Origin of the sequence: Thermomonas sp. (assembly GCF_041905325.1) — a bacterium.
In the GTDB taxonomy this organism is placed as follows: domain Bacteria; phylum Pseudomonadota; class Gammaproteobacteria; order Xanthomonadales; family Xanthomonadaceae; genus Thermomonas.
In genome coordinates this window covers 55,456-113,126 of sequence record NZ_JAYRLK010000006.1, presented here as the reverse complement: position 1 = coordinate 113,126, position 57,671 = coordinate 55,456, and the positions used below count along the sequence as shown (strand labels likewise).

The 57,671-nt window shown below is 67.3% G+C and carries 43 protein-coding genes and 4 pseudogenes (2 of these 47 only partly in view); 26 read left to right on the top strand and 21 right to left on the bottom strand.

Annotated features, from left to right (window positions below; genetic code table 11):
- The 5 genes and pseudogenes from ACE3OK_RS08520 to lpxC form a co-directional block, all read left to right on the top strand.
- Positions 1-890, top strand: partial view of a D-alanine--D-alanine ligase gene (locus ACE3OK_RS08520; protein ID WP_374249110.1) — the 3' portion only. Its footprint begins 61 nt before the window's first position; the window shows 890 of its 951 coding nt (coding positions 62-951); its start codon lies off the left edge, out of view; the stop codon is at positions 888-890.
- Complete coding sequence (locus ACE3OK_RS08515) at positions 887-1,621, top strand: cell division protein FtsQ/DivIB (RefSeq protein WP_374249109.1); 735 nt, start codon at positions 887-889, stop codon at positions 1,619-1,621. The genes ACE3OK_RS08520 and ACE3OK_RS08515 overlap by 4 nt, the downstream gene beginning before the upstream one ends.
- Entirely contained in the window at positions 1,618-2,853 is a 1,236-nt protein-coding gene (gene ftsA / locus ACE3OK_RS08510) for a cell division protein FtsA (protein ID WP_374249108.1), read from the top strand. Before ACE3OK_RS08515 ends, ftsA begins: the two co-directional genes overlap by 4 nt.
- 82 nt (positions 2,854-2,935) lie before the next feature.
- Positions 2,936-3,941: pseudogene (ftsZ, locus tag ACE3OK_RS08505) on the top strand (cell division protein FtsZ); the annotation flags it as partial.
- A 428-nt stretch (positions 3,942-4,369) separates the two neighbouring features.
- Positions 4,370-5,284 (top strand): UDP-3-O-acyl-N-acetylglucosamine deacetylase, encoded by a 915-nt coding sequence (gene lpxC, locus ACE3OK_RS08500; protein WP_374249107.1) that lies wholly within the window; start codon positions 4,370-4,372, stop codon positions 5,282-5,284.
- 141 nt (positions 5,285-5,425) lie between these two features.
- On the opposite strand, the gene ACE3OK_RS08495 is transcribed toward lpxC, so the two are convergent.
- Positions 5,426-5,890 carry a DciA family protein gene (locus ACE3OK_RS08495; RefSeq protein WP_374249106.1) on the bottom strand — a complete coding sequence of 155 codons (465 nt, stop codon included), beginning with the start codon at positions 5,888-5,890 and terminating at the stop codon, positions 5,426-5,428.
- 4 nt (positions 5,891-5,894) lie between these two features.
- Between ACE3OK_RS08495 and ACE3OK_RS08490 the strand changes: the two genes are divergently transcribed.
- The 4 genes and pseudogenes from ACE3OK_RS08490 (at position 5,895) to coaE (ending at position 10,813) form a co-directional block, all read left to right on the top strand.
- On the top strand, positions 5,895-6,836 hold the full coding sequence (locus ACE3OK_RS08490; protein WP_374249235.1) for a M23 family metallopeptidase: 942 nt from the start codon (positions 5,895-5,897) through the stop codon (positions 6,834-6,836).
- Positions 6,837-6,985: 149 nt separating this feature from the next.
- Positions 6,986-9,685 (top strand): preprotein translocase subunit SecA, encoded by a 2,700-nt coding sequence (gene secA, locus ACE3OK_RS08485; RefSeq protein WP_374249105.1) that lies wholly within the window; start codon positions 6,986-6,988, stop codon positions 9,683-9,685.
- A pseudogene (gene mutT / locus ACE3OK_RS08480) lies at positions 9,669-10,097 on the top strand (8-oxo-dGTP diphosphatase MutT); the annotation flags it as partial. The gene secA and the pseudogene mutT, both read left to right, overlap by 17 nt.
- Positions 10,098-10,183: 86 nt before the next feature.
- Positions 10,184-10,813, top strand: a complete 630-nt coding sequence (gene coaE, locus ACE3OK_RS08475) for a dephospho-CoA kinase (RefSeq protein ID WP_374249104.1) — start codon at positions 10,184-10,186, stop codon at positions 10,811-10,813.
- On the opposite strand, the gene ACE3OK_RS08470 is transcribed toward coaE, so the two are convergent.
- From ACE3OK_RS08470 to pilB, 3 genes are read right to left on the bottom strand one after another with little or no spacing between them, the layout of a single operon-like run.
- A complete protein-coding gene (locus ACE3OK_RS08470; protein WP_374249103.1) occupies positions 10,805-11,668 on the bottom strand; it encodes an A24 family peptidase in 864 nt (287 codons plus the stop codon). The genes coaE and ACE3OK_RS08470 overlap by 9 nt on opposite strands.
- Positions 11,669-11,686: 18 nt before the next feature.
- Complete coding sequence (locus ACE3OK_RS08465) at positions 11,687-12,955, bottom strand: type II secretion system F family protein (RefSeq protein WP_374249102.1); 1,269 nt, start codon at positions 12,953-12,955, stop codon at positions 11,687-11,689.
- An 11-nt stretch (positions 12,956-12,966) separates the two neighbouring features.
- Entirely contained in the window at positions 12,967-14,691 is a 1,725-nt protein-coding gene (pilB, locus tag ACE3OK_RS08460) for a type IV-A pilus assembly ATPase PilB (RefSeq protein WP_374249101.1), read from the bottom strand.
- 179 nt (positions 14,692-14,870) lie between these two features.
- Here pilB and ACE3OK_RS08455 point away from each other — a divergent pair, with 179 nt between their 5' ends.
- From ACE3OK_RS08455 to ACE3OK_RS08445, 3 genes are all read left to right on the top strand, one after another.
- Positions 14,871-15,734, top strand: coding sequence for a glycosyltransferase family 2 protein (locus ACE3OK_RS08455; RefSeq protein WP_374249100.1), 864 nt, complete (start codon positions 14,871-14,873; stop codon positions 15,732-15,734).
- A 119-nt stretch (positions 15,735-15,853) separates the two neighbouring features.
- Entirely contained in the window at positions 15,854-17,008 is a 1,155-nt protein-coding gene (locus ACE3OK_RS08450; protein WP_374249099.1) for a glycosyltransferase, read from the top strand.
- A gap of 96 nt (positions 17,009-17,104) precedes the next feature.
- Complete coding sequence (locus ACE3OK_RS08445; protein WP_374249098.1) at positions 17,105-17,764, top strand: class I SAM-dependent methyltransferase; 660 nt, start codon at positions 17,105-17,107, stop codon at positions 17,762-17,764.
- Positions 17,765-17,777: 13 nt separating this feature from the next.
- On the opposite strand, the gene ACE3OK_RS08440 is transcribed toward ACE3OK_RS08445, so the two are convergent.
- The 10 genes and pseudogenes from ACE3OK_RS08440 to cutA all read right to left on the bottom strand — a co-directional run bounded on the left by ACE3OK_RS08440 (position 17,778) and on the right by cutA (position 29,281).
- Positions 17,778-18,596 (bottom strand): class I SAM-dependent methyltransferase, encoded by an 819-nt coding sequence (locus ACE3OK_RS08440; protein ID WP_374249097.1) that lies wholly within the window; start codon positions 18,594-18,596, stop codon positions 17,778-17,780.
- Positions 18,593-19,615, bottom strand: coding sequence for a hypothetical protein (locus ACE3OK_RS08435; RefSeq protein ID WP_374249096.1), 1,023 nt, complete (start codon positions 19,613-19,615; stop codon positions 18,593-18,595). Before ACE3OK_RS08435 ends, ACE3OK_RS08440 begins: the two co-directional genes overlap by 4 nt.
- Positions 19,612-20,784: a DegT/DnrJ/EryC1/StrS family aminotransferase gene (locus tag ACE3OK_RS08430; protein WP_374249095.1), complete on the bottom strand. Its 1,173-nt coding sequence runs from the start codon at positions 20,782-20,784 to the stop codon at positions 19,612-19,614. Before ACE3OK_RS08430 ends, ACE3OK_RS08435 begins: the two co-directional genes overlap by 4 nt.
- A gap of 209 nt (positions 20,785-20,993) precedes the next feature.
- A complete protein-coding gene (locus tag ACE3OK_RS08425) occupies positions 20,994-22,997 on the bottom strand; it encodes an acyltransferase family protein (RefSeq protein WP_374249094.1) in 2,004 nt (667 codons plus the stop codon).
- On the bottom strand, positions 22,997-24,886 hold the full coding sequence (locus ACE3OK_RS08420) for a hypothetical protein (RefSeq protein WP_374249093.1): 1,890 nt from the start codon (positions 24,884-24,886) through the stop codon (positions 22,997-22,999). Before ACE3OK_RS08420 ends, ACE3OK_RS08425 begins: the two co-directional genes overlap by 1 nt.
- Positions 24,887-25,182: 296 nt before the next feature.
- A pseudogene (locus ACE3OK_RS08415) lies at positions 25,183-25,285 on the bottom strand (prepilin-type N-terminal cleavage/methylation domain-containing protein); the annotation flags it as partial.
- Between the two features lie 368 nt (positions 25,286-25,653).
- Positions 25,654-25,752, bottom strand: a pseudogene (locus tag ACE3OK_RS08410) (prepilin-type N-terminal cleavage/methylation domain-containing protein); the annotation flags it as partial.
- Between the two features lie 250 nt (positions 25,753-26,002).
- Entirely contained in the window at positions 26,003-26,608 is a 606-nt protein-coding gene (locus ACE3OK_RS08405) for a TlpA family protein disulfide reductase (protein ID WP_374249092.1), read from the bottom strand.
- Positions 26,608-28,953, bottom strand: coding sequence for a protein-disulfide reductase DsbD family protein (locus ACE3OK_RS08400; protein WP_374249091.1), 2,346 nt, complete (start codon positions 28,951-28,953; stop codon positions 26,608-26,610). The genes ACE3OK_RS08405 and ACE3OK_RS08400 overlap by 1 nt, the downstream gene beginning before the upstream one ends.
- 4 nt (positions 28,954-28,957) lie before the next feature.
- Positions 28,958-29,281 carry a divalent-cation tolerance protein CutA gene (gene cutA, locus ACE3OK_RS08395; protein ID WP_374249090.1) on the bottom strand — a complete coding sequence of 108 codons (324 nt, stop codon included), beginning with the start codon at positions 29,279-29,281 and terminating at the stop codon, positions 28,958-28,960.
- 174 nt (positions 29,282-29,455) lie between these two features.
- Between cutA and groES the strand changes: the two genes are divergently transcribed.
- From groES to ACE3OK_RS08380, 3 genes are all read left to right on the top strand, one after another.
- Positions 29,456-29,746: a co-chaperone GroES gene (gene groES, locus ACE3OK_RS08390; protein ID WP_374249089.1), complete on the top strand. Its 291-nt coding sequence runs from the start codon at positions 29,456-29,458 to the stop codon at positions 29,744-29,746.
- A 105-nt stretch (positions 29,747-29,851) separates the two neighbouring features.
- The gene (groL, locus tag ACE3OK_RS08385; protein WP_374249088.1) at positions 29,852-31,492 is read left to right on the top strand and encodes a chaperonin GroEL; all 1,641 of its coding nucleotides are present in this window, start codon (positions 29,852-29,854) and stop codon (positions 31,490-31,492) included.
- 193 nt (positions 31,493-31,685) lie between these two features.
- On the top strand, positions 31,686-33,989 hold the full coding sequence (locus tag ACE3OK_RS08380) for a putative bifunctional diguanylate cyclase/phosphodiesterase (protein ID WP_374249087.1): 2,304 nt from the start codon (positions 31,686-31,688) through the stop codon (positions 33,987-33,989).
- A gap of 23 nt (positions 33,990-34,012) precedes the next feature.
- Here the strand turns inward: ACE3OK_RS08380 and ACE3OK_RS08375 are convergent, their stop codons facing one another.
- On the bottom strand, positions 34,013-35,500 hold the full coding sequence (locus ACE3OK_RS08375) for an AAA family ATPase (protein WP_374249086.1): 1,488 nt from the start codon (positions 35,498-35,500) through the stop codon (positions 34,013-34,015).
- 44 nt (positions 35,501-35,544) lie between these two features.
- Between ACE3OK_RS08375 and glnE the strand changes: the two genes are divergently transcribed.
- The gene (gene glnE / locus ACE3OK_RS08370; protein WP_374249085.1) at positions 35,545-38,355 is read left to right on the top strand and encodes a bifunctional [glutamate--ammonia ligase]-adenylyl-L-tyrosine phosphorylase/[glutamate--ammonia-ligase] adenylyltransferase; all 2,811 of its coding nucleotides are present in this window, start codon (positions 35,545-35,547) and stop codon (positions 38,353-38,355) included.
- 49 nt (positions 38,356-38,404) lie between these two features.
- Here glnE and ACE3OK_RS08365 read toward each other — a convergent pair whose 3' ends face one another.
- A complete protein-coding gene (locus tag ACE3OK_RS08365) occupies positions 38,405-39,382 on the bottom strand; it encodes a mitochondrial fission ELM1 family protein (protein WP_374249084.1) in 978 nt (325 codons plus the stop codon).
- Between the two features lie 92 nt (positions 39,383-39,474).
- Here ACE3OK_RS08365 and ACE3OK_RS08360 point away from each other — a divergent pair, with 92 nt between their 5' ends.
- The 6 genes from ACE3OK_RS08360 to ACE3OK_RS08335 are packed head-to-tail and all read left to right on the top strand — an operon-like array spanning position 39,475 to position 44,174.
- Positions 39,475-40,065, top strand: a complete 591-nt coding sequence (locus ACE3OK_RS08360; protein WP_374249083.1) for a malonic semialdehyde reductase — start codon at positions 39,475-39,477, stop codon at positions 40,063-40,065.
- 57 nt (positions 40,066-40,122) lie between these two features.
- Entirely contained in the window at positions 40,123-40,761 is a 639-nt protein-coding gene (locus tag ACE3OK_RS08355) for a YceI family protein (RefSeq protein WP_374249082.1), read from the top strand.
- Positions 40,762-40,765: 4 nt separating this feature from the next.
- A complete protein-coding gene (locus tag ACE3OK_RS08350; protein WP_374249081.1) occupies positions 40,766-41,470 on the top strand; it encodes a pirin family protein in 705 nt (234 codons plus the stop codon).
- Between the two features lie 58 nt (positions 41,471-41,528).
- Positions 41,529-41,732: a zinc-finger domain-containing protein gene (locus tag ACE3OK_RS08345; RefSeq protein ID WP_374249080.1), complete on the top strand. Its 204-nt coding sequence runs from the start codon at positions 41,529-41,531 to the stop codon at positions 41,730-41,732.
- Between the two features lie 16 nt (positions 41,733-41,748).
- The gene (locus ACE3OK_RS08340) at positions 41,749-42,858 is read left to right on the top strand and encodes a glycosyltransferase (RefSeq protein WP_374249079.1); all 1,110 of its coding nucleotides are present in this window, start codon (positions 41,749-41,751) and stop codon (positions 42,856-42,858) included.
- Positions 42,855-44,174, top strand: coding sequence for an O-antigen ligase family protein (locus ACE3OK_RS08335; protein WP_374249078.1), 1,320 nt, complete (start codon positions 42,855-42,857; stop codon positions 44,172-44,174). The genes ACE3OK_RS08340 and ACE3OK_RS08335 overlap by 4 nt, the downstream gene beginning before the upstream one ends.
- Here ACE3OK_RS08335 and lpxL read toward each other — a convergent pair.
- On the bottom strand, positions 44,165-45,073 hold the full coding sequence (gene lpxL, locus ACE3OK_RS08330; RefSeq protein ID WP_374249077.1) for an LpxL/LpxP family Kdo(2)-lipid IV(A) lauroyl/palmitoleoyl acyltransferase: 909 nt from the start codon (positions 45,071-45,073) through the stop codon (positions 44,165-44,167). The genes ACE3OK_RS08335 and lpxL overlap by 10 nt on opposite strands.
- 43 nt (positions 45,074-45,116) lie before the next feature.
- On the opposite strand from lpxL, the gene waaA reads away from it, so the two are divergent.
- Entirely contained in the window at positions 45,117-46,409 is a 1,293-nt protein-coding gene (waaA, locus tag ACE3OK_RS08325) for a lipid IV(A) 3-deoxy-D-manno-octulosonic acid transferase (RefSeq protein ID WP_374249076.1), read from the top strand.
- A gap of 22 nt (positions 46,410-46,431) precedes the next feature.
- Here waaA and ACE3OK_RS08320 read toward each other — a convergent pair whose 3' ends face one another.
- The 3 genes from ACE3OK_RS08320 to ACE3OK_RS08310 form a co-directional block, all read right to left on the bottom strand.
- Positions 46,432-47,760, bottom strand: coding sequence for a TolC family outer membrane protein (locus ACE3OK_RS08320; protein ID WP_374249075.1), 1,329 nt, complete (start codon positions 47,758-47,760; stop codon positions 46,432-46,434).
- Positions 47,761-47,778: 18 nt separating this feature from the next.
- On the bottom strand, positions 47,779-48,438 hold the full coding sequence (locus tag ACE3OK_RS08315) for a protein-L-isoaspartate O-methyltransferase (protein ID WP_374249074.1): 660 nt from the start codon (positions 48,436-48,438) through the stop codon (positions 47,779-47,781).
- A gap of 135 nt (positions 48,439-48,573) precedes the next feature.
- Positions 48,574-49,233: a TetR/AcrR family transcriptional regulator gene (locus ACE3OK_RS08310; protein ID WP_374249073.1), complete on the bottom strand. Its 660-nt coding sequence runs from the start codon at positions 49,231-49,233 to the stop codon at positions 48,574-48,576.
- A gap of 131 nt (positions 49,234-49,364) precedes the next feature.
- Here ACE3OK_RS08310 and ACE3OK_RS08305 point away from each other — a divergent pair, with 131 nt between their 5' ends.
- Both ACE3OK_RS08305 and ACE3OK_RS08300 read left to right on the top strand, forming a co-directional pair.
- Positions 49,365-52,310 carry a two-component regulator propeller domain-containing protein gene (locus ACE3OK_RS08305; protein ID WP_374249072.1) on the top strand — a complete coding sequence of 982 codons (2,946 nt, stop codon included), beginning with the start codon at positions 49,365-49,367 and terminating at the stop codon, positions 52,308-52,310.
- A gap of 178 nt (positions 52,311-52,488) precedes the next feature.
- Positions 52,489-55,371: a diguanylate cyclase domain-containing protein gene (locus ACE3OK_RS08300; protein ID WP_374249071.1), complete on the top strand. Its 2,883-nt coding sequence runs from the start codon at positions 52,489-52,491 to the stop codon at positions 55,369-55,371.
- On the opposite strand, the gene ACE3OK_RS08295 is transcribed toward ACE3OK_RS08300, so the two are convergent.
- The gene (locus ACE3OK_RS08295) at positions 55,359-56,228 is read right to left on the bottom strand and encodes a LysR family transcriptional regulator (protein WP_374249070.1); all 870 of its coding nucleotides are present in this window, start codon (positions 56,226-56,228) and stop codon (positions 55,359-55,361) included. The genes ACE3OK_RS08300 and ACE3OK_RS08295 overlap by 13 nt on opposite strands.
- A 99-nt stretch (positions 56,229-56,327) precedes the next feature.
- Between ACE3OK_RS08295 and leuC the strand changes: the two genes are divergently transcribed.
- Positions 56,328-57,671: the 5' portion of a 3-isopropylmalate dehydratase large subunit gene (leuC, locus tag ACE3OK_RS08290; RefSeq protein WP_374249069.1), read on the top strand. It continues 78 nt past the right edge of the window; only the first 1,344 of its 1,422 coding nucleotides appear in the window; its start codon is at positions 56,328-56,330; its stop codon lies beyond the right edge, outside the window.

Below are 57,671 nucleotides of genomic sequence, written 5' to 3'. Positions count from 1 at the left end.
CCGTGTTGCTGGGTGGCAGCAGCAGCGAGCGCGAGGTGTCGCTGGAATCGGGCCGCAACGTGCTGGAAGCCCTGCGCGCGCGCGGCGTGGACGCGCATCCGGTGGACGGCATCCCGGCATTGGTGGATGCGTTGGTGCACGGCCGGTTCGATCGCGTGTTCAACATCCTGCACGGCAACAAGGGCGGTGGCGAGGATGGCGTGCTGCAGGGCCTGCTGCGGGCGTTCGAGATTCCGTGCACCGGCTCCGACGTGCTGGGCAGCGCGCTGACCATGGACAAGATCCGCACCAAGCAGGTGTGGATGAGCGCCGGCCTGCCGACGCCGAAGTTCGTCCGCCTGCCGCCCGGTGCCGACCTGCGCGCCGCCGCGCTGGCGCTGGGCCTGCCGGTGTTCGTCAAGCCCTCGTGCGAGGGCTCCAGCGTGGGCGTGGCGCGGGTGCTGGCCGAGGCCGACATCGACGCGGCCATCGAAGTTGCGCGCGGTTACGGTGGCGAGATGCTGATGGAGCAGATGGTGGTCGGCGACGAGCTGACCGTCGGCATCCTGGGCGAGGTCGCGCTGCCGTCGATCCGGATCGTGCCGAAGGGCACGTGGTACGACTACAACGCCAAGTATGTTGCCGAGGACACCCAATACCTGTGCCCGGGGCTGGAGGACGAGGCGGAAGCGGCGATCCGCGCATTGGCGCTGGCGGCGTTCCGCGCCTCCGGTGCCGGTGGCTGGGGGCGGGTGGACGTGATGCGCGACCGCGCCAGCGGGCAGTTGCTGCTGCTGGAGGTCAACACCGCGCCGGGCATGACCAGCCACTCGCTGGTGCCGAAGGCCGCGCGCCAGCTGGGCGTGGGGTTCGAAGAGCTGTGCTGGCGCATCCTGGAGCAGACGCTTTGAGGCCGCTGACGCGACTGCTGCTGTGGCTGCTGGCGCTGGCGCTGGTGGTGGCACTGCCGGTGGCGGCGGTAGCCGAAGGCTGGGTGGGTGGTGCGCGCTGGCCGCTGCGCACCCTGCGCGTGCAGGGTGCGTTGCAGCGGGTGGATCGCGTGCAACTGCAGGGGGCGGTGCTGCCCTATGCGCAGCGTGGTTTCTTCGCGGTGGACCTGGCCGGCGTGCAGCGCGCGGTGGGTGCGTTGCCATGGGTCGAGCGCGCCGAAGTGCGCAAGCAATGGCCGGACGTGCTGGAAGTGCGGATTCGCGAATATCGCCCGTTCGCACGCTGGGGCGGGGATCGCCTGCTGTCCGAGCGCGGCCACCTGTTCCCGGCCGGCAAGGTGCGGATACCGGCCGGGCTGCCGCAACTGGACGGCCCCGAGGGCCGCGTGCCGGAGGTAGTGGCGCTGTACAACCAGGCGCGCGAGCAACTGGCCAATGCCGGCGGCGTGCTGGGCGTGGCGCTGGACCGCCGTGGCAGTTGGTCGATCACCCTGCATGACGGCACCCGCGTGGTGCTGGGCCGTGACGACCCCGGCGCACGGCTGGCGCGCTTCGCGCCGCTGCTGCCGCAGTTGCAGGCGCAGGACGCGCAGCGCCGCCTGTTGCGCGCCGACCTGCGCTACACCAACGGCTTCGCCCTGACCTGGGGCAAGGCCACCGACTCCTCATCGAACAACGGCTCCAATACATGAACCGCAAAGGCGACAAGTCCCTCATCGTCGGGCTCGACATCGGGACCTCCAAGGTCACCGCGCTGGTCGGGGAATACACCCCCGGCGAGCCCATCGAGGTGATCGGCATCGGTTCCCACGAATCGCGCGGGCTGCGGCGCGGCGTGGTGGTGGACATCGACTCCACCGTGCAGTCGATCCAGCGCGCGGTGGAGGAAGCCGAGCTGATGGCCGGTTGCGAAGTCAGCAGCGTGTATGCCTCGATCTCCGGCAACCACGTGCAGTGCAAGAATTCGCTGGGGGTGGTGCCGATCCGCGAGGGCGAAGTCACCCACGCCGACCTCGACCGCGTGCTGGATGCGGCCCGCGCGGTGGCGATCCCGGCCGACCAGCGCATCCTCCACGCGATCCCGCGCGAATACGTGCTGGACGATTCGCAGGAAGGCATCCGCAACCCGGTCGGCATGACCGGCGTGCGCCTGGAGGTGCATGCGCACCTGGTCACCTGCGCCAGCTCGGCGGCGCAGAACATCAGCAAGTGCGTGCAGCGCTGCGGCTTGCAGGTGGACAACCTGGTGCTGTCCTCGCTGGCGTCCAGCACTGCCGTCCTGACCAGCGACGAAAAGGAACTGGGCGTGGTGCTGGTGGACATGGGGGCCGGCACCACCGACATCGCGGTGTTCATGCAGGGCGCGATCTGCCACACGGCCAACCTGCCGGTGGCCGGCGACAAGGTGACCGAGGACATCGCGCACATGCTGCGCACGCCGACGCCGCACGCCGAGGACATCAAGGTGAAGTACGCCTGCGCGCTGGCGCAGCTGGCGCGTGCCGAGGAAAGCATCCAGGTGGAAAGCGTGGGCGACCGCCCGCCGCGGCGGTTGCCGCGGCATGCATTGGCGCAGGCAGTGCAGGCACGCTACGAGGAAATCTTCGAGATGGTGCAGGCGGAACTGCGCCGCTCCGGCTTCGAACAGCGGGTACGCGCCGGGCTGGTGCTCACCGGCGGCGCGGCGAAGATGGAAGGCGTGGTCGAGCTGGCCGAGGAGATGCTGCAGATGCCGGTGCGGATCGGCATCCCGCAGCACGTTGGCGGGCTGGGTGAAGTGGTGGGCAATCCGGTGCATGCCACCGGCGTGGGCCTGCTGCTGATGGGTGCGCAGATAGAAAGCCCGAAGCGCCCGAGCCTGCCGGTAGGCAAGGTGGGTGGCGTGGTGGACAGGTTCTTCAAATGGTTTCGCGGCGAGTTCTGAGCGGCGGCAGGCGGCAGGGCGGGGCAACGGTATTTTTTCGATCGACAACGGCAACACACTCAAAACAACAAGGGACACGGACATGGCACATTTCGAACTGATCCAGCAGGTGGCACCCAATGCCGTCATCAAGGTCATCGGCGTCGGCGGCGGCGGTGGCAACGCGGTGGCGCACATGGTCAACAGCAGCGTGGAGGGCGTCGAGTTCATCACCGCCAACACCGACTCGCAGGCGATCAAGAACTGCGGTGCCAGCCAGTTGCTGACCCTCGGCGGCAACGTCACCAAGGGCCTGGGCGCCGGCGCCAACCCCGAGGTCGGCCGGCAGGCCGCGCTGGAAGATCGCGAGGCGATCATCGAGGCCCTGCAGGGCGCCGACATGGTGTTCATCACCGCCGGCATGGGCGGCGGCACCGGCACCGGCGCGGCGCCGGTGGTGGCGCAACTGGCCAAGGAAATGGGCATCCTCACCGTGGCGGTGGTCACCAAGCCGTTCCCGTTCGAAGGCCGCCGGCGCATGCAGGTGGCGCAGAAGGGCATCGAGGAGCTGAGCCAGCACTGCGACTCGCTGATCACCATTCCCAACGAGAAGCTGATCACCGTGCTGGGCCGCAACGCCACCATGATCCAGGCGTTCCGCGCCGCCAACGACGTGCTGTTGGGGGCCGTGCAGGGCATCGCCGACCTGATCGTGCGTCCCGGCACGATCAACGTGGACTTCGCCGACGTGCGCACGGTCATGTCCGAAATGGGGCTGGCGATGATGGGCACGGGTTGCGCCCGCGGCGATGACCGCGCGCAGGCGGCGGCGGAAGCGGCGATCCGCAACCCGCTGCTGGACGATGTGAACCTGGCCGGCGCCAACGGCGTGCTGGTGAACATCACCTCCGGCTCCGACCTGACCATGGCCGAGTTCGACGAAATCGGCCGCGTGGTCAGCGACTTCGCCTCCGAGGACGCCACCGTGGTGATCGGTTGCGCGCTGGACCCGACGATGCAGGACGAAGTGAAGGTGACGGTGGTGGCCACCGGCCTGAGCCCGGCGACGGTGGGCCTGCGCCAGCCGGTCAACGACGTGCGCAACAACCGCTTCGAAATGCCGACCGAGGCACCGCGGCGTCCGCAGGTGCAGCTGATCAACACCCAGGTCAAGCGCGACGGCACCACCGGGCTGCCGATCGACACGATCACCGATGGCTTCGTGTCCACGCCTTCGTCCAGCTTCGCCGGCACGCTGCGGCGCAATGTCGAAGTGGCACCCGTGGCGGCGGAGCTGCCGAAGGACGACTACCTGGACATCCCCGCGTTCCTGCGCCGGCAGGCGGACTGACGCCGCAAGTGCCGTCCTTTCGCCCCGGGCGCAAGGACGGGCGTGGTGCCCGTGTCGATTTGCGCGCCGGCGTGTCCCGCCGGCGTGCCTTGTGGCCGGCCGGCATGGCGGGTGTGCGGCCTTGCCGAGGGTGTCGCCAGCCTCCGTCCAAGCGCGGTTCAGCGTGCTGCGTGCTAACTTAGAACCATGTTGCGCCAACGCACCCTCAAGAACGTGATCCGCGCCACCGGCGTGGGTTTGCATGGCGGCGTGAAGGTGTTTCTCACCCTGCGCCCGGCGCCGGTGGACACCGGCATCGTGTTTCGCCGCACCGACCTCGATCCGGTCGTCGAACTGCCGGCCCGTGCCGCGCTGGTGGCCGAAACCACGCTGTGCACCGGTCTGGCGCAGGCGGGGGCCAAGGTGCAAACCGTCGAACACCTGATGTCGGCGCTGGCCGGGCTGGGCATCGACAACTGCTACATCGAGCTCAGCGCGCCGGAAGTGCCGATCATGGACGGCTCCGCCGGGCCGTTCGTGTTCCTGCTGGAATCGGCCGGCATCGTCGAACAGGCGGCGGCCAAGCGCTTCATCCGCATCAAGAAGGCGGTGGAGGTGCGCGATGGCGACAAGCTCGCCCGCTTCACCCCGCACGACGGCTTCCGGCTGGATTTCACGGTGAAATTCAACCACCCGGCGATCCCGGAAACCCTCTCGCAGGTGGTGCTGGATTTTTCCACCGCCGCCTATGTCAAGGAAATCAGCCGCGCACGCACGTTCGGTTTCATGCAGGACCTGGAATACATGCGCGAGCGCAACCTCGGGCTGGGCGGTTCGATGGACAACGCCATCGTGCTGGACGAATTCCGGGTGTTGAACGAAGACGGTCTGCGCTATGCCGACGAGTTCGTCCGCCACAAGATCCTCGATGCCATCGGCGACCTGTACCTGGCCGGCCACGCCATCCTGGGGGCCTATACCGGGCACAAGTCCGGGCATGCGTTGAACAACACGCTGGTGCGCGCCCTGCTGGCCGATACCGAGGCCTGGGAAGAGGTGCGTTTCGAAGACCCGGCCACGGTGCCGGCGCTGGGTTACGGGGCGGCCTTGGCGGTCACCTGAGCAGGCGCCAGGCTTAAAAACGTGACGCCGCGCACATTTCCGTGTGGGCAATTTCCATTCGGTTAACACCCATGCCGGCGGCTGCCGCTAGGATGCGCCCTCGGTCGGTGTGACGGGAGGGGCTTGCCCACCCGCAGACGTCTACCGTCCGCGGTCTTCCCCGGTCTCATCCGGGGCCTCCGGCCGCAGCATGGCCAAGGCAGTGTCCAGTCCCTTGCGGGCGGCTGCCGACATCGGAGCAGGGCGCACGGCAGTCGCTGGAAGCGGTTGCAACGGTTGGGTGGTCAGTTTGATGCCCAGCGCGTCCACTTCGAGCCCGATGGAACGGGCGGCGTCGATCAGTACGGGCGTGGCCAGCCGCAGTTTGGCGTGCCATGCCGGTGCATCGACCACGAACACCAGCCTGTTGCCACGGACATTGGCCAGCCGCGCATGCGCGGCCACGCCGGGCGGCAGGTGGGGGCGCAACAACCGGTCCACCGCGTCGAGCCAGCGGGCACGGCGCAGGGCGTTACCGGCGTCGCCCGTCAGCAGCGCATCCAGCGCCGCGCGCGGGCCGGTTGGCGGCGAGCCGCCCTTGGCGGATGTGGAATTTGAACCTGACATGGCGATGACCGAAGCGAACCCTCCCTACGATACCCGGCAACGCGCACTGGCGCAGGCAAGGCGCTTGCGGCTGTTGGCGTTGCGCCGGCCGTTGGCGGCGCTGGCGCTGCTGCTGGGCGCGGGCATGTTGTGCGGTGCCGCCGTGCGCAGTGCCATCGGCATGGCCCAGGTGGAAGCCCTGCAAGCCAGCGATGCCGCCCGGCAGGCCAGTTTCGACCAGGTTCGGCGGGATGCCCGCCACGATGTCAACGCATTGGCGGCGCGGCTGGCCGAATTGCAGGCGCAGGCCAACCGCCTGAATGCATTGGGTGCGCGACTGGTGCAGGCGGGCCAGTTGCAGGATGGCGAATTCGATTTCGGCAAGCCGGTGGGGCAAGGCGGTGGCGGTGCATCCAGCGACATGCCCCCGGCGGAGTTGCGCGCGCGCCTGATGGCGCTGGAAGCCGACTACCAACATGCCGACACCCAGTTGTCGGTGCTGGAAACCCTGCTGTTCAACCGCCAGCTGGACCGCCGCACGGTGCCGGCGCGCGAGCCCATCGCCGGCAGCTACATCACCTCCGGTTTCGGGGGGCGCGCCGATCCGTTCGGCGGCGGCAGCCAGTTCCACAAGGGCATCGATTTCCAGGCCAACGTCGGCGATCCGGTGCTGGCGGTGGCCGATGGCGTGGTCAGCTTCGCCGGCGTGCGCAGCGGCTACGGCAATACGGTGGAAGTGGATCACGGCAATGGCTACGTCACCCGCTACGCCCACAATTCGCGGCTGGAGCGGCAAGTCGGCGACCTGGTGCGGGCCGGGCAGGAGCTGGCCAAGGCCGGTTCCAGCGGGCGTTCCACCGGTGCCCATGTGCATTTCGAAGTCTGGCAGAACGGCGCGGTGGTCAACCCGCGCAAGCTGCTGGGCCACAACGACGCGCTGGCGCGTCACGGGCCGGGCAACGGCTGACAACCGGCGGGGCTTGCAAACGCCGCGGGCCGCCACCAGCTAAACTAGTCGATTCCCGAGCCGGCAGCCGCCGGCTTCGGGGCGCCTTGTTGTCCACACCTTCCGATGCCGCGCCCTCCGCGCGCATCCCGCCAGGGATTGCACCCCTCATGCTCAACAGTTTGCTCACCAGTATCTTCGGCAGCCGCAACGAACGCCTGCTCAAGCAATACGGCGCCATCGTCAAGAAAATCAACGCGCTGGAACCGCAGATGCAGGCGCTCGACGACGCCGCGTTGCAGGCCAGGACCGCCGAGTTCCGCGCCCGCATCGACAAGGGCGAAACGCTGGACAAGCTGCTGCCGGAGGCGTTCGCGGTGTGCCGCGAGGCTTCGGTGCGGGTGTTCGGCATGCGCCACTTCGACGTGCAGATGATCGGCGGCATGGTGCTGCACTCCGGCAAGATCGCGGAAATGCGCACCGGCGAGGGCAAGACCCTCACCGCCACCTGTGCGGTGTACCTCAATGCGCTGGCCGGCAAGGGCGTGCACGTGGTCACCGTGAACGACTACCTGGCCCGCCGCGATTCGGCGCAGATGGGCAAGCTCTACAACTGGCTGGGGCTGAGCGTGGGCGTGGTCTATCCGGGCATGCCGCACACCGACAAGGGCCCGGCCTACGCCTGCGACATCACCTACGGCACCAACAACGAATTCGGCTTCGACTACCTGCGCGACAACATGGCGCTGGCGAAGGAGGATCGCTTCCAGCGCGGCCTCAACTTCGCGATCGTCGACGAAGTGGACTCGATCCTGATCGACGAGGCGCGCACCCCGCTGATCATCTCCGGCCCGGCCGACGAATCGCCGGAGCTGTACATCAAGGTCGATGCGGTGGTGCCTGCGCTGCGCCGGCAGGAGAACGAGGAAGCCGAGGGCGATTACTGGGTGGATGAAAAGCAGAAGCAGGTGCACCTGTCCGAAGCCGGGCAGGAACACGCCGAGCGGCTGCTGCGCCAGGCCGGCGTGCTGGGCGAGGACGAAAGCCTGTACGCCGCGCAGAACATCCACGTGGTGCACCACCTGAACGCGGCGCTGCGCGCGCACGGCATCTACCAGCGTGACGTCGATTACATCGTGCGCGACGGCGAGGTGATCATCGTCGACGAGTTCACCGGCCGCACCCTGCCGGGCCGGCGCTGGTCCGACGGCCTGCACCAGGCGGTGGAAGCCAAGGAGCGGGTGTCGGTGCAGCGCGAGAACCAGACGCTGGCGTCGGTGACGTTCCAGAACCTGTTCCGCATGTACAAGAAGCTGTCCGGCATGACCGGCACCGCCGATACCGAGGCCTACGAATTCCAGAACATCTACGGGCTGGAAGTGGTGGTCATCCCCACCCACCGGCCGATGGTGCGCAAGGACCACTCCGACCTGGTGTTCCTCAATCGCGCCGGCAAGTACCGCGCGGTGGTGAAGGAAATCCTGGAGTGCGCCGCCAAGGGGCAGCCGGCGCTGGTGGGTACCACTTCGATCGAAGTCTCGGAATTGCTCAGCAACGAGCTCAATGCCGCCGGCATCGCGCACGAGGTGCTCAACGCCAAGCAGCACGAGCGCGAGGCGCACATCGTCGCCAATGCCGGTGCGCCGGGTGCGGTCACCATCGCCACCAACATGGCCGGCCGTGGCACCGACATCGTGCTGGGCGGCTCGCTGGATGCCGTGCTGGCGGCGCTCGGCGAAGGGGCCGCCGAAAGCGACATCGCGCGCGCGAAGGACGAATGGCGGCAGCGTCACGAAGCGGTGAAGGCGGCCGGCGGCCTGCACATCATCGGCACCGAGCGCCACGAGTCGCGGCGCATCGATAACCAGCTGCGCGGCCGTTCCGGGCGCCAGGGCGACCCGGGTTCGTCGCGCTTCTACCTGTCGCTGGAAGACAACCTGATGCGCATCTTCGCCGCCGACTGGGTGAAGAAGGTGATGGAGCGGATGGGCCTGAAGGAAGACGACATCATCGAGTCGCCGCTGGTCACCCGCCAGATCGCCAACGCCCAGCGCAAGGTGGAGGCGCACAACTTCGACATCCGCAAGAACCTGCTGGATTTCGACGATGTCAACAACGACCAGCGCAAGGTCATCTACGGCCAGCGCAACGAGTTGCTGGAAGCCGACAGCATCAAGGACAACATCGACGGCATCCGCCACGACGTGGCCGCCGACATGGTGGACCGCTTCGTGCCGCCGGAGTCGATCGACGAGCAGTGGGACCTGCCGGGGCTGGAGGCCGAGCTGGCCGCCGAATTCGGCCTGCAGGTGCCGCTGGTGCAGCTGCACAAGGAACGCACCGAGCTGGATACCGCCGAGATCAAGCAGCAGGTGCTGGCCGCGATGGAGGCGTTGTTCGCGGACAAGGAAGTGCAGGTGGGCACCGAGACCATGCGCATGCTGGAAAAGCACGTGATGCTGAACGTGCTGGACCAGAACTGGAAGGAGCACCTGGCGCGCATGGACTACCTGCGCCAGGGCATCCACCTGCGCGGTTACGCCCAGAAGCAGCCGAAGCAGGAATACAAGAAGGAAGCCTTCGAGCTGTTCTCGGAACTGCTGGAGAAGGTCAAGCGCGAGGTGGTGTCGCTGTTGGCGCGCATCCGCATCCGCACCGAGGATGAGGTGGCGCAGGCCGAAGCGCAGGAACGCGCGCGCGCCGAGGCGGCTGCGCGGCAGATGCAGTTCCAGCATCCCGACATGGGCGGGATGGGGGCCGACGAAGAGGCCGCCGAGGTGCGCGAGGCGATGGCGCATGTCGGCCGCAACGACCCCTGCCCCTGCGGCAGCGGCAAGAAGTTCAAGCACTGCCATGGACAGCTTGCGTGATCCGCCGCCTCCCCTGCGTCCGCAGGGGGAGGCGAAATGCATGCACGTCGTCGCCGCCGTCCTGCGCGATGCGCGCGGGCGCATCCTGCTGGCACGCCGGACCGTGGGGCGCGACCTGGCCGGCCTGTGGGAATTCCCTGGCGGCAAGGTCGAGCCCGGCGAGGCCCCCGACGATGCGCTGGTACGCGAGCTGCGCGAAGAGCTGGGCATCGAGGCCACCGTGGGTGCAGCGGTCGCCTGCGTGGACATGGCCTATCCCGGCAAGCGCATCACCCTGGATGTACGCGAGGCTCGTTTCAGCGGCCAGCCACGTGGGCTGGAAGGACAGGCGCTGGCGTGGGTACCGCTGCGCAAGCTGCGTGACTACCCGATGCCGCCCGCCGACGTGCCGGTGGTGGATGCCCTGCTGCAGGCGCGGACGACACCCTAGCCCGGCGCAGGGCGCGCAGTGTCGTTGGCGGATTCTGCGGCGTCGCGGCGGCACGCCATAATGCCCGCATGAGCGATTACATCATCGGCCTGACCGGCGGCGTGGCTTCGGGCAAGAGCACGGTGGAAAACTGTTTCCAGGCGCTGGGCGTGTGCGTAGCCGATGCCGATGCCGCCGCCCGCGCGGCGGTGGCCGTGGGCAGCGAGGGCCTGGCCGAGGTCGTGGCCGCCTTCGGCACGGGCGTACTGGCTGGCGATGGCGGGCTCGACCGCACGGCGATGCGGCGTCGCGTGTTTGCCGATGCGTCGTCGCGTGCGCGGCTGGAGGCCATTCTGCACCCGCGCGTGCGCAGTGCCCTGGCCGCGACCTGTCGTGCCGCTCCCGGGCCGTATGCAGTGGCGTCGATCCCGCTGCTGGCCGAAGGCGGTGGACGCCAAGCCTATCCGTGGCTGGCGCGCATCCTGGTGGTGGACGCGCCGGAAGCCGTGCAGCTGACGCGGCTGTTGCAGCGCGATGGCATCGACGAGGCCTTGGCGCGCAGCATGCTGGCTGCGCAGGCCACGCGCAGCCAGCGGCTGGCGATCGCCGACGACGTGATCGTCAATGACGGCGCACGGGACGCGCTGCCCGCCCAGGTGGCGCTACTGGATCATGCGTATCGGGCATTGGCCGCGACCGCGGAAGCAGCGTCAGGCTAGCCCCGCAAAGCGCAGGTAAGCCGCCACCAGATCCTTGCCCCACATGAAGCTGATCCAGCCGGCCACGGCCAGGTAGGGGCCGAACGGGATCGGGGTGGCCTTGTCGCGGCCCTTGGCCAGCAGCCATGCGGTGCCGATCACCGCCCCCAGTAACGAGGACAGCAGGATCGTCGGCAGCACGCCGGCCAGGCCCGTCCATGCCCCCAGTGCGGCCAGCAGCTTGAAATCGCCATGGCCCATGCCTTCCTTGCCGGTGAGCTGCTTGAACACCCAGTACACCGACCACAGGCTCATGTAGCCGGCCATCGCACCCAGCAGTGCCGGTTTGGCCGGGATGTACAAGTGGTCGCTGGCGGCCACCAGCCCCAGCCACAGCAGGGGCAGGGTCAGTTGGTCGGGCAGCAGCTTGGTGCGCAGGTCGATTCCCGACAAGGCCACCAGGAAGCCGGTCAGCAACAGGGCGCCAAACCCCTTCCAGCCGAACCCGAAACGCCAGACGCAGGCCAGGAACAGCAGCCCGGTCAGCAGCTCCACCAACGGGTATTGGATGGAGATCGGCGTCCTGCAACTGCGGCACTTGCCGCGCAGGGCCAGCCAGCTGAGCAGCGGGATGTTTTCGAACCATGCCAACTGGCGGTTGCAGTGCGTGCAATGCGAGCGCTCGACCACGATCCCGGGTGGCGGCGGATCGTAGAGGTCGGGCTCTTCCAGGATTTCGCGGGCGTCGCGTCGCCACTGCCATTCCAGCCGTGGCGGCAAGCGCAGGATCACCACATTGAGGAAGCTGCCAACCAGCAGGCCAAGCCCGGCCGCAGCGGGATAGCCGAGGCCGGGGTGCGCGTCGAGGAATGCCATCTGGAAAGGGTGCCCCGCTTACATCACCGTCATCGCGATCTTGAAGATCGGCAGGTACATGGCCACCACGATCGAGCCGACCAGGCCGCCGATGATCACCATCACCATCGGCTCGATCAGGCTGGACAGCGCGTCGACGGTGTTGCTGACCTCTTCCTCGTAGAACTCGGCCACCTTCAGCAGCATGGTGTCCAGCGCGCCGGCCTCTTCGCCGATGGCGGTCATCTGCACCACCATGTGCGGGAACAGGTTGACCTGCTTCATCGCCACGTTGACCGGATAACCCACCGACACGTCGTCCTTCATGCGCAGCACGGCAGTTTCGTAGACCCTGCTGCCGGTGGCGCCGGCCACACTGTCCAGGGCCTCCACCAGCGGGACACCGGCCTTGAAGGTCACTGCCAGCGTGCGCGCGAAGCGGGCAATGGCCGATTCGTTCAGCACCTTGCCGATCACCGGGATCTTCAACAGCATCCGGTCGATGGTGTGCTTGAGCTTGCTGGAACGCTTGTAGGTGTAGATGAACATGCCGGCGGCGACACCGATGACGATGCCGATCAGCCAGAACCACTTCACCATGATGTCGGAAATGCCGAACACCAGCGCGGTGAATGCCGGCAGGTCGGCGCCATAGCTGGAGAAGGTCTCCTTGAAGATCGGCACCACGTAGACCATCAGCACGGCGCATACCGCTATGGCGACCGCGATCACGGTGGCGGGGTAGAACAGCGCCTTCTTGATCTTGCCCTTGATGCTCTCGATGTTTTCCTTGTACGTCGCGATGGTTTCCAGCACCGTTTCCAGCACGCCCGAGGCTTCGCCGGCGCGCACCAGGTTGCGGTACAGCTCGTCGAACTGCACCGGGAACTGGCTCATCGCCTCGTAGATGGACGCGCCGCCCTCGATGTCGTTGCGCAGGCTGTTGACCATCTTCTTCATGTTCGGGTTCTTGTTGCCGCCGCCGATGATCTCCAGCGCCTGCACGACCGGCACGCCGGACTTCATCATGGTGGCGATCTGGCGGCTGAACACCGCGATGTCGCGCGCGGAGATCTTCTTTCCGCTTCCCCCGAACAGCGGCTTGGGCTTCGCCTTGACCACGGTGGGGGTGATGCCTTGCTTGCGCAGTTCGGCGCGCAGCAGGTTGGCGTTGCGCGCCATCTGCTCGCCCTTCATCACCGTGCCGCGCTTGTCGCGGCCCTGCCAGACGAACTCCTCCAGCGGGTTCAGGCGGCGGGTTTCGGCTTTCTCGCGGACCTTGTTGATCGCGGCTCGGCGTGCGGACATGGGGCTCCCCTTCAATCCTTGGTGACGCGGTTGATCTCGATGAGGCTGGTGATCCCCTGTTTCACCTTGTCCAGCGCCGAACGCCGCAAATCGCGGACGCCGCTGCGCAGGGCGGCCTCTGTTATTTGCTGGACATTACCACCAGCGAGGATGATTTGCTGGATTTCGTCGGTCATCGGCATCACCTGGTAGATGCCGGCGCGGCCCTTGTAGCCTGCGGTGCAGTCCGGGCAGCCCACCGCCTCGTAGACGGTGATACCCGCGTGAACCTCGTCGGCGGTGAAGCCCTCGGCCTGCAATGCATGCTCCGGCAGGTGCACCGCGCGCTTGCAGTCATGCAGGCGGCGCACCAGGCGCTGGGCGATGACCAGGTTCACCGAGCTGGTGATGTTGTAGGGCGCGATGCCCATGTTCATCATGCGCGCGATGGTCTGCGGCGCATCGTTGGTGTGCAGGGTGGACAGCACCATGTGGCCGGTCTGGGCCGCCTTCACGGCGATTTCCGCGGTTTCCAGGTCGCGGATTTCGCCGACCATGATCACGTCCGGATCCTGGCGCAGGAAGCTGCGCAGGGCGGCGGCGAAGGTCATGCCGCGCTTGGCGTTCTGCTGCACCTGGTTGACGCCGGGCAGGCGGATTTCCACCGGATCCTCGACCGTGCTGATGTTGCGGGTCTCGTCGTTCAGGATGCCCAGCGCGGTGTACAGGCTCACGGTCTTGCCGGAGCCGGTGGGGCCGGTGACCAGCACCATCCCGTAGGGCTTGTGGATCGCATCCATGAACAACTTCTGCTGGTCCGGCTCGTAGCCCAGCTTCTCGATGCCCATCTTGGCCGCGCTGCCATCCAGGATGCGCAGCACGATCTTTTCACCGAACAGGGTGGGCAAGGTGCTGACGCGGAAGTCCACCTGCTTGCCCTTGCTGATGTTCAGCTTGATGCGACCGTCCTGCGGAATGCGCTTTTCGGCGATGTCGAGTTGCGACATCACCTTCAGGCGAGCGGCGATGCGAGCATGCAACTTCACCGGAATCTTCTTGGCGATGCGCAGGATGCCGTCGATGCGGTAGCGCACCCGGTAATCGGTTTCGTACGGCTCGAAGTGGATGTCGGACGCGCCGCGGCGAATGGCATCCACCAACGACTTGTTGACGAACTTCACCACCGGCTTGTCGTCGCCATTGGCGTCCACGCCGGTATCGCCGCCGAAATCCTCCTCGCCGCCGCCGACCTCCAGCCCCTCCAGCCCCTCGCTGTCATCCAGCTCGCCGGCCAGCGTCTCCGCCGCTTCCAGCCACTGGTCCAGGCAGCGCTTGATGCGCTCGGCATCCACCAGGATGGGTTCCACGGTCAGGTTGGTGTGGAACTTGAGCTCCTCCAGCGCCTGGTTGTTGGTGGGGTCCGAGGTGCCCACGAACAGCCGTCCGCCGCGTTTGAACAATGGCAGCACGTTGTGTTTGCGCAGCAGGTCTTCCTTGACCAGGGCGATGGCGGACTGCGCCGGATCGATGGCCAGCGCATCCACCAGCGGCATGCCGAACTCGGTGGAGTTGGCCGCGGCCAGCGCTTCCGGCGTCACCAGCCGGTGCGCGACCAGGTAGTTGGGCAGCGGCGAACGCTCCGCCGTGGCTGCATCCATGGCCTTGCGCGCCGCAGACTCGTCCAGGGCGCCGTCGAGCACCAAGCGCCGGGCAATGCCGGTGATGCCCATCAGGTTGGGAGTGGTGGCGGTGTTCATGGTGGGGTGTCTCGACGGGAACGACAAGACTTTAGCGTAAACGAGCGGGCGCGCGTTTGGCGTGTCGGATGTTCGCCAGAGGTCTGGCGGTCTGGCCGTGCGGCTCGCGCACCGACGCGTGGCCCATGCGGCAAAACGGCCCGGCGCTTGGCGGCGCGGTTTCACGGTAATCTAAAGGCATGGGGAACCACGCCGCACTCAGCATCATCCTGCCCGCCAAGAACGAGGCCGAGGGCCTGCGTGGCACCTTGCCGGCGTTGCGGCTGGCGTATCCGGACGCCGAAATCATTGTCGTCGATGACGGCTCTACCGACGATACCGCCGCTGTGGCGGAACAGGTCGGAGTCCGCGTGCTGTCTTCGCCCTATTCGATGGGCAACGGGGCGGCCATCAAGCGGGGCGCCCGCGCGGCAGGGGGGAGCATTCTGGTGTTCATGGATGCCGATGGTCAGCATGGCCCGGAGCATGTGGGGGCGCTGCTGGCCAAGTTGGACGAAGGGTATGACATGGCGGTGGGCGCGCGTGACCGCAGCGGTCAGGCCAACCTCCAGCGCGGGTTGGCCAACGCCTTCTACAATCGTCTAGCCAGCTGGATGACCGGCCACCGTATCGCCGACCTCACCTCCGGCTTCCGCGCAGTGCGTGCCGACAAATTCAAGGAATTCCTGCATCTGCTGCCCAATGGCTTCAGCTATCCCACCACCAGCACCATGGCGTTCTTCCGCAGCGCCTACCCGGTTGCGTATGTGCCGATCCCGGTGGCCAAGCGGGTGGGTACCGGCAGCCATATCCATCCATTGAAGGATGGTCTGCGCTTCTTGCTGATCATTTTCAAGATTGCCAGTCTGTACTCGCCTCTGAAGTTGTTTGTGCCTGCGGCGGCTGCGTTTTTCATCGCTGGAATCGGGTGGTACGCATGGACGTTCCACGAGGCAGGTCGATTCACGAACATGAGCATGCTTCTGCTCAGCGCGGCGGTGATCGTTTTCCTGATCGGGCTGGTATCTGAGCAGATCACGAATCTCACCTATTTGAAGCAGTAGCGGGAAACGGCATCGGGCTGGTGATTGCGTGATTCAAGCGTGTTGTATCAGCGTGGTCATCGGGCCGGCTTGTCTGCTGGCGCATTGCGGAAGGCAGTCGACGTGAAGGTATGGGAAATGTGAATATTCCTGCGCTCGTACTCATTACGACATCTTTTCCCATCAAGGGTGATGGAAGTGAGGCGGCTGGTTCGTTCGTGGTCGATCTGGTCGAGGAACTGGCGAGGCATCTTCCCGTTCGAGTCGTGGCGCCTGGCCGCACCAGCGGACAAGAGCGCTGGTCGGTGGGAGTGGAAGTTTTTCGTTATGCGGCGCCAGATCGGCCGCTATCCACGCTGAAGTACTGGCATGCAAGAGATTTATGGTGGGTCGTGCGGGTGCTGCGTGGCGGGCAGGCTGCCGCGCGTGCGGCAGCATCTGGTCCCGTAGCGCATATCCTGGCGCTATGGGGGCTGCCAAGCGGGGAGTGGGCGCGGAGAATTGCGTCAGAGCGTGGCGTCGATTATTCGGTATGGATGCTGGGAAGCGATGTCTGGTCGCTAGGGAAGGTGCCTTTCGTTCGGAGTCTGCTGGTCAGGGCAATCAGGCACGCCAGGCATGCATATGCCGACGGATACCTGCTCGCCGACGATGCGCGTCGCATAGCAGGTGTCCCGGTTGAATTCCTGCCAAGTACGCGACGAATTGGGTTGGTTGAGCGCTCGGCGCCACGCGGAAAACCGCCGTATCGTTTGCTTTTCCTAGGTAGATGGCATCCGAACAAGGGGGTCGATCTGCTGCTCGACGCACTGGAACTGCTTGGCGACGCCGACTGGCAAGCAATTGAACGGGTCGATATCCAAGGGGGGGGCGCGCTTGAGGGGCTTGTGCGCGCAAGAGTCTCAATGCTTCAGAGCATCGGGCGTCCAGTCGAAGCCGGAAGGTATCTGACGAAATCAGAAGCGGAAACAGCAATCACTGATTCGGATTGGGTTCTCATACCTTCACGCATCGAGAGCATTCCGGTGGTTTTTTCCGATGCAGTGAAGCTGGGGCGACCGATAGTGGCGATGCCGGTTGGGGATTTGCCCAGGCTCTTCTCCCAGCACGATATCGGATGCCTCGCGTCGGGCGTGAGCGCAATGGAGTTCGCGCATGCCTTGATCGCGGCGATTCATGGTGACGCCACTCGCTTCGGTCGTGGGCTGCAGGAGGTTGCTAGTTATTTCAACATCCGGGAAAACGTGGCAAATACTATTCTGAATGCGTTGCCGATACGAACTAGTGAGTGCTGATTGATGACGACAAAAACACGTGGCTACCAGCGGGATTTCTCCAGCATCCATTCGGAAATGTATTCGGATGAGGGGCGTGCCAGGAAGGCGGCTACCATGCGCATCATCTTGGCCGAAGCCTTCGGTGACAGGCTTCGAGATCTGCATGTTCTCAACGTGGGGTGCTCCACGGGGATTATCGATTCAGAGCTTGCTTCCGCAGTGGGGTTCGTGACCGGGATTGATATTGATGTCGATGCGATCAGTTTTGCCAGAAATAATTACAGTGTCCATAACCTGGAATTCAGGGTTGGGGATGCAATGGATATTGATCTTCCGGACGCGAGTTGCGATGTGGTGATATGCGCGCAAGTTTATGAGCACGTCCCGGATCCCGTGCGGCTCATGAGTGAAATAGAACGGGTGCTGAAGCCGGGTGGGGCGTGCTATTTTTCCGCAACCAACAGGTTCAACATCATCGAACAGCACTACAAGCTCCCCTTTCTTTCGATTGTTCCAGTCAGTTGGGCGAATCGCTATCTGCAATTGCTTGGGCGCGGGCGATTTTATTATGAGAGGCACATGACTCATGGCGAGTTATGCCGGCTCGTTGGAAGGTTCGATGTCGAAGACATCACTCCGAGGCTGCTGGATGATCCTGGCCGCTATGCGGCAGGGTACATGTTTTCCGGGATGAAGCTGGTGATTGCGCGAATTCTGCGGAGGCTGGCTTATCAGTTTTTCCCGGGATACATCTGGCTGCTCTGGAAGCGGTGACTGTTACCGGTGGTCATTCGATTTTTTCGCATGCAGTCCACCTGTGGAGGCCGTATTTGCGCCACCACCTGTCGCGATCTTGTTCGAGCGGACGGTCCATCCACAAGGCAAGCCTGGAAAGCGCATCGAAAGCGAAATGCCAATGTCTGCACAGCAGAAGGGCGGGCAGCAGCATCGTTGTTCCCGCGTTGCTCCCGCAGGCGGTGACTCGCCAGGAGCATGGAATCATTCCATGGAGATCTGGGCGGGACAAGCCGGAAACAGCTAGCTGCTGGGATTTTTTTTTCCGCAGGAAGAAACGGGAAATCCTATTGAACTCCGAACCCGCCTCCAGCAGAAGGATTCGCGCACCGGGCTTCAGGCTGTCGTCAAGCAACTCGAGCCCCTTGGTGGCGTCGCATATTCCGATGTACATGAGCGAAGTGACGGAATAAGCGGCGGAAAGGCTGGCAGTGGAGAAGGGGGGCTTTGCAATCGAGCCGCGGATTGCCAGGCCGTAGTCGTCTTGATATTTCCTGCAAAAGCCATGCTCGTAGTCGAGGCCTGCCACGTTGTGGATTCCCATCGCGACGACCTCATGCGCCATGCGGCCATATCCGCAGCCAAGGTCGGCGACCCATGCGCCAGGTCGATCTGCAAGTGGTGCGAGTAGCCAGCGCAGCAGGGATCGATGCCATTTGTCGATCAGCCCATTTACTGGGGGGGGCAGGTTTCGAAGCAGAACTGCTTGCGGGACATTGCCAAATTCCGCCTGTCGAACGGACCAGTCCGTCTGCATCCGGATGTCTGACGATGCGGGCTGATCCGCTTCTCTTTTGATTGCTGGATTCACTTTCCATTCCTAAGGCGCAACGCGGCCCACAGCAGGGGTATTGCCATTACGTCTGCCAAGGTCAGGGCAATGCGCATCACGATGGCCCATATCAAGAGGGATGCGGCCGGTATTCCATGGAGTCCGCCAAGCCAGATAAAAGCCGCTTCGCGCACAATCAGGCCGGAAGGCGCGAATACCAAAATCGAGCCTGCGATGGAGGCAAGCAGATAGCTTGCGCCCAGCCAAAGGGCCTCCGAGATGCCGTGGTCGGTTCCTGTGATGAGGAGCCACATTGCAAAGAACGGAATCCACTGGAGGGCAAGAAGCAGCATGCAGAGCAAAGAGTTGCGACGGTCGTCATCATCTTGTTGCATCTGCGATGGCTGGGGAGATGCTTGGAGCTTGATTGCGCTCCCGACATACAAGAGTAGGCGGTTGCCGGGCCGACTCCAGAGCAGAGGTATTGCCGCAGGTGCCAGCAAGAGGAGCCATGTGGCGTTCAACATGGTCGCCGCCAGAATGGAGATTGATATGAAGCCGGCCCACGCATAGACAAGCACCGTTTGCAGCAATGTGGCTTTAAGGACTCTGGTAATCCCTATTGAGGGCCCGAGCATCTGCGATTCAAGTATCACGCCGAAAATCTTGCCGGGGATATAGCGCGCCACCTGGCTGATCGCATAAGCATAGCGGGTGAGGCGTCGATCTATTTCAATGCCTTTGGCGTGTTGTGCGAGAATTTCGGCGTGAAGGCTTGCGGTGATGAGCGTGGTAAGCGTCGCCAGGGAGGCTAGGGATGCGTATTCCGGAAGATGGACGCTGGTCCCGGTCGTGAGGAGTGTTTCCATTTGCTCGCGCAATGCATGGATCACGAAAATGAGTCCGCTGCCCATCAGTAATGTGCTGATAATGTTCTTCAGCCATGGTCTGCGTGAGTTGATTGAATTGATTCGCGTCGAGGCGTGCTGCAACAGTGCGGTTAGCCTGCCGCAGATTCGGTGGGCTTGATGTCGCACGAGTGCGCTTCTTTTGTTCAAGCGAACTGGCTCCTCGTTGCCCGTATTACGCGGATCAGGTCGCATTCCGTCAGCTTCTGCGATAGCGGCAAGCTTACGGTTTCACGCCCAATTCGCATCGCGTGGGGCCATTGCTGTGGCTGCCAGCCAAAGCGCTGCTGGTAATAGGGATGTTCTGCCAATGACAGATAGTGCACGCCGGTGCCAATACCGGCGGCAGTCATGCGGTTGAGGAAGTCATCGCGGGAGATGCGGCAAAGCGCTTCATCTACCCTGACCGTGAACAAATGATAGGCGTGCCGCGTGCCGGTTTCGGGTGCCGCCGGAAGGCCAATAGGGAGGTCGGCGAGTTCCTGCATGTAACGATTCCATACCTGCTCACGGCGCTGCCAGTTGGCTTCGATGCGCGCCAGCTGGTGGATTCCTATGGCGGCCTGCAGATCCATCATGTTGTACTTGAAGCCCGCTTCGACGACCTGATAGTGCTTGTATCCCTTGTCGCCAAAGCGGTGCCATGCGTCCTTGCTCATGCCGTGCAGCGCGAGCATGCGGGCGCGGGCGACGAGCGAATCATTGCGGCCGAGGATCATCCCGCCTTCGCCGGTGGTGATGTTCTTGGTGGCATAGAAGCTGAAACAGCCGAAGTCCCCGAACCTGCCAGCCTTGCGGCCGTGGTATTCGGTTTCAATCGCGTGTGCGCAGTCCTCGATGACGGCCAGACCGTGCTTGTTGGCGATCGCCATGATCGCGTCCATGTCACAGGGACGTCCTGCAAAATGAACCGGAAGGATGGCGCTGGTGCGCGGGGTGATGGCTGCTTCGATGGCGGCCGGGTCGATGTTCTGCGTGACTGGGTCGACGTCAGCCAGTACCGGTGTCAGGCCTGCGTGGATGATGGCGTTGGCCGTGGCGCAAAACGTCAGTGGGGTGGTGATGACCTCGCTGCCGGGCTCCAGTCCGGCGGCCACCATGCTGACATGCAATGCGGCCGTGCAGGAATTGACTGCTGCCACGTGTGAAGAATCGGTGCTTTTGTAACGGGCAAAATCTGCCTCGAACTGTGCTACCCGCGGCCCAGTCCCCAGCCACGAGGACTCCATGCAGGCCACGACCTCATCGATCTCGTCTTGCGCTATCAGCGGCGACCCAAATACAAGAAATGACTGTTCGTCGTTGTTGATCGTGTTCATCATGCGTGCTCCTGTCGGGTGGCGGAGACAGTTCTTGGGATGCATTTGACCATTTTGGCCCGCCCATGACCCACAGCCCTTTGCCGGTGATGCGGATCTCGCAAGGATAGGCGATGGCATGCTTGCGTTTGGGCTGCGCGCGGCCACCCCTTGTATCGAGTGAATTTTTTGGCCAGGGTTCATCGTGCGGAAGGACGCCCCGCCCGGAATCAGAAACCGGAGGAGGTGGAATCCGGCGCATCCCGGGGCTGCTCCAGTTTGCCTGCCATCGCCTTCGCCAACGACGCTGCGAAGCTGCCGCTCAAGTGCTGGTTGTCCCGGAATACCACGTGTCCATCGATCTCCGCCCGGCATGTTCCGGCAGGACAGATGCGGGCGTTCAGATCGAGAATGCGTACATTCGGGAAGCGCACGGCAGCGGTTTGCAGCCAGCTCTGGATAGCAGCGGCCTGTGCGTTTGCGGCAGGTGCGCCGCACGAGTCAAATCGCCTTAGCCACGCGGGGCGCAGGGCGTGGCGCATCAGGCAATCCGGGCCGTTGAAAGGCAGACTGGGTGTATCGGCCAACAAGAAAATGCGCCCGCTGGCCGGACTGAGTCGCTCCAGTATCCGGATAGTGCCTGTGGTCCACTGTTGCTGGGTGAAGCCGGCGTCCGCGCTGCCGAATATCACCAGATCAGGCTTCATGTCACGAACGCGCGCGATTGCGGCATCGCGCCACTGGCTGCATTCGGTGTACTCGCGACCAATGCGGGCGTAGAAAAATGGTTCGTCCACCATCGGGCACGAAGACTTGGTGACGACCAACAGTCGCCAGCCCGGTTTCCGCAATGCTTCGCGAACGGCTGGGAACCACTGGCCTGCGTGGCTGTCGCCGATCAGTATCGCAGTATGTTCTGCGCTCTCATCGCCAAAGCTGCAGATGCGTACGTTGGCGCTGTGATACCACTCGTCGCATCCCATCGCGTAGATGATGGGGGCATCACCGCGGGCGGCGGCATAGCGCTGGAGTTGCGGTGAATGCAAGGCGCGCTCTGCTTGTCGTGACCAGTGGCTTCCCAGCAGGCCGATCGCGGCCATGCTGGCCAGCGATGCGAGTGCGGCTGCGCGTGGAAACACCAGCCATTGCTTCCAACGGCGTAATGGCGCTTCCACCAGAGCGTGCGACAGCGCTGCAAGCGTCAACGAGATCGCAACCAGCAACGCACGGTAGGCGGGAGACAGATTGCCGGTCACGGAATAGCCCAATAGCAATACTGGCCAGTGCCACAGATACCAGGAATAGGAGATCCGTCCCAGCCACTGCAATGGTGGGCGCGACAGCAGGTGGTAGCTGCCCCTCTGGCCGGATGGCAGGCTACCTGCCAGCACCACCAACCCCGTCCCCAGCGTGGGCAGGATGGCCCACGCACCGGGGTATGAGCGCTGCGCATCCAGCCATAGGCCGCAGACAAGAATCAGCCCCAGCCCCAGCAGGCCCAGTGCGGGGGCGGCACGGGCGATGAGGGGGGGCGGCTGCGCGCTGCGGGCAAACACCAGCCAGGCCAGCGCGCCGGTGGCAAACTGCCATGCCCGCAGCGGCATCATGTAGAAGGCCAGCAACGGTTCCATCCGCGTGAGTTGGATGCAAGCCAGCAGGCTGGCCAGCAACACCGTCAACATGCCGATTCTGAGCCGTGCCAGGCCGCGCTCGCTATCCCGTGCCAGCAGCCACAGCACCAGCGCCGGCCAGAGCAGGTAGAACTGTTCCTCCACGCCCAGCGACCAGGTGTGCAGGTACAGGTTGCTCTCGCTGCCAGCGGAAAAATAATCCAGGTTGCCAAGCGCGAAATGGACGTTGCTCAACCACAGTGCCGCCATCCGTGCAGTGGCAAGCTGCGGGGAGAGTTCAAGGGGCGACAGCAGCCAAGTGGATGCCAGCCCGACTACCAGCAGCATAAGCAGCAACGCCGGCAACAGCCGTCGCAGTCGGCGCACGTAGAACGGCAGCAGGTGGATACGCCCCGTGGCGGTGGCTTCCTGGACCAGCTTGCCGGTGATCAGGAAGCCCGACAGGACGAAGAACACGTCCACGCCCACGAAGCCACCAGCCAGCCATGGCACACCGGCATGTGCTGCCACCACCAGGATGATGGCGATTGCACGCAGACCTTCGATGTCGGGGCGGAAGCCCAGACCTGCTCCAGGTACCTGCTCATGTGGCAGCGGTCGCATTACGGGAGTGGGTGGGGAGTGGCGGCGGCCTTGCCGATCTTGGCTGAAGCAAGTTGCTCGATCCGGCTGGCCAGGTCGGGCCGGCGTTTTTCGCGCAACTCGCTGGATAGTTGCTGGGGGAAGGGGTCGCGCGGGGATGCGCCCTGAATGGCGGCCACGAAGTAAGGCATCGCCAAATCCGGTTCCGCCAGTTCATTCATGACGAAATAGCCGATCTGGGCATTCTGGAAGGGTTCGAGGTTTGCGCGGCGCGACAGGGTGGCAAGTGCTTTGAGCAATTCCACCTTGTTCAGCTTGACCCCTTTTTGTGCGTGATAGGTGAGGATGGTGGGCGCGCGCTGATTGTCCCAGCTCATCTGCACGTTCTCCAGCCGGTGCTGGAACAGATCCCAATCGTTCTGGTTGATGTTGCCCTTGAGGGTTTTCAGGACCACCAGCAGCGCAGCACTGTTGAGGGCATAGGGCGCAAGCGTTGCCCCGCTGCTGCAAGCGGAGATGGCTTGATCCAGTCGCGTATTGCTTTTTGTGATGCCGCCGCCCAGTTTGAACTGGCTGGCACACAGCTGCATCCATGCACGGGCCGAATGCGGTGCAGCCTCGGTGACGGCCTTGGCCAGCAACAGGTTGTTGCTCCAGCTGTGGGCACGCACGAGAGTGGATCCGGCCAGTCCGGCCAGCAGTGCGATGCAAAATCCAACCTGGACAAGCGGGTGAAGTTGCAAGCGCTGATTGGCTGCGGCCAGCAGGCTGCCGACGGCCAGTACTGCACCAATCAGGGCAAAACTGTTGCGATGTTCGAACGCCAGCTCCAGCCCGATGACGTTGCTGGTGATGAAGTGTGCAGAAAAAAACAGAAACACCCCCAGCGCGAACAACGGCATGCGCTTGCGGAGGCGCCACGCCCCACCCAACAGTGCCAGCAGCAGCACGATGGCGGGCAAGGTCGTCCAGGGGTGCAGCAATCCGCGGGAAGGCTGTAGCCAGTCGTAATAGAACGGCATGTGCGAGGGTAGTGGCACCAGGATCTGCCACAGGTACAGACATAGCACCCGTGCCTGGGTCAGCAGGCGTTCCGGTGTCGAGAAGTTGCGGGCGTCATAGGCGCTCCAGGACCAGTAATGGGGGATGACCACGAACAAATACAGCGCCACGCCGGCCAATAGGGCGAACTGGTAGCCCTTCCGCCAGCGCCGGGCCAGCGCGGCGTCGGCGGCGGCAAAGTGCAGCACAGTGAGTTCAAGCGCCAAGGTATAGGCGGGTAGCTGGGCGGAATCTTCCTTGCAACTCATCGCCACGGCCCATAGCAGCATGGCGGCCATCAGCCCGGTGCGGCCGCGACGGCCTTCGATTTGTGCCTGCCGCGCATGCAGGTAGGTCAGCAGCGCCAGTACCAGGAACAGTGTGCCCAAGGTTTGCAGGCGCTGGACTGCGTAGAGCACGGACGACACCTGCAATGGGTGGGCAGCCCAGGCAAACGCCAATGCCGGGGCCAGCCAGCGCGTCCGTGCAACGGTGACACCGGCCATTTGCAGCAGGCTGCGGAACAGCCACAACAGCGCCAATGCGGTCAACGCGTGGATGACGATATTGGTGATCTTGAACGTTGCAGGATCCGCGCCCCCTGCGCGCCAGTAGTCCAGCGCAAAGGTCAGGGTGGGTAGGCCGCGCATCTCCCCGGAAATCTGTGGGGTGGCAATCACTTTGGCCAAGCCATCCAATGTCAGCTGTTTCAGCTGAATGGATTCGTTGTTGACAATGTTGGGAGCATCGTCGAATACGAATTCTCCAGGCAAGCCCGGGACAAATAGCAGGCCAGCAAATAGCGACAACAGAAGGCTTGTAATCAAGAATTTGCGAATTGCTGGAGAGTCTGCCTGAGTCTGGGGCATGAGAGGCGAGTGGTGGCGGGTAGCGGATGAGCTTAACGGAGGAAGCGCGACCCTGCTCTGCCCCGGATATCAGTTCAGGGTGCAACTAGCGGTATTCATGTCGCAGGTTACGGTGCGCACGTATGGTGTCCTTGGCGTGGCCGTAATGTTTACGCCAATAAAGGTTGCCGTATCAATCGCGGAGCACGCATTTGCAGTTGCGTTAGGAGGCGTGCTGTTGTTGTAAATCGCTGCCAGCGAATAGTTGGCGTAGTTTTTGGCTTCGGCTAGGCAGGCGGTTTCGGATGAACGAATGCGATAGCTGTTGTAGGCCGGCAGGGCGATGGCGGCGAGGATGGCGATGATGGCTACCACAATCATCAGTTCGATCAGTGTGAAGCCAGACTGAGTGTTGCGCATGGTACGGCTCCAATAGAGGCGTGGCATGGCGTCTCAAGCAAGAACCGGGCCGTTGTCATTTGAGGTGGATGGGGTGGCAAAAAGCTGGCATGGACTCCCCAAAAAAAAGCCCCTCTTTCGAGGGGCTCCGGTAAGGCGGCAGGCCAGAATTACTGGAGACTGCAAGTTGCGGAGGTGACGTCACACGCGGGGTGACGCTGGCCGGCGGGGTTTGCGGTCGCAGTGAAGGTGCCGGTGGACGGGGTGCCGCTGCCGCAAGCTGCGGCGGTGTAGGTCGGGATGGTCATGGCGTTGACCGATGAGGCCAGGTAGGCGTTCATGGCGGCCTTGGCTTCGCCCAAGCATGCATTTTCAGCAGCACGCACGCGGTAGTTGTTGTACGCCGGCAGCGCGATGGCGGCCAGGATGGCGATGATCGCGACGACGATCATCAGTTCGATCAGGGTAAAGCCTTGCTGGTTCTTCATGGTGTATCCCCTAGGGTTGGTGTGGGTGGCTCACGTGTCGCGTTGCCTGCCGGTACCGGTCCCGGTCTGGGCGCGGTGACGCGTGCAGGGGGTATATAGCAGGAAACGTGCCAAAAGTCCTGCAACGCTTGCTGCGGGTGGGGGTTGCCGCCGTTGGGGCCACTGGGGCCGTGGTGGCGGCGGAAGTGTATGGCATTTTTCGTCATCTTGTGCCGTTTTGGGTCAGTTGCGTGAAGCCGTTCGCGGTGCTTCAGGGGGCCGCCCATGCTGCAAGCGCCGCTGTGTCCGCGAAGGGGCCGATGTGGGTTTTCAGCAGGCGTCCGTCGGCATCCACCAGTACGGTGTAGGGCAGCACACCGGCGGGGTTGCCCAGACGGACGCCGGCATCGGCGGGGCCGGGGGCAGCCACCAGTTGCGGGTAGCGGGCAGGGTGGGCATGGAGGAAGTTGCGGACGGCGGCGGCATCGTCCAGTGCGATACCGGCAAGCTGGGTGCCGTGCTGCGCTTGGGTGCGGGCGAATGCTTGCAGGATGGGCATTTCCCGGAGGCAGGGCGCGCACCAGGTGGCCCACAGGTTGACCACGGTGGTGCGGCCAGCCCAGCGGCCTGGCAGGGCGACGGGCGTGCCGTCCAGGGTGTGTACGGTGAAGGACGGCAGGCGAGCGCCGGGTCGGGCGATGGCAAGGCCGGGCGGCGGTGCGGGCGCGCGTGCGGCCAGCAGGGTGCCGAGCGTGCGTTGGCCCCATTCGGTATTGGCCAGCTGGATGGCCAGGCGAGGCTGGAAGTACAGGCTCGCCACGGCTCCGGCCAGGCCGGCCAGCAGCGCGGCCCCCAGCACCGCGCGATGGCTGGGCATCAGCGTGCGGCCTCGCGCAGGGCGGCTTCGGCCATGCCGGGGGTGAGCAGGGTGGGCAGGACGCGGCCTTCACCCCCGTTGCGTGGATAGACCACGTACAGCGGCACGCCCACGGCCTTGTGCTGTTGCAGGAAGGCGCTGATCGCTGGATCCACGTCGGTGTAATCCCCGACCATGTACACCGCGTTGGCTTGCGCCAGGGCTTGCTGGAAGCCGGTGGCGGCAAAGACCGTCTTTTCGTTCACCTTGCAGGTGATGCACCAGTCGGCGGTCATGTTGAGGAACACCGGCCGCCCCTGCGCACGCAGCGTGGCCAATGCCTGCGGAGACCATGTGGCATGGTCGCTGCTGTCGATGCGGGGGGCGGTCTGCGCGCGCGGCAGGGCGTGCAGCCGGGCCAAGGGCGCGCCGATCAGCAGCAGGGCCAGCACGGCCACGGCCTGCCAGGCGCGCGCACCGCCGTGGCCCGGGCGTGCCCATGCCCACGCGGCGAAGGCCAGCAGCAAGGCTGCGGCCAGCCACAGGCCGGCGGCATCGGCACCGCGCAGGTTGGTCAGGACCCACAGCAGCCATGCGGCGCTGGCATACAGCGGGAAGGCCAGCAGTTGCTTGAAGGTGTCCATCCAGGCACCGGGCCGGGGCAGCAGGCGGGCCAGTGCCGGTACGCAGGCGATGAGCAGGAACGGCAGTGCCAGCCCCAGCCCAAGCATCAGGAACACCAGCAGTGCGCCGGCGGTCGGGCCGGTGAAGGCATAGCCCAGTGCCGCACCCATGAACGGCGCGGTGCAGGGTGTGGCCAGCACCACCGCCAAGGCGCCGGTGAAGAAATCCGCGCGCGCGGAATCCCCGGACACGAGCGCGCTGGTGCGCGTGCCCAGTGCCACATTGGCCTGCCACACCCCCGACAGCGACAGCCCCAACCCCAGCATCACCAGCGCCAGCACCGCCAGCACCAGCGGCTGTTGCAACTGGAAGCCCCAGCCCAGTGCCAGACCGGCATGGCGCAGCGCCAGCACCAGCCCGCCCAGCGCCAGCATCGAGGCCAACACGCCTGCGGTGTAGGCCAGTGCGTGGCGGCGTGCGTGCGCCCGGTTCTGGCCGCTCTGCACCAGGCTCAACGCCTTCAGCGACAGCACCGGCAGCACGCAGGGCATCAGATTGAGGATCAGGCCGCCGCCCAGCGCCAGCAGCAGCGCCGCCAGCAGGCCGGGGGTCCGGCGCTGCGGCGGGGTTTCGCGGGCGGGATCATTGGTGGTGGCGAGCCCCTCCCCACCCCTTGAGGGAGAGGGCGCAAGCGCGGCACCGGCGGAAGCGGAAGCTTCGACCCCCTCTCCCCCGCCTGCGGGGGAGAGGGTTGGGGTGAGGGGGGCTGTTGGCGCGAGCTCCCCCTCACTCGCCTTCGGCACCCTCTCCCCCGCAGGTGGGGGAGAGGGGGAGGCGGTACCCGCCGGCAATTGCACGGCCAGCGTGCGGGTCATCGGCGGGTAGCAGATGCCGTCGATCTGGCAGCCTTGCAGGCCCACGCGCAGCTTGCCGCTGGCGGCGCGGGCGTGGCTGCGGCTGACCGGCAGCGGGATTTCGACCTGATCGAAATACACCGCCACCTTGCCGAAGTGTTCGTCCTTGTATGGGCTGGCCTTGGGCAACAGCGTCGGTGGTGGCAGCGTCGTCGCCAGGCCGGTGCCGGCATCCAGTTGCACCGAAAGCTTGTCGCGATAGAGGTAGTAGCCCTTGGCGGGGGTGAGCCGCAGCAGCAGGCGCTGGCCGTCGAGGGCGATGACTTCGCTGGCGAAGGCGCGCTCCGGCGGCAGTGGCGCGGCATCGGTGGCCCCCTGCGCATCCCCCAGTGCGAACAGGCCGCCGGATTTCCTGCCGAAGGTCGGCGGCGGCAGGTCGTCCATCGCCTGCGGCAGGGCCACCGTCAGCGTGCGTGTTTGCGGGGGGTAGCACACCCCGGCGTCGGCGCAGCCCTGGTATTTCACGGTCAGGCGCAGTGCGGTGGTGCTGCTGCCGGGCGTGCCGGTGAGCACGCCGACCAGTTGCTTGCGATAGGTCTGCACATCGCCGAAGAATTCGTCGTGGTGCCTGTCCCCTTCCGGCAGGGCCAGTGTGGCATTGGCGAAGCTGGGGCCGGCGGCCACCGAGGTGCGGTGGCGGTACAGGTAAAACCCGTCGGCGATCTGCCAGCGAATTTCAATGCGGCCCGGCGCGGTGGCGTGCGTGCTGAGGACGAACACGCTGTCCACCGGCGGCAGTTCGCCGACGATGGCGGCGGAGGCGGGCAGTGACAGGCACAAGGCAAAGGTCGCCAGCCACAGGCGCAGGCGCGAGAGCAATCCAGTCATGAGGTCATTCTACGGGACGGGTGGCGGCGGCCAGCCAGTGCAGATAGGCCGGCAGGCCGTCGGCGGCTTCGACCGCCAGCAACTCCGGAAGTTCGTAGGGGTGCAGTTGCGGCAACCGCGCCTGCAACGCGGGATAGCGGTCGCGGGTGGTCTTGATCAGCAGCAGCACCTCCGCATCCCGTTGCAGGCGGCCTTGCCAACGGTAAAGCGAGGTCACGCCCGGCAGCAGGTTCACGCAGGCGGCCAGCTGTTCTTCCACCAGTGTGCCGGCGATGCGTTCGGCGGTGGCCATGTCGGGACAGGTGCACAGGCAGAGCAGGGCGGTCATCGGTACAGGTTAGCGCCTGTGCGCAGAGGAGGCCCTTGAAAGCCGTCCGTCGAGCCCCATCTCACAGCCATCCCGGTTGCGGGGTGTTGTTGTCTCGCGTTTGGCAGCCGCGCTGCGCGACTGCTAAAATATCCGGGTTTTCTCCACACAATCAATCATTTGCAGAGGTTGCACATGTCCAACATCAAGCCGCTGTACGACCGCGTGGTCATCAAGCGCATGGAAGAAGAAAAGCTGTCCGCCGGTGGCATCGTGATTCCGGATTCGGCCACCGAGAAGCCGATCAAGGGTGAAGTGATCGCCGTCGGTACCGGCAAGGTGTTCGATAACGGCCAGGTCCGCGCACCGCAGGTCAAGGTCGGTGACAAGGTGTTGTTCGGCAAGTACAGCGGCACGGAAGTGAAGCTGGACGGTACCGAGCTGCTGGTGGTGAAGGAAGACGACCTGTTCGCGATCCTCGGCTGATCGCACGTCGTTTTTGCGTAAGGCGGGTCTCGACCCGCCACTCACAGACATCCGATTTCGAAACGGCGGGTTGAAACCCGCCCTACACAATTGAGGTAATTGCCAATGGCTGCCAAAGATATCCGTTTCGGTGAAGACGCCCGTTCGCGCATGGTGCGCGGCGTCAACGTGCTCGCCAATGCCGTCAAGGCCACCCTCGGCCCGAAGGGCCGCAACGTCGTGCTGCAGAAGAGCTTCGGCGCGCCCACCATCACCAAGGATGGTGTGTCGGTTGCCAAGGAAATCGAACTGGCTGACGCCTTCGAGAACATGGGCGCGCAGATGGTGAAGGAAGTCGCGTCCAAGACTTCCGACAACGCCGGTGACGGCACCACCACCGCCACCGTGCTGGCGCAGGCGTTCATCCGCGAGGGCATGAAGGCGGTCGCCGCCGGCATGAACCCGATGGACCTGAAGCGCGGCATCGACAAGGCCGTCACCGCCGCCGTGGGCGAGCTCAAGACCCTGTCCAAGCCGTCGTCCACCAGCAAGGAAATCGCCCAGGTCGGCACCATCTCCGCGAACAGCGACGCCAACATCGGTGAGCTGATCGCGCAGGCGATGGACAAGGTCGGCAAGGAAGGCGTCATCACGGTTGAAGACGGTTCGGGCCTGGAGAACGAGCTCGACGTGGTCGAGGGTATGCAGTTCGACCGCGGCTACCTGTCGCCGTACTTCGTCAACAACCAGCAGTCGATGCAGGCCGAGCTGGACGACCCGTACATCCTGCTGCACGACAAGAAGATCTCCAACGTGCGCGACCTGCTGCCGGTGCTGGAAGGCGCGGCCAAGGCCGGCAAGCCGCTGCTGATCGTGGCCGAGGAAGTGGAAGGCGAAGCGCTGGCCACCTTGGTGGTCAACACCATCCGCGGCATCGTCAAGGTCTGCGCGGTGAAGGCCCCGGGCTTCGGCGACCGCCGCAAGGCGATGCTGGAAGACATGGCCATCCTCACCGGCGGCACCGTGATCTCCGAGGAAGTGGGCCTGTCGCTGGAGAAGGCCACCATCAAGGACCTGGGCCGCGCCAAGAAGGTGCAGGTCTCGAAGGAGAACACCACCATCATCGACGGCGCCGGCGAAGCGGCCGGGATTGAAGCCCGCATCAAGCAGATCAAGGCGCAGATCGAGGAGACCTCCTCGGACTACGACCGCGAGAAGCTGCAGGAGCGCGTGGCCAAGCTGGCCGGCGGCGTGGCCGTCATCAAGGTCGGTGCCGCCACCGAAGTCGAGATGAAGGAAAAGAAGGCGCGCGTCGAAGACGCCCTGCACGCCACCCGCGCCGCGGTCGAGGAAGGCATCGTCCCGGGCGGCGGCGTCGCCCTGATCCGTGCCAAGGCCGCGATCGCCGGCCTGAAGGGTGCCAACGAAGACCAGAACCACGGCATCCAGATCGCCCTGCGCGCGATGGAAGCCCCGCTGCGCGAAATCGTCACCAATGCCGGCGAAGAGCCGAGCGTGGTGCTGAACCGCGTGGCCGAAGGCAAGGGTGCGTTTGGTTACAACGCCGCCAATGGCGAGTTCGGTGACATGATCGAATTCGGCATCCTGGATCCGACCAAGGTCACCCGCACCGCGCTGCAGAATGCTGCGTCGATTGCCGGTCTGATGATCACCACCGAAGCGATGGTGGCCGATGCGCCGAAGAAGGACGAACCGGCGATGCCGGGCGCCGGTGGCATGGGCGGCATGGGCGGCATGGATTTCTGATCCGTTGCAACCCGCGTGTCCATGCAACATCAAAACCCCCGCCGCGAGGCGGGGGTTTTGTTTGGGGCGTCGGATGCCCGCCGGCGTCGCTGCACGCCGAAGCTGGCACGGTGCTTGACGCACCCTCGCCCGGCCCACAGACTCCGGAAAGGGCGTTTGAATTCCCCGGTGCACTCCAGACGGGAGGGGGCGGATGACGGGAAAAGAGCGAACCGCCTGCCTGGTTGGCTGTGCGCTCGTCGCGGCGCTGATTCTGGCTGCGTGGCTGGTGCGTGCACCGGCCACGAAGACGCTGCTCGACAATCTGCAATGGACGTTGTCCTTCGGCGGCTCGGCGTGGTTGGCATGGCGCGGGCTGGCCGGGGCCAGCGGTGCCGAGCGGTCGTTGCGGCGTGCGCTGTTCGCCGGCGCGCTGCTGATCTTTCTCGGGCAACTGGCGTGGGATCTGCAGGTCTACAGCGGTTGGAATCCGTTCCCCGCGCCTGCGGATGTGTTTTTCCTGGGGGCGGCCTCCACCTGGATCGGTGGCTGGCTGGCGGTCATCGTGCAGCGCCTGCCGCGCGAGCGCCTGATGCCCTCGCTGCTGGACATCGGCAGCGCGCTGAGTGCGCTGATCGCCGCCATCCTCACCCTCTACATGCCGTCCGGCGGCAACGTGCAGTTCAGCGTGCTGATCGCGCTGGTCGCCTATCCGGTGCTGTTCCTGCTGGCGGCCGGGTTGGGCGTGCTGATGGTGCCGGCATTGCGGTTGCGGTTCGGTGCTGCGCACCTGCTCACGCTGGCGGGCATGACCGGCTACGGGTATGCATGGATGCAATGGAACCTGTACTTCCTGGATGGCGCACTGGTGCCGGGCGGCCTGTTCAATGCCAGCTACAGCCTGGCTGCGCTGATGTTCGGGCTGGGTGTGCGGCATGTCCATCTCGAGCAGGATGTTCGCGCCGGGGTCTGGCGGGAACGCACCATGGCCTATTTGCCGCTGGTGGCGATGTCGCTGGCGCTGCTTACGTTGGTGATGCTGTTCCGCTCGCTGGAGCACGGTGCCGGCATCGCGCCCCGCGTGGTCTTTGCCTGCTGCCTGCTGGCCCTCGGGCTCACCACCCTGCGCCAGACGCTGATGGTGGGCGTGCTGGAGCGCTTGCGCGATGCCGAGCGGGCGATCCTGCGCAACGAGACGCAGATGTATCGCCTCGCCAATTTCGACGCCCTCACCGGGTTGCCCAATCGTTGCCTGTTCGAGAGCCGGCTCGAGCATGGTCTGCGCGAAGCCAACCAGCGGCAGACCCGGGTGGCGGTGATGCTGATCGACCTCGACCATTTCAAGCAGATCAACGATGCCTTCGGCCACCACGTCGGCGATCGCTTGTTGCGGGAAGTCGCGGATCGCTTGCAGGCTTGTCTGCAAACCGACGCCACCCTTGCCCGCATGGGCGGCGACGAGTTCATGCTGATGCTGGAGTGGGCGCGTTCGCGCACCGATGTTGCCGCGCTCGCGCAGGCCTTGCTGGAGGCGCTGGATCGCCCCTGGCCCGACACCGGGATGGGCCAGCAGTTCGTGGGCGCCAGCATCGGCATCAGCATGCACCCCGACGACGCCGGCAGTCCGGTCGAATTGATCCGCAATGCCGACGCCGCGCTCAATCAGGCCAAGTCCGACGGGCGCGGCACCTATCGCTTCTATGTCCAGGACTATACCGACGCCACCCGGCGCAAGCTGGCGCTGCGCAGCCGCCTGCACCTGGCCCGGCTCGAGGAAGAATTCCGGCTGGTCTACCAGCCCCAGTACGACCAGCAACGCGTACTGATCGGGCTGGAGGCGCTGCTGCGCTGGACGGTGGACGGCACGTCGGTACCGCCGGACGAGTTCATCCCGATCGCCGAGGAGAGCGGGGTGATCGTGCCGATCGGTGACTGGGTGTTCGCCTCGGCCTGCCGCCAGATCGTCGCCTGGCGCGCGCAGGGGCTGCGGGTGCCGCCGGTGTCGGTCAACGTCTCGGCGCGGCAATTGGCCGAACCGGACCTGGCGGGGCATTTCGCCGGCATCGCCCGCGACCTGGGTGTGGACCCCGCCGACCTCACCCTGGAAGTCACCGAATCGCAATTGCTCGACGCGCGCATGCTGCCCTCGGTGGAAGCCTTGCGCAAGGCCGGTTTCAGCCTGTCGATGGATGATTTCGGCACCGGGCAGTCTTCGCTGGTCAAGCTCAAGATGCTGCCGGTGAGCGAGCTGAAGATCGACAAGGCCTTCGTGCGCGACATCGCCACCGACCCCGGCGACCGCGAGATCTGCGCCACCATCCATGCGCTGGCCGGTGTGCTGGGCATCGAGGTCGTTGCCGAGGGCGTGGAGACCGTGGAGCAGTTCGACCTGCTGGTGGCGATGGGCTGCCAGCGCTTCCAGGGGTGGTTGTTCGCGGCAGCGATGCCACCCGAGCAGGTACCGCTGCCGGTGGCGGATGCCATGCCGGCTGCCCGGGACACCCCCAGCCTGGCCTGACCTCGCCGTTCCGGGGCGGTGGGTCAGTGCGCCGGCACCGTGCGCGGCAGCGCCCAGTCGCGCAGCGCCTGCACTTGTTCGGCCATCACCACCGACAGCGGGCGGGTGTCGCGCAGGGCTTGCATCAGCAGGGCGGTGTCCAGTGCGGCGTGCGCGGCGTGCGCGGCATACAGCGCGCTGACGATGACCTGCTCGATTTCGGCGCCCGAAAAACCGTTGGCCGCCGCCGCCAGCGCCGACACGTCGATGCCCTCGCGCGGGAGTTTGCGGCGATCCAGGTGCAGGGCGAAGATCTCGGCGCGGGTGGCGGCATCGGGCAGATCGACGAAGAAGATTTCGTCGAAGCGGCCCTTGCGCAGCAGTTCGGCCGGCAATTGCTGGACCTGGTTGGCGGTGGCGACGAGGAAGACGCGTGATTTGCGTTCGGCCATCCAGGTCAGCAGGTAGCCCAGCACGCGTCGCGACAGGCCGCCATCGGTGTCGCCGCCGTCGGTCGCCAGCGCCTTTTCGATTTCGTCGATCCACAGCACGCAGGGCGCAAGCTGCTCGGTAGAGGCCAGCGCCTCGCGCAGGTTCTTCTCGGTTTCGCCTTGGTATTTGTCGTAGAGCGTGCCGAAGTCAAGCCGCACCAGCGGCACGCCGAACCCACCGGCCACGGCCTTGGCCACCATGGATTTCCCGCAGCCTTGCACGCCCAGCAACAGCATGCCCTTGGGAGGTTCCAACCCGGGCGGGGGCGGCTCCTGCACGAACACCGGACGGCGCTGTTCCACCCAGCGCTTCAGGCGCGCGGCGCCGCCGACGTCGGCAAATTGCGCGGTGTCGTATTCGTAATGCAGGTGGCCGCTTTTGTTGAGCAGCTCGAACTTCAACCGCGCCAGCTCCGGCAGGTCATGCGTGCCCAGTGCGCCATCGCGGAAGATCAGATGGCGGGCGATGCGGCGCGCATCCACCAGGCTCATGCCGCGCAGGTTGCGCACGATCTGGCGCACGGCGTCGGCATCCACTTCCACTCGCCGCCCGCCATGCTCGGTGGCGTAGGCGGCGGCCTCCTCCTTCACCATCTTCAGCAGCGCATTGGCGTCGGGCAGTTGCAGCGAGAAGCGCACCGCGAACGGCTCCAGTGCTTCCGGCAGCTCCACCCGGGTGCCCACCATCGCCACCACGTGCGGCTGGCAGTCGCGGCGCTGGATGATGTCGCGCAGGGCGCGCTGGTAGCTGGCATAACCCAGATAGGGGGTGGCATCCAGCAGCAGGTAGATGCCGCGCTGGCGGGCATCGCGGATCTCGCGCAGGGTGGCGCTGAGGTCGGGTGCGGTGGTGGCTGCGTCTTCCCGGTCCATGTCCAGCCGGCGCAGGCCTTCGGTCACGCTCCAGCGGTACAGCGCGCGCCACGTGTGCATCAGCGATTGGCGGAACAGGTCCATCACCCGGGTTTCGTCGGGGGTTTCGATCACCAGCAGCGGGGTTTCCGCGCGGATCAGGGCTACGAGATCCAGCAATTCGCTCATGGCCGTCCACGATACTGGCGCATGGACGATGCCACAATCGCGGCATGGACCAAGCACATGCGATCGAGTTGCAGGCCCACGCCACGCGCGCGTTGCAGCGCCTGCGCGCGGCCGGGTGCGTGGTGCCGGAGGCGGCGCAGGCGCGGTTGGGGCGGTTGGCGATGGCCAGCGATTTCGCCATCGACGTGTTCCTCCGGCAGCCGGCGCTGCCGGGGGCGTTGCTGGACGACGCGGCGACGCCGGTGCCGGCACCGCTGCTGGAGGCGGATGTCCCGGGCGAATGGGCGCGCCTGCTGCGCCGCTACCGGCAGGCGGAATCGGCCCGGCTGGTGTGGCGCGACGTGGTCGACGGTGCCGATGTCGAAGAGATCCTCGCCGGCAGCAGCGCGCTGGCGGAAACCTGCCTGCGGCTGGCCCTGGACGCGCTGGAAACCGACTTCGCGCGGCGCTTTGGCGTGGTGCGCGATGCCGACGGCGCACCGCAGCGGCTGGTGGTGTTCGGTCTCGGCAAGCTGGGCGGGCGCGAGCTGAATTTCAGTTCCGACATCGACCTCGTGTACGCCTACGAACACGAAGGCGAATCCGATGGCGCGCGCAGCCTGCATGCGCAGGATTATTTCGCGCGGCTGGGCCAGCAACTGGCGAAATTGCTGGACGAGGTGACCGCGGACGGTTTCTGCCATCGCGTCGACCTGCGCCTGCGGCCGTTCGGCAACGCCGGGCGGGTGGCACTGTCGTGCGCCGCGATGGAGTTGTATTTCCAGCGCGAGGGCCGCGACTGGGAGCGCTACGCCTGGCAGAAGGCACGGCCGGTGGCCGGTGACCTGGCGGCCGGTGAACGCCTGCTGGCGGGGCTGCAACCGTTCGTGTACCGGCGCTATCTGGATTACGGCGCGCTGGATGGCCTGCGCGCGATGAAGGCGTTGATCGCCGCCGAAGTGGCGCGCAAGGACATGGCCGACGACATCAAGCGCGGGCCGGGCGGCATTCGCGAGATCGAGTTCCTGGCGCAGGCGCTGCAACTGATCCGTGGCGGCCGCGAGCCGGCCTTGCGGCGGCGCGGGTTGCTGCCCACCCTGCGTGCACTGGCCGCGGCCGGGCACATGGACACGGCGGCGGCGACGGCGCTGGCGGCGGCCTACCGGTTCCTGCGGCGGCTGGAAAACCGCCTGCAAATGCTGGCCGATGCGCAGACGTACGCGCTGCCGGAGGACGCGGTGGCGCGTGCGCGTCTTGCCGCCGGGCTGGGGTATCGAGACTGGGCGGCGCTGGATGCGGCCCTGGCGGTGCAGCGGGCGAAAGTGGCGGAGGAGTTCGGCGCGTTGCTGGCACCTCGGCGGCGGCGCGTGGGCGACGAGGGTGCGCTGGCGGCGTATTGGCGGGCACTGCCGGCGCATGGGGATGCCGCGCAACTGGAGGCCGGCGGGTTCGACCATGCCGGCGAATTGCATGCCAGCCTGTGCGAGTTCGCCCGCAGTCCAGGCGTGGGCGATCTGTCCGACGCCGCGCGTGCGCGGCTGGATCGCGTGCTGCCGGCGCTGTTGCAGCAGGCCGCCGCCACCGCGCAGCCGGATGCGGTGCTGCGGCGGGTGTTGCCGCTGCTGCGTACGGTGCTGCGGCGGTCCAGCTACCTGGCCTTGCTGGACGAGCAACCGGCGGCATTGGCGCGGCTGGTGGGCGCGCTGGCGCGCAGCGCGCTGCTGGGGGAACGCCTGGCGGCGTATCCGCTGTTGCTGGATGAGTTGCTGGACGTGCGCGTGGGTGGGGAACTGCCGGACGCGGCGGCGATGCACGGGCAATGCCACGCGGCCTTGCGCGAGGGCGACACCGAGGCCTCGCTGGATGCGTTGAACGAAGTGCGGCAGGCGCTGAGTTTCCGTTTCGCGCTGGCGCTGCTGGACGGGCGCATGGACGCACGCGCCTGTGCGCAGCATCTGGCGTGGCTGGCCGATGCGGTGGTCGCCTGCGTGTTGCGGCTGGCCACCGACGAACTGCGCGGCGCGCATGGCGACATCGCCGGTGGCCGCTTTGCCGTACTGGGGTATGGCACGGTGGGAGGCGAGGAGCTGGGCTTCGGCTCCGACCTCGATTTGGTGTTCCTGTTCGATGCCCCGGCCGATGCGTTGTCCGACGGCCCGCGGCCACTGGATGCGCCGCGCTGGTATGCGCGGCTGGGCCAGAAAATCGTCGCCCTGCTCGGCGTGCGCACCGGTGCCGGGCGCTTGTTCGACGTGGATGTGCGGTTGCGCCCGGACGGTGCCAAGGGCCTGCTGGTGTCGAGCCTGGCCAGTTATGCCGACTACCAGCGCCAGCGTGCGTGGACATGGGAGCACCAGGCGCTGGTGCGCGCGCGCGCGCTGGCCGGCGACGCGACGTTGGCGGCGGCATTCGAGGCGGTGCGTGCCGAGGTGCTGGCACGGCCGCGTGATGCGGCGGCGCTGGCGCGGGACGTGGCGGCGATGCGCGCGCGCATGCGTGCCGAGCTGGACCGCAGCGATGCCGCGCTGCTGGACCTGAAGCAGGGCGACGGCGGGCTGGTGGACCTGGAGTTCCTGTTGCAGTACTGCGTGCTGCGCGATGCCGCGCGCCACCCGGCGCTGCTGCAACCGCGCGCCACCCCGGCCTTGCTGGCGGCCGCGGAGCAGGCCGGCAGCCTGGATGCCGACACCCGGGCTGCGCTGGTGGCAGCACACGCGGCGCTGTTGGACACCGGCCTGCGCTGCACGCTGGATCGTCGCCCGCGCCGCGCCGCGCGCGATGCGCAGGTATCGGGGGCCAGTGCGGCCATCCACGCCGCGTTCGTGGCGCAGGGGCTGGGGGGCAGTGCCTGCGGGCCGGCGGCGGACACGGACTGAACCGGCCCGGCTGCGATGCGCGGGCGCGCAGCCACCCGCGACCACGCGGTCACGGCACGGGCAAGGACAGGCGCTGCCGCACGATCGCCGCCACGCGCTCGGTTTCGCGCAGCGGTGCGGCGTCGAACTGCGCCAGCGCATCATCCAGCGGCCGCACGCGGCCGCGTGCCTGCAAGCCATCGACGAAGGCGCGTGGGCGGCCCTGCACGGTGTCGACAGCCCACGCGAACACGGGCGCGTGGGTGGCCGCCGCCTCGCTGAGCATGTTCACCGATTCCGGCGTGCACACCAGCCGGTCGGCATTGGCCAGCAGGCCGGCATACGGGTTGGGGCCGTCGCCGGTGTCGCGCCAGCGCAGCCCGGCGATCGCCGCATCCACCCGGCCCAAGGCCGCGCGCCATGCCGGGGGTGTGCGTCGCGAGGCGATTGCGCTGAAGCTGCCGCCTTCCACCCGCGCCTGCGCCGCCAGTCGTTGCAGCAGGGCCTCGAAGCCGGCATCGGTGAAGGCGGCCTGGCGGCTGGGGCCGCCGACCAGCAGCACGGTATGCGGAGTGGGCAGCATCGACAGCGCGGGAAAGGCGGAAATCGCGCACAGCAGGTAGTCGTCGTCCACCGGGTGCAGGCTGCCGACCATCGGCACCACGTGGTCGCCGCGCAGGCGGTCGTGTTCGGGGACGATCAGCAGATCCCAGTGCTGCGGCGCGATGCGTGGGTCGAGGATCTGCACCGCGCGACTGCCGCGCTCGCGCAGCAGGCGCGTGGCCAGCGCGGCCTGGCGTCCGCAGCCGATGGCCAGCGCCGGCGGGGCGTGGCGCAGCGCCGCGAAGGCCGGCCCCAGCGAGGGCGGCGGCAGCGGCCAGCGGCGGGGTGCCAGCCAGCGTGCCAGCGCGCCGGGCTGCAATGCGGTGTCTCCGGCGCGGGCGTCCAGTGCGCGTGCCAGCGCCAGCGCCTGACGTGCGTTGCCGGCGCGGCCGTCGTGCACGGCGCAGATGCGGGAGGGGCCGGAGGTGGCGTCCAATTGTTGCATGATTCGTATCAATTCGTTCCGAATATGCTGTATTAACGACGCTTGTGGAACTATACACTGTGCATCAATCCACCCACTGCGCAGAGCATGCCATGAGCCAGTCCTTGAACGATGCCGCCCTCGACCAATTGTTCCGCACCGCACGCACCTACAACGCCTTCAGCGGCGAGGTATCGGACGAGACCCTGCGCAAGCTCTACGACCTGCTGAAGTTCGGTCCCACCGAGGCCAACACCACGCCGGCGCGCATCGTGTTCGTGAAGTCGGACGAGGCCAAGGCCAAGCTGGGGCCGGCACTGTCCGAGGGCAATTACAAGAAGACCATGGCGGCACCGGTGGTGGCCATCGTCGGCTACGACATGCGCTTCTTCGACAAGCTGCCGGTGCTGTTCCCGCACACCGACGCCAAGCCGTGGTTCGAGCACCGCGACGAAGCCAACCTGGCGTGGGTGGCGATGCGCAGCAGCGCGCTGCAGACCGCCTACCTGATCCTGGCCGCGCGCTCGCTGGGCCTGGATTGCGGCCCGATGACCGGCTTCGACAACGCCAAGGTCGACGAGGCCTTCTTCGCCGGCACGCCGATCCGCTCCAACATCCTGGTCAACCTCGGCCACGGCGACCCCGCCAGCATCTTCCCGCGTTCCCCGCGGCTGGGCTTCGACGAAGCCTGCCGCATCGCCTGATCCGCGTTTGTCCGCCCCCGATCACGCCCGATCACGCACCACCCCGGAGCCTGTCCGATGAACACCACCCGCACCCTGTTGCTCTCGCTGGCCGTCGCCGCCAGTCTTGCCGCCTACGGCACGCCCGCCGCGCCTGCGGTGGCCGCGCCCGCCGCCATCGCCGCGGTGTCCGGCACTTACCGGCTGGACCCGGACCACACCAACGTGCTGGTGCAGTGGACGCACTTCGGGTTCTCGCAACCCAGCGCCGATTTCCACATCGACGCTGGCACGCTGGTGTTCGACGCCACCGATGCGGGCAAGTCCAGCGTCGACGTGACGCTGCCGATGGCGGCCATCGACACCTTCGTGCCGGCATTGGACGCGCATCTGAAGAAGGCCGATTTCTTCGATGTCGCCCGGTTCCCGCAGGCCCGCTTCCGGAGCACCGAGGTCAAACCCGCCGGTGGCAACAAATTCATCGTGACCGGGATGTTGACCATCAAGGATGTCAGCAAGCCGGTCACGCTGGACGTGACCTTGAACGGCGCCGGCAAGCACGGGATGACCGGCCAGCAGGCGATCGGGTTCTCCGCCACCGCCACGCTCAAGCGCAGCGATTTCGGGGTGGGTGCGTTTGCGCCGGCGGTGAGCGACGAAGTGCGGTTGCGCATCACCACGGAAGGGTCGCTGCCGGCGGTGGCCGGCAAGGAGTAAGGTGATGCGCATCGAACGCCCGGCCGCCGCGCGCGGCCACGTGTCGCTGGACTGGCTGGACAGCCGGCACACCTTCTCCTTCGGCCATTACTACGACCCGGCGTGGATGGGCTTCGGCGTGCTGCGCGTCATCAACGACGACACCGTCGCCCCCGGCGGCGGGTTCGCCACGCACCGCCACGCCAACATGGAGATCATCAGCGTGGTGCTGGACGGCGCGCTTGCGCACAAGGACAGCGGCGGCAACGCCGGCGTGATCCGCGCCGGCGACGTGCAGTGGATGAGCGCCGGCCACGGCATCGAGCACAGCGAGTACAACGGCTCCGACGCCGCGTCGGTGCATTTCCTGCAGATCTGGATCCAGCCGGAGCGCCTGAACCATCAGCCGGCCTACGCGCAACAGCACTTCGCGGCGGACGATCGGCGCGGGCGCTGGGTCACGTTGGCCTCGCCCGATGGCGTCGACGGGTCCATCGCCATCCGCCAGCAGGCGGTCTTGCGCGCGGTGCGCCTGGGCGCGGGTGAGCAGGTCACGGCCATGCTGGCGGCGGGGCGGCGTTACTGGCTGCACGTCGCCACCGGCGTGGTGACCCTGGACGGGCGCACGCTGGACGCCGGTGCTGCGCTGGGTGTCGTGGACGAGGCCGCGATGCTGGCCGTGCAGGGCGTGGAGATGGCCGACGTGTTGCTGTTCGAATTGCCGGTCTGAGCCGCGCGACGGGACGCGCTGGTAAACTGGCGCGGTTTCCGCAACCGTTTGCATCGCCATGGCCGAGCCCGTCCGTACCGCCTCCATCGCCGCCAAGCCGCAGCAGCGCCACGAGGTGCGGCGTGCCGACCTGCCGCTGAGCTGCCCGTTGCCGTCGCAGGCGGTGTGGAACGAGCACCCGCGCGTCTACCTGCCGATCGAAAACGAAGGCGGGCACAGCCAGTGCCCGTATTGCGGCACCCAGTACGTCCTGATCGATTGAGCCTGCGTCGCCGCCGATGCGCCGCCTGACCGTGGTGCAGTTGCTGCCGGCGCTGCAAGCCGGTGGCGTGGAACGTTCCTGCATCGAGATCGCCGCCGCGCTGGTGCAGGCGGGCCATCGCGCCATCGTGGTGTCGGCGGGCGGGCGGTTGCAGCCGGCGCTGGAAGCCTTGGGCGCGCAGCACGTGCGGCTGGCCATCGGCAGCAAATCCCCGTGGACGCTGCGGCACTTGCCGGCGTTGCGCCGGTTGTTCGCGGATGCCGACATCGTGCATGCGCGTTCGCGGCTGCCGGCATGGTTGGGTTGGCTGGCCCTGCGCGGGATGCCGGCGGCGCGACGGCCTCGCTTCGTCACCACCGTGCACGGGTTGAATTCGCCATCGCGCTACAGCGCGATCATGGCGCGTGGCGAGCAGGTGGTGTGCGTGTCGAACACGGTGCGCGCGCATGTGCTGCGGCATTACCCGCGCACCGACCCGGCGCGGCTGCGGGTGATTCCGCGTGGCATCGACCCGCTGGCGTTCCCCGCGACCCCGTGGCCGGACCGTGCTGCGCGTGCGCAGGTGGCGCAGCGGTTTCCGCAGCTGGGGGGGCGTGGCCCGTTGTTGTTGCTGCCGGGGCGCGGCAGCCGCTTGAAGGGGCATGCCGATGCGATCACCCTGCTGGCGCGCCTGCGTGCTGACGGATTGGATGCGCGGCTGTGGATGCCCGGCGTGCGGCAGCCGGGGCGTGCCGGCTATGCGGCCGAACTTGCGCGCGTGGCGGCGACCGCCGGGGTGGGGGATGCCGTGGTGCCGGGTGAAGCCACCGATGCCATCGCCGGCGCGTATGCCGCCTGCGATCTGGTGTTGCAGTTGTCGCGCAGGCCCGAGGCGTTCGGGCGCACGGTGATCGAAGCGCTGGCGGTGGGCCGTCCGGTCCTCGGCTGGGCGCACGGCGGCGTGGGCGAGTTGTTGGCCGAGCTGCAACCGGAGGGCGCGGTGGATGCGTTCGATGCTGCGGCGTTGGCGCAGCGTGCGCAGGCGTTGCTGGCGCGGCCGCCTTCCCGCCTGCCGGCGTCGCCGTATACCCTGCACGCCATGCAGCAGGCGACCTTGTCCTTGTACCAGTCGATGGTGGATGCGTGAACGCGGCAGCCGCCGGTTCGCCAGCCCCCATGCCGCAACTGGCCAGCGTCTGGGTGCTGGTGGTGGTGGCGGCCTGGCCGCTGCCGGGGGTGGCCGAGGCGCTGCTGTCGCTGGGTGCGCTGGGCACGTTCCTGTGGTGGCTGACGCCGCGCGGACGCCGGCAGATCGCGCAGCCGGGGCCGGCGGTGCTGGCATTGGTCGCCGTGGTGTTCCTGGGGTATTGGCTGCCGGAGGCGGTGTCCGCGCTGGATGCGCTGGACCGGCGGCAGGCGTGGCACGAAACCCTGCTGGACCTGCGCTACCTGCCCTTCCTGTGGCTGGTGGCGGTGGCCGTGGCGGATGTGCCGGGACGCCGGCGGGTGTTTGCCGGGATCGCCCTCATCGCCGGTGCATGGGCCGCCGACGCGCTGCTGGATGTCGCGCTGGGCACCAGTCCGCTGTACTGGCTGCTGGAGCAGGTGCGGCAACTGCTGGGCATCCCGCCGCGCTGCACCGGTTTGCGTGCGGCGGAAGCAGTGCGGCTGGCCGGGGTGCTGGGGCCATGCAACCCCAAGCTGGGGATCGTGCTGGCCAGCTTGTCGCCGTTCGTGCTGGACCTCGCCTGGCGCAGGCTGGGGCGCGGGGGCTGGCTGCTGGTGGCGGCGGCATTGGGGCTGGTGGTGATGCTGGCCGGTTCGCGCGCGGCGTGGCTCACCTTTGCGCTGGTGCTCGCCTGGAGTGGCCTGCGCGCACTCGGCTGGCGCTGGCTGGCGGTGCTGGGCGTGGCGGGCGCGCTGGCATTGGCGGCGGCCAGTGTGGGCTCGGCGCAGGTGGGGGAGCGCGTGCAGCGCACCGCGCAGGCGCTGTCGGCGGATACCGCCGGGGTGGATGCGGCATTGTCCGGGCGGGTGCGGATCTGGACGGCGGCGTGGTGCATGGTCCGCCAGCATCCCGTCAATGGCGTCGGCGTGCGCGGTTTCCGCGAGGCATGGCCGGCCTGCGATCCGGCGACGGCAACATCGCCGGCCTGGGGCAGCGGGCCGGCCCTGCATGCACATCAGCTGGTGCTGGAGGTGCTCAGCGAAACCGGCATCATCGGATTGTTGCTGTGGCTGGCCGCGGTCGCGCAGTTGGCGCGGGCGTGGCGTTACGCCGATGCGCAGGCGCGTGAGCGCACGCGGCCGGCGCTGCAGGCGCTGGTGGCCAGCACGTTTCCGCTGAACACCCATCTGGCCGCGTATTCCAGTTTCTGGGGGGGCGCGTTGCTGCTGCTGGCGGGGCTGTATGCCGGCAGCCTGTGGGGGGGCGTGGATCTGCGCCAGCCGCCTCAGCGGTAGCGCGAGACGCCATCCGGTTGGCGCTTGAAGCGGCGGTGCAGCCACAGGTACTGCGACGGTGCCGCGCGCACCATCGCTTCGATGGCGGCATTCACCCGTGCGCTGTCCGCGACCGCATCCTCGGTGGGGAACGGCGCCAGCGGCGCGCCGACCTGCAGCACGTAGCGGTCGCCCTCGCGGCGATGGAAGAACGGCACCACGGCGCAGCCGGTCATCCGCGCGAACTGGTGGGTGGCGGTGATGGTGGCGGCGGGGATGCCGAAGAACGGCGCGAACACGGTGTCCTTGCCGCGCATGTCCTGGTCCGGTGCGTACCAGAGCACGCCGCCGCGCTTGAGGTGGCGGATCGCCGCACGGGTGTCGCCGTTGCCGAACATCGCGCTGGCGTAGCGCAGGCGGCCGCGCAGCACGGCCCATTCCATCACCGGGCTGCGGTGCTTGCGATACATGCCGGCCAGCGGCACGTGGTCGCACAGCAGCCGGCCGCACAGCTCCAGGGTCATGAAGTGGCCGGACACCAGCAGCACGCCGCGGCCCTCGGCCTGCAGGCGCTGGAGGATGTCCAGCCCCTCGATGCGCGCAGTGGCGCGCATCGGCGCGACGTCTCCCCACCAGGCGCGCGCGAATTCGAACAGGCCGATGCCGACGTCGCGGAAGTTGGCCCGCAGCAGGACCTCGCGCGCGGCGTCGTCCAGCTCCGGCAGGCACAGCGCCAGGTTGGTGCGCGCCGCCTCGCGGCGGTCCGGCAGCAGGCGCAGCGCCAATCCGCCGATGGCGGCGCCCAGCACGCGCTGCAGGCCCCAGGGCAGCCGCGCCAGCACCATGCACAGGCCCACGCCCAGCCACACCGGCCAGTGGCGCGGCGTGCAGGGCGGACGTGGAAGCGGGGGCGAAGCCATGCGGGGATTCTACCGGGCGGCATCGCTTGGTTATCCTTGCCGCATGCAGGCCACTTTCACCGAACGCGTGCTGCGTGGCCTGTATTCGGCCACGTGGTACCTGCTGGCACCGATCATGCTGTACCACCTGGTCTGGCGTGGTTTCCGCCAGCGTGCCTATTTCCTGCGCTGGGGCGAGCGTTATGCCAGCTACCCTGCTGCCGGCGGGAGTGCGCCGGTGTGGCTGCATGCCGTGTCGGTGGGCGAGGTCAACGCGGCGGCGCCGCTGGTGGACGCGCTGCGTGCACAGCGTCCGGAGGTGCCGCTGGTGGTGACCACCATCACCCCCACCGGTTCCGAGCGCGTGCGCACGTTGTGGGGCGATGCCGTGACCCATGTGTACCTGCCCTACGACCTGCCCGGCGCGGTGGGGCGTTTCCTCGACGGCTTCCGCCCGGCGCTGGCGCTGATCGTGGAAACCGAGCTGTGGCCGAACCTGCTGTTCGGTTGCCGCGATCGCGGCATTCCCGTGCATGTCCTCAATGCGCGGCTGTCGGCGCGCTCGCTGCGCGGCTACCGGGTGCTGGCACCGCTGCTGCGGCGGGCGCTGGCCGGCGTGCAATTGGTGGCGGCGCAATCACCGGAGGATGCGGCGCGGTTCGTGCGGTTGGGGGCGGCACCCGCGCGGGTGCAGGTGGGCGGCAATCTCAAGTTCGACATGCGCCCGGTGGATGCCGCAGCGTTCGTGGCCGGGTTTCGCGAGCGCCTGGGCGCGGCGCGGCCGGTGTGGATCGCCGCCAGCACCCACGAAGACGAGGAGGCCCCGGTGCTGGAAGCGCACCGCGTGCTGCGGCAAAGCCATCCCGATGCCCTGCTGCTGTGGGCGCCGCGGCACCCGGAGCGGTTTCGGGCGGTGGCCGCGCGCGCGCGCGAGGCGGGCTTTGCCACCGCGACCCGCAGCGAGGCGCAGTGGCCGGGGCCCGGCGATGCGGTCTTCGTGATCGATACCCTGGGCGAGCTGCTGCGCTTCTATGCCTGTGCGCAGGTCGCCTTCGTCGGCGGCAGCCTGCAGGCGATCGGCGGGCACAACCTGCTGGAGCCGGCCGCCACCGGCACCGCCATCCTCAGCGGCCCGCACCTGCACAATTTCGCCGACATCGCCAAGCGCCTGCGCGAAGCCGGGGCGATGCGGCTGGTGGACGACGCGGCGGCATTGGCAACGGCGCTGCGTGCGCTGTTCGACGATGCCGGCGCGCGCGCGCGGATGAGCGCCAATGCCGCGCGCCTGCTGGCCGAGGGCCGCGGCGCGCTGGCGCGCACGCTGGCCCTGATCGCGCCGGCGCTGCCGCCGGCGTAGCCGGCCCCGGGAAACGCGCCGGTCAGCGCGTGGCCAGGGTCTTGTCGAGCGCCTTGTCGGTGGTCAGCAGGCGGTTGACGTCTTCGACATCGGACACGTCCAGCGTGCCGGCGGCCTGCTCCAACAGCAGCCTGCTTTGCAGGAAGTTGTACTTGGCCTGTGCGAAGGCCTGCTGCGCGGAGAACAGGGTGCGCTGGTTGTTCAGCACGTCGAGCACGGTACGGGTACCCACTTCCAGACCGACCTGCGAGGCGTCGTAGGCCTTCTGCGCGGAGACCAGCGCCAGCCGGCGTGCTTCCACTTCGCTGATGCCGGCCAGCAGGGCCTGGTAGGCACCGCGGGTGCTGCGTTCGATCCCGCGCCGGGTCTGCTCCACCGCGTCGGCGGCGGCGTCGCGCTGGGCCAGCGCGCTGCGCACGTTGGACTGGGTGGCGCCACCGGCGAAGATGGGGATGCTCAGGCTCAGGCCGACGCTGGTGGAGGCTTTGTTGGTGCCGATGAAGGCCGGGTCGTACAGGCCGGGGATGGCCTTGCCGTACGAGGCTTGCAGGCCCAGCGTGGGCAGGTGGCCGGCACGGGCGCCGGAGACGCCGGCTTCGGCCGCTTCCAGGCTGGCCTGCTGCGCCTTCAGGGTGGGGTTGGTGGCCAGTGCGCTGGCCACCCAGTCGGCGACGCCCTTTTCCGCCGGCAAGGCCGGCTGGAAGTCATCCGGCAGGCCCTTGAGGTTGGCCACCGGGGTACCGGTGATTTCCAGCAGGGCCTGGTAGGCGTCCTGCACGGCGTTGCGCGCCAGCAGGGTGTTGGCGCGGGCGCCATCGTACTGGGCGCGGGCTTCGTAGACGTCGGTGATCGGGGCCAGCCCCACCTCCAGGCGCTTGCTGGCGAAGTCGAACTGCTTCTTCAGCGCGGCCTCGGCGGCCTCGGCGGCGGACAGCGTCTCCAACTGCACCAGCACGTTGAAGTAGGCGGCGGAGGTGCGGGTGATGAGGGTCTGCCCGGCGGCTTCCAGCGAGAAGCCACCGGCCCGGTCGGCGGCCTGCGCGCCCTTCAGGTTGGAATAGCTGCCGAAATTGAACAGCGACTGTTGCAGGTTCACCCCCCACGAGCCGGTGCGCACGCCGCCGGCCCCGTGGTCGACGCGGTTGGCGCCCACCGAACCGTTGACGTTGGGCAGCAGCAGGGCGCGCGCCTGCACCGGGCGCTCGGCCGTCGCCGCGCGATTGGCAGTGGCAGCCGCGTACTGCGGGTCGCTGCTGCGTGCGTTCTGGTAGCTCTGCAGCAGGTCGTCGGCGTGCGCCGCGATGGGCAACAGGACAAGGGCAAGGGCAAGGGCAAGCGGGCGACGCGACATGGGGGGGTCCTTGGCGGCTTACAAAGTGAAGGCAGGCACCGGCGCGGCACCCGCGAGATAAGGCAATTCGGTTTCGAACAACGCTTCGACGTGGTGGCCGTTGACGGTGCGCCGCACCAGTGCGGCTTCCATCACCGGCGCGTGCCCATGCACCACGAACATGCGACCGTCCGGGTTCAGCCATTCGACGAAGCGTGCCGGGAGGGTGGCCACCGCGCCAGTGACACAAATCACGTCGAAGCTGCGGCCGGGATTCCAGGCCAGCGCATCGGCACAGCGCACCACCACGTTGCCGATGCCTTGCGCCGCCAGGCGCGATTGCGCGGCGTCGGCGAGGTCGGCGTGGCGTTCCACCGCCACCACTTCGCGGGCCAGTGCGGCCATGCAGGCCACCAGGTAGCCGCTGCCGGCACCGATGACCAGCACGCTTTCGCCGGGCTGCGGGGCCAGGGCTTGCAACAGGCGGCCTTCCAGCACCGGCTTCAGCGTGGTCTCGCCGTGGCCGATCGGCAGCTCGGTATCGGCATAGGCCAGACCGCGCAGGGCGTCGGCCAGGTAGGCTTCGCGCGGAACCCGTGCCAGCGTGTCCAGCACGCGTGCGTCGAGCACGTCCCAGGGACGCTGCTGTTGTTCCACCATGGTTTCGCGGGCGCGGGCGCGGGCGTAGTCGATGCTCATGCGGGGAAAATCCGTTGCAGGGAACCGTGCATTGTAGTCGTGCCGGCCCTTGGTCTGGCGGGCAGTGTGGCCGTGGTGGTACACCAGCACGCAGTGCCGTAAGTCACCGCGACCAAGGTCATGGCGGGCATCCGTTCAGTCAGTGCGGCCTCCGCGCGGGGCGTAGGCACGCAGGAACAGGTCCACCACGCTGGCGACATGGGCTTGCGGGGAGTCGTCGCAGGGGCAGCAGCCGATGCCGAACACCGCCTGCGCGTGCGGCTCGCCCTTGAGCAGGGTGAAGAAATGGCCGGCGGCGCGGGCGGGGTCGGGGATGTCCAGTTCGCCGGCAGCAATGCGTTTTTCCAGCAGCGCCACGAAGGCCGCCTGCACGCGTTTCGGGCCGGCTTCCCAGACCATTTGCAGCAGGCCGCTGCCCGCCATCTGCGGGGAGCACAGGATGCGGTGGCCGGCGATCGACTCCGGCGCCATCACCATCGCGTGGAAGGCGTTGCCGATGGCGAGCAGGCGTTCCCGCAGCGGCACCCCGGGGGCGGGTTCGAACAACCGTGTCGGCATGCCCTGCTCGCAATGCGCGCGCACCGCTTCGGCAAACAGCCCGTCCTTGTCGCCGAAGTGGCTGTAGACGGTCAGTTTGGAGACCCCCGCAGCGGCGGCGACCTGGTCCATGCTGACCCGGTCGAACCCCTGCTGCACGAACAGCAGCTTGGCGGCGTCGAGGATCGCCGCGCGCTTGGCGGGGTCCTTCGGGCGGCCGGGGCTGGCGGGCTTGCGGGGCGGGGCGCTGCGGGGCATGGCGGAACACGGAAATGCCGGTGTGGCGAGCATACCATACCGGCCGGTTCAATTATTGCCTGCGTGCTGGCCCACGTGCCGACGGGGGGGTGCAAATGCGTACACTGGGCACGTATCCAGCAGGCGCGGACATGCCGGGCAAACAAGCGACAACGCGAAGCCGTGAGACGCCGCTGGCGGCGCTGGTGCGGCGTTGCCGGCGGTGGTTGGCCGCGGGCCTGCTGATGGCCGCCCCGGTGCTGGCGGCCGCCCCGGTGGATGCGCCGCAGGAAACCCCGCTGGCCCATTATTCGGTGACCCGTTGGGCGCTTGAGCAGGGCCTGCCGCACAACCAGGTCCATGACATCCGCCAAGGGGCGAACGGGTTCTTGTGGGTGGCCACCTGGGAGGGCGTGGCGCGCTTCGACGGGCGCGGGTTCCGGCCGTTGGGCAATGGCAGGGAGCGTGCGGCCAGACGGTTGCTGCGCGATGGCGACGACATGCTGGTGGGTGGCATCCAGACCGGGGTCTGGCGGTTTTCCGTGCGCGGGGTGGGGGTTGATGCCTGCCCGGCATATCCGCGGCTGGACGTGTGGGCGCTGGTGAAGGCTGTCGATGGGGGCATCTGGATTGCCGCCAGCGATGGCCTGTTCCGGTTGGAACGGGACGGCCGCTGCTTGCCGGTGACGGGCGCGGAGGGCCTGCGCCACCTGCCGCTGGTGGACGTGCTGGCCGACCCCGACGGCAGCCTGTGGTTGGCCAGCCGGCAGGGCTTGTATCGCTTCGCCCATGGCCGCCTGGCGCTGGCCGGCAACGCCCTCGGCTTGCCCATGGGCAGCGTGCGCAGCTTGCTGCGGGATCGTGCCGGCACGTTGTGGATCGCCGGGGAAGGCGGGCTGTGGCACGTGCAGGATGGGCAGTTGCAGAAGCTGCGCGAGGAGCGCAGCGAGGCCGTGCTGCAGGACCGCGACGGTGCGATCTGGGTGGCCACCGCTTCCGACGGCCTGCAACGCCTGCAACACGGCCGCTGGGATCGGCTGGATGCCGCGCAAGGCCTGATCGGGCGTGCCACCGGGGCATTGTTCGAGGACAACGAGGGGTTGCTCTGGATGGGCACCACCCACGGACTGTTCCGCATTTCCAATGACCCGGCCTGGGCCATCGGCGTGCGGCAGGGGCTGGCCAGCGATTACGTGCGCAGCGTGCTGCAGGATGGCCAAGGGCGGATCTGGATCGGCCAGGCCGACGGCTTGTCGCGCTGGCGGGACGGGCGCGCGGAGACGGTGTACCCGCGCCCCGGCGAAGCCGGTTCCACGGTGCTGTCGCTGGCGCGTGCCGGTGATGGCGGGCTCTGGGTCGGCACCTACGACCGCGGCGTGCTGCGCATCGCGGCGACGCAGGCGCTTGCACTGGACAATCCGATCCCCGTTGCCAGCCTGCAGGGGGCCAGCGTGCGGGCGTTGCTGGAAGACGCCGATGGCAGCCTGTGGGTGGGCAGTGAACGCGGGCTGTACCGTTGGCGGGAGGGCGTGCTGGCACGCGTGCCGGAGTTGCCGGTACGGGCGTTCCAGCGGCTGCCCGATGGCGGCCTGTGGGTGGGCTTCCAGGGCGGGTTGGCGGAAATCCGGGCCGACGGCCGCCCGCGCCTGCTGGTCCCCGAGCGCGACTTCCCGGCCACCAGCGTGTTCGATTTCCTGCGCGACCGCGACGGCACCCTGTGGATGGCCAGTGATGCCGGCGTGCTGCGCCTGCGCAATGGCCGTTTCACCGGCTATGGCCGGCAGCGCGGGGTGCCCGCCAATACGTTGTTCCGGGTCATCGACGATGGCTTCGGCAACCTCTGGTTCACCTGCTTCCGCGGCGTGTTCCGGGTCCCGCGTACGGCCTTCGCGCAGGTGGATGCCGGCCGTCGCGACGTGCTGGATCTGGAACTGTTCGGGCAGGACGATGGCATGCCCAGTCGGCAGGCCAATGGCGGCAGTGCGCCAGCGGGTTGGCACATGGCCGATGGCCGGCTCTGGGTCCCCACCGCTGCCGGCGTGGCGGTGTTCGACCCGGCCCGCAGCCGCCGCGAGCATGCGCGGAAAGTGCCGCTGGTGATCGACCAGGTGCAGGTGGATGGCAAGTCGCAGTCGCTGGTGGCCAGCCGGTTCCAGGTGCCGGCTGGCACGCGCGTGACGATCAGTTTTGCCGGCGCCAGCATGCGCCAGTCGCACAACCTCCGGTACCGCTACCGCATGCAGGGGTTCGACCGCGACTGGATCGAAGCCGGCGCAACCAGCGAGGCGTCCTATACCAACCTGCCCCCCGGCGACCTGCGTTTCGAGGTGCAGGTGGCGCGCGCGCCGGTCGACTGGGCCGCGCCCTCCGACATGGCGTGGGTGCAGTTTGTGGTGGAGGCCCCGTGGTGGCGGCACCCGGCGTGGCTGGCGCTGGCGGCCTTGCTGCTGCTGGCGGTACCGGCCGCCTTTTATGCCTGGCAGGGCCGGCAGCAACGCCGCCGGCAGGGGGAGCTGGAAGCGCTGGTGGCGCAACGCACCGAAGAGCTCAGCGACAAGAACCGGCAGTTGGAAGTGGCTGGCTGGCGGCTGGCATTCCAGGCCACCCACGACGAGTTGACCGGCCTGCCCAACCGCCGCGAGGGCGACCGCTTCCTGGCTGCGGCGGTCACCCAGGCGCAAGCGCAGGCGACGCCGCAACCCCTGGCGGTGGCATTGCTGGACATCGACCAATTCAAGCAGGTCAACGACCGCCACGGCCACGCTGCCGGTGACGCCGTGTTGCAGGTGTTCGGCGACATGCTGGCGGAGTTCGTGGCGGAATGGGGGGTGTTCGCGGCGCGCTTCGGTGGCGAGGAGTTCCTGCTGTGCATGGCGGAGATGGACGCACCGATGGCTGCGCGGCGCTTGCAGGAACTGCTGGCGCGCGTCCGTTCCCGCGCGGTGCTGCTGGACGATGGCGGGAGCCTGCACTGCACCTTCAGTGCCGGGGTGGCTGCCTGGCAACCGGGACAAAGCCCGCACGCGTTGCTGGCGGTGGCGGATGCGCGCCTGATGCAGGCCAAGCAGGACGGCCGCAATCGGGTGGTGGGCGACTGAGCCCGAGGGCATGCCATCGGTGCATGTGGAGGTGCTAGATTGCAGGCGTGGCCTTGGAACGGTCTGCCGTGTCTGGCGCCTGGGAGGCGTGTTGCGGGATGGGGGGGGCAGCAGCGGCAACCGGCACCGGCCGTGCGATGGCAGGTTCGGCCTTGCGTGGCTGCTGGTGGTGCTGGCGATGGCCGTGTCCCTGGCCTTGCCGGTGGCATGGGCGCAAGGCGGGCACCGCCATTACACCGTGACCGGCTGGTCGATGGAGGATGGCTTGCCGCATCCGCTGGTGCACGCGGTGGCGCAGGACCGCGATGGTTTCCTGTGGGCCGGCACCTGGGAAGGCGTGGTGCGTTTCAATGGCCGCAACTTCACCGTGTTCGACCGCCAGAACACCCCGGGGGTGGAATTGGCCGGCGTGTTCTGCATCTGGCCGGAAGCCGATGGCGGCGTGCTGTTCTGCACCGCCCGCGATGGCGTGTACCGCTACCGCGACGGGCACTGGCAGCCGCTGGGTGGCGAAGATGCCCGCCATTTGCAGGTGACCGCGCTGTTGCGTGATCGCCGGGATGGCGCGCTGTGGCTGGTGTCCGGCCAGCGGTTGCTGCGGCTGGATGCCGCCGGGCACCTGGCCGACATCGGTGCCAGCGGCGGATTGCCGGCGGGTGCGCCCACCGTGCTGGCGCAGGATGCCGATGGCACGCTGCTGGTCGGCGGCGAGTTCGGCCTTCGCCAGTTGCGGCAAGGGCGGTTCCTGCCGTGGGCGGCGTGGGCCGGCACGCTTGCGGTGCGGGACCTGCGCGACGATGGCGCCGGTGGCTGGCTGGTGGCCGGGGATGACGGCGTGCATTGGCGGCATGCCGATGGCCGCATCGAGCACATCAAACCCGGCCTGCGCGTGGAGGCGGTGGTGAAGGGGCCGCGCAACGGGCTATGGATGAACTTGTCCACCGGCGCGTTGCTGCACCTCGATGACACCGGGCAGCAACGCATGGCGATTCCCGGAGCCGTCAGCAAGGCGTTGCTGGTGGATCGCGAGGGCCTGATCTGGGCGGGCAGCACCGATGGCCTGTTCCGGGTGGCCGACGGTATCGCCAGTGGCATCACCCGGCGCGACGGGCTGGGCAGTGATTTCGTGCGCACCGTGTTGCAGGCCGACGACGGCACGTGGTGGATCGGTCATACCAACGGGCTGGATCGCTGGCGGCAGGGCAAGCTGGACACGGTGCGACTGGGAACGAATGCGGGGGTGCACGATACATCGGTGCTGTCGCTGGCCTGGCGCGACGGTGCGCTGTGGGTGGGGACCTACGATCTCGGCGTGTTCCGGCTGGACCGTCAGGGCAACGTGCTGGCGCACATCCGCATCGGGGACGGGCAGCAGCCGTTGGTGCGCGCGCTGTTGCCGGATGCCGATGGCGGGGTCTGGATCGGTGGCAGCCACGGACTGGTGCATGACCGCAACGGCCACCAGCGGCATTGGCTGCACGCGGGGGATGACGCCGCCACCGTGCAGGCGCTTTACCGTGACGCCGACGGCACGCTGTGGATCGGCACCGACAACGGCATGGCCATGCTGGATGCCGCCGGCACGTTGCGGCGCTGGTGGCCGGAACGGGACCTGCCGGTGCAGAACGTGTTCGACTTCTACCGTGCGCCTGCCGGTGACCTGTGGATCGCCACCGACCGCGGCCTGTTGCGGATGTTGCCGGATGGCCGCTTCCACCTCTACGACCACCGGGTCGGGATGCCGCGCGACAAGGTGTTCCGGATCATCGACGACCAGGCCGGAAACTTCTGGTTGTCCAGCAACATGGGGGTGTTCCGCATTCCCCGCGTCGAGTTCGACCAGCTGGATGCCGGCAGCCGCACGCGGCTGGCGGTGCATGTGGTGGACCACAGTGACGGCATGCCCGGCAGCCAATGCAATGGCGCCACCATGGCGGCGGGTTGGCGCACCCGCGAGGGCCGCCTGTTGTTCCCGACCTCGGCCGGGCTTGCGGTCATCGACCCCGGCAGCGGCAGTGGCTTGCAGCGCGCGCTGGGTCCGCCAGTGGCGTTGGAACGCATCCTCGTGGATGGCGTGCAGCAACCGGCAGGGCCGCGCCTGCAACTGCCGGCCGGGGCCAAGCGATTGTCGGTGGAATACGCCGGAATGAGTTTCCGGGCACCCGGCAAGCTGCGCTACCGCTACCGGCTGAAAGGCTTCGACCCGTATTGGGTGGATGCCGACAACACCACCAGCGCGGTCTACACCAGCTTGCCACCGGGGCAGTACACGCTGGAGGTGCAGGCGATGTCGCTGCCACTGGACTGGAGCCGGCAGGCGCAGGTGGGCCGCGTGCGCCTGCAGATCGAGGTGCAGCCGGCGGTGTGGCAGCGGACATCGGTACGGGCACTGGCGGCGGTGGTGCTGGTGGCCGGCATCCTGTTGCTGTGGTGGTTGCGCACCGCCCGTTTCCGCCGCAGCCAGCAGCGCCTGAACCGGATCATCGCGCAGCGCACGGAAGAGCTCAGCGACAAGAACCACCAGCTGGAAGTGGCCAGCTGGCGGCTGGCATTCCAGGCCACCCACGACGAGCTGACCGGCCTGCCGAACCGACGCGAAGGCGACCGTATCCTGTCCGATGCGGTGTCGCAGGCCGCGCAGCGGCCCTTGTCGGTGGCGCTGCTGGATATCGACCACTTCAAGCAGGTCAACGATGACCACGGCCATGCCGCCGGCGATGCCGTGCTCAGGGCGTTCGGCCAGGAGTTGGCCGGCTTCGCGGCGGAGTGGGGCCTGTTCGTGGCACGCTTCGGCGGCGAGGAATTCCTGCTGTGCATGGAAGAGGTGGCGCTGGACAACGCCGAGCGGCGCATGAGCGAATTGCTGCAACGCGTCCGTGACCATGCGGCATGGCTGGAGGAGGGGGGCACGTTGCGCTGCACCTTCAGCGCCGGGGTGGCCGAATGGCAGCCGGGCCAGAGCGCCCATGCACTGCTGGCGGTGGCCGATGCCCGCCTGTTGCAGGCCAAGCAGGCGGGCCGCAACCGGGTGATGGCGGGTGAGGGTCGTCAGTCCGCGTAGTGCCGCAGCAGTTGCGTGAACGCCCGTGCCGCCCGTGATGGCGTGCGGCCGGTGTGCGCCACCAGCCCCAGGTCGCGCGACAGCTTCACTCCGCGTACCGGCAGCACGCGCAGGCTGCGGTCCAGCAGGGTTTGCGGCAGCACGCTCCACGCCAGCCCCACGCTGGCCAGCATCTTGATGGTTTCCAGATAGTGTGTGGTCATCCGCAGGTGCAGCGGCAGGCCGCGCAGGGCGAAGGCTTCGGCAACGATGCGGTGGGTGAACGTGCCCGGATCGGGCAGCACCGCCGGGTGCGTGGACAAGTCAGTCAGCGCAAGCGTCTTGCGTTGCGCCAGCGGATGCGTGGCCGCCGCCACGAAGCACAGCGGGTCGTGCCACAGACGCGTGGCCTGCAAGGGCGGCGTGGCCGGGCCCAGTGTGGACAGGGCCAGCTCGCTGCGGCCGTGCAGCACTTCCTGCCAGGCTTGTTCCGAATCCAGGAAGCGCAGTTCCAGTTCCACTTGCGGATGGCGTTCACCGAACTTGCGCAGTACCGGCGGCAGCCGATGCAGGCCGATGTGGTGGCTGCACACCAGCCGCAGGCTGCCACCGATGTCCAGGTCCAGCTCGCGCAGGGCGCGCTGCGCGTGCTCGGCATCGGCCAGCAACTGGCGCGCGCGCGGCAGCAGCAGGTGGCCGGCCTCGGTTGGCAGGACGCGCCGGCCCAACCGGTCGAACAGCCGCGCGTCCAGCGACGCTTCCAGTTGGGCGATGCGTTTGCTCACCGCCGGCTGGGTGAGATGCAACTGCTCGGCGGCGGCGGAAAACCCGCCGTGCTCGGCCACGGCGACGAAGGCGGCGAGGTGGGCCAGTTCCATTTGCATTCCAGATGGGAATCGAATGAATGAAAAATATCCATTTGAGTCATCGAAGAAAAGCCGGCAGTCTGGCCGCAGGCAATGAAGCGGGATGGGCCGATGGCCGGCAGGACCCTGTACGACAAGCTGTGGGAGATGCACGAAGTGAGCCGCCGCGACGACGGCTCCTCGCTGCTCTACATCGACCGCCACATCCTCCACGAGGTGACTTCACCGCAGGCGTTCGGGGGCCTGCGGCTGGCGGGTCGCACGCCGTGGCGGGTCGGCGCCAACCTCGCCACGCCCGACCACAACGTGCCGACCACGCGGGCCGAGCGCGCCGGCGGGCTGGCCGCCATCGCCGACGAGATCTCGCGCACGCAGGTACGCACGCTGGACGAGAATTGCGCGGATTTCGGCATCCTCGAGTTCCCGATGGACGACCCGCGCCAGGGCATCGTCCACGTGGTCGGCCCGGAGCAGGGCGCCACGTTGCCGGGCATGACCGTGGTCTGCGGCGATTCGCACACCTCCACGCACGGCGCGTTCGGCGCGCTGGCGCATGGCATCGGCACCTCGGAGGTCGAGCACGTGCTGGCCACGCAATGCCTGGTCGCGCAGAAGATGAAGAACATGCGCGTGCGCGTCGAAGGCGAACTGCCGCCGGGCGTGACCGCCAAGGACATCGTGCTGGCGGTCATCGGCCGCATCGGCACCGCCGGCGGCACCGGCCATGCGCTGGAATTCGCCGGCAGCGCGATCCGCGCGCTGTCGATGGAAGGCCGCATGACCGTCTGCAACATGGCCATCGAGGCGGGCGCGCGGGTCGGCATGGTGGCGGTGGACGACACCACCATCGACTACGTGCGCGGCCGTCCGTTCGCGCCCACCGGCGCGCAATGGGATGCGGCGGTGGCGCTGTGGCGCACGCTGGTCTCCGACGAGGACGCGCGCTTCGATACCGACATCGAACTGCGCGCGGAACACATCCGCCCGCAGGTGAGCTGGGGCACCTCGCCGGAGATGGTGCTGGCGGTGGACGGCAACGTGCCCGATCCCGCGCGCGAGACCGACCCGGTGAAGAAGGATTCCATTACGCGCGCCCTGAAGTACATGGGCCTGCGCGCCAACCAGCCGATCACCGACATCCGGCTGGATCGCGTCTTCATCGGCTCCTGCACCAATGCGCGCATCGAGGACCTGCGTGCGGCGGCGGCGGTGGCGAAGGGCCGCAAGGTGGCGGCGACGGTGAAGCAGGCGCTGGTGGTGCCGGGCTCCGGCCTTGTGAAAGCGCAGGCCGAGCGCGAGGGGCTGGATCGCATCTTCCTCGACGCCGGCTTCGAGTGGCGCGAACCCGGCTGCTCGATGTGCCTGGCCATGAACCCCGACCGCCTGGAAAGCGGCGAACACTGCGCGTCCACCTCCAATCGCAATTTCGAGGGCCGCCAGGGCGCGGGCGGGCGC

What these genes read in the sequence shown, in the direction of transcription:
- ACE3OK_RS08360 (WP_374249083.1), top strand. Translation starts at nt 39,475, where the DNA reads ATGAGCCAGTCCTTGAACGATGCCGCCCTCGACCAATTGTTCCGCACC.
- cutA (WP_374249090.1), bottom strand. Translation starts at nt 29,281, where the DNA reads ATGACCGCCCTGCTCTGCCTGTGCACCTGTCCCGACATGGCCACCGCC.
- ACE3OK_RS08420 (WP_374249093.1), bottom strand. Translation starts at nt 24,886, where the DNA reads ATGCCCCAGACTCAGGCAGACTCTCCAGCAATTCGCAAATTCTTGATT.
- lpxC (WP_374249107.1), top strand. Translation starts at nt 4,370, where the DNA reads ATGTTGCGCCAACGCACCCTCAAGAACGTGATCCGCGCCACCGGCGTG.
- ACE3OK_RS08400 (WP_374249091.1), bottom strand. Translation starts at nt 28,953, where the DNA reads ATGACTGGATTGCTCTCGCGCCTGCGCCTGTGGCTGGCGACCTTTGCC.
- ACE3OK_RS08430 (WP_374249095.1), bottom strand. Translation starts at nt 20,784, where the DNA reads ATGAACACGATCAACAACGACGAACAGTCATTTCTTGTATTTGGGTCG.
- ACE3OK_RS08365 (WP_374249084.1), bottom strand. Translation starts at nt 39,382, where the DNA reads ATGCAACAATTGGACGCCACCTCCGGCCCCTCCCGCATCTGCGCCGTG.
- groL (WP_374249088.1), top strand. Translation starts at nt 29,852, where the DNA reads ATGGCTGCCAAAGATATCCGTTTCGGTGAAGACGCCCGTTCGCGCATG.
- groES (WP_374249089.1), top strand. Translation starts at nt 29,456, where the DNA reads ATGTCCAACATCAAGCCGCTGTACGACCGCGTGGTCATCAAGCGCATG.
- ACE3OK_RS08300 (WP_374249071.1), top strand. Translation starts at nt 52,489, where the DNA reads ATGGCCGTGTCCCTGGCCTTGCCGGTGGCATGGGCGCAAGGCGGGCAC.
- ACE3OK_RS08355 (WP_374249082.1), top strand. Translation starts at nt 40,123, where the DNA reads ATGAACACCACCCGCACCCTGTTGCTCTCGCTGGCCGTCGCCGCCAGT.
- glnE (WP_374249085.1), top strand. Translation starts at nt 35,545, where the DNA reads ATGGACCAAGCACATGCGATCGAGTTGCAGGCCCACGCCACGCGCGCG.
- pilB (WP_374249101.1), bottom strand. Translation starts at nt 14,691, where the DNA reads ATGAACACCGCCACCACTCCCAACCTGATGGGCATCACCGGCATTGCC.
- ACE3OK_RS08455 (WP_374249100.1), top strand. Translation starts at nt 14,871, where the DNA reads ATGGGGAACCACGCCGCACTCAGCATCATCCTGCCCGCCAAGAACGAG.
- ACE3OK_RS08350 (WP_374249081.1), top strand. Translation starts at nt 40,766, where the DNA reads ATGCGCATCGAACGCCCGGCCGCCGCGCGCGGCCACGTGTCGCTGGAC.
- ftsA (WP_374249108.1), top strand. Translation starts at nt 1,618, where the DNA reads ATGAACCGCAAAGGCGACAAGTCCCTCATCGTCGGGCTCGACATCGGG.
- waaA (WP_374249076.1), top strand. Translation starts at nt 45,117, where the DNA reads ATGCAGGCCACTTTCACCGAACGCGTGCTGCGTGGCCTGTATTCGGCC.
- ACE3OK_RS08345 (WP_374249080.1), top strand. Translation starts at nt 41,529, where the DNA reads ATGGCCGAGCCCGTCCGTACCGCCTCCATCGCCGCCAAGCCGCAGCAG.
- ACE3OK_RS08405 (WP_374249092.1), bottom strand. Translation starts at nt 26,608, where the DNA reads ATGCCCAGCCATCGCGCGGTGCTGGGGGCCGCGCTGCTGGCCGGCCTG.
- ACE3OK_RS08425 (WP_374249094.1), bottom strand. Translation starts at nt 22,997, where the DNA reads ATGCGACCGCTGCCACATGAGCAGGTACCTGGAGCAGGTCTGGGCTTC.
- ACE3OK_RS08305 (WP_374249072.1), top strand. Translation starts at nt 49,365, where the DNA reads ATGCCGGGCAAACAAGCGACAACGCGAAGCCGTGAGACGCCGCTGGCG.
- ACE3OK_RS08465 (WP_374249102.1), bottom strand. Translation starts at nt 12,955, where the DNA reads ATGTCCGCACGCCGAGCCGCGATCAACAAGGTCCGCGAGAAAGCCGAA.
- ACE3OK_RS08295 (WP_374249070.1), bottom strand. Translation starts at nt 56,228, where the DNA reads ATGGAACTGGCCCACCTCGCCGCCTTCGTCGCCGTGGCCGAGCACGGC.
- ACE3OK_RS08340 (WP_374249079.1), top strand. Translation starts at nt 41,749, where the DNA reads ATGCGCCGCCTGACCGTGGTGCAGTTGCTGCCGGCGCTGCAAGCCGGT.
- ACE3OK_RS08470 (WP_374249103.1), bottom strand. Translation starts at nt 11,668, where the DNA reads ATGGCATTCCTCGACGCGCACCCCGGCCTCGGCTATCCCGCTGCGGCC.
- lpxL (WP_374249077.1), bottom strand. Translation starts at nt 45,073, where the DNA reads ATGGCTTCGCCCCCGCTTCCACGTCCGCCCTGCACGCCGCGCCACTGG.
- ACE3OK_RS08380 (WP_374249087.1), top strand. Translation starts at nt 31,686, where the DNA reads ATGACGGGAAAAGAGCGAACCGCCTGCCTGGTTGGCTGTGCGCTCGTC.
- coaE (WP_374249104.1), top strand. Translation starts at nt 10,184, where the DNA reads ATGAGCGATTACATCATCGGCCTGACCGGCGGCGTGGCTTCGGGCAAG.
- ACE3OK_RS08490 (WP_374249235.1), top strand. Translation starts at nt 5,895, where the DNA reads ATGACCGAAGCGAACCCTCCCTACGATACCCGGCAACGCGCACTGGCG.
- ACE3OK_RS08445 (WP_374249098.1), top strand. Translation starts at nt 17,105, where the DNA reads ATGCGCATCATCTTGGCCGAAGCCTTCGGTGACAGGCTTCGAGATCTG.
- ACE3OK_RS08375 (WP_374249086.1), bottom strand. Translation starts at nt 35,500, where the DNA reads ATGAGCGAATTGCTGGATCTCGTAGCCCTGATCCGCGCGGAAACCCCG.
- ACE3OK_RS08320 (WP_374249075.1), bottom strand. Translation starts at nt 47,760, where the DNA reads ATGTCGCGTCGCCCGCTTGCCCTTGCCCTTGCCCTTGTCCTGTTGCCC.
- secA (WP_374249105.1), top strand. Translation starts at nt 6,986, where the DNA reads ATGCTCAACAGTTTGCTCACCAGTATCTTCGGCAGCCGCAACGAACGC.
- ACE3OK_RS08310 (WP_374249073.1), bottom strand. Translation starts at nt 49,233, where the DNA reads ATGCCCCGCAGCGCCCCGCCCCGCAAGCCCGCCAGCCCCGGCCGCCCG.
- ACE3OK_RS08495 (WP_374249106.1), bottom strand. Translation starts at nt 5,890, where the DNA reads ATGTCAGGTTCAAATTCCACATCCGCCAAGGGCGGCTCGCCGCCAACC.
- ACE3OK_RS08315 (WP_374249074.1), bottom strand. Translation starts at nt 48,438, where the DNA reads ATGAGCATCGACTACGCCCGCGCCCGCGCCCGCGAAACCATGGTGGAA.